Genomic DNA, 56614 nt, shown 5'->3' with positions numbered 1-56614 from the left:
TGTCAACGCAACGGTCGCGAGCACTTGCCCGGGCAAGTCCATACCGCGCGCTTCCTGCTCTGGCTTTTTATCGGCGATCCACGCGTAGGTCGCCACGATGCCCGCCACGCATAACGGCACGTTGACCCAGAAAATACTGCGCCAGCCGAACGCGGCGATCAGCAAGCCGCCTACGATCGGCCCTGCCGCGATCGACACCGCGCCCGCCGCCGTCCACAAGCCCACGGCACGCGCCCGCAGCCCGTCGTTGTGACCGCAAGCCTGGTTGAGCAGCACCAGGGAGTTGGGCAGCATCGCGGCGGCGGCCATGCCCTGCAATGCGCGTGCAGCGACCAGTTGGGTCGCGTCCGTTGCGAAGCCGCAAGCGGCGGAAGCCACTCCGAACAACATCAGTCCCGCAGCGAACAAGCGCCGTGCGCCAAAACGGTCGCCGAGCACGCCTGCCGAGAGCATCAGCGCGGCGAAGGCGAGCGCGTAGGCGTCGACGGTCCACTGCAGGCCCGCCACGCTCGCATGCAAGTCGCGTCCAATGCTCGCGAGCGCCACATTGACGATGGTGACATCGAGTTGAGAGACCACGAAACCCATGCTGGCCGTGGTGACGATCAACGCCTGGCGTGTGCTCAGCCCGGCGCGTGGGGAGATAAGGTTCGAGTTCATGGAGACCAGCTTATCGACCCGGAGCGTCCGACGTTTCCGTGGTTCGTGAAATATGCATGCACGACTTTTCGAGAGCCGTGCGCGCCGTTTTGTGCCCGCTTGAAACACGTAGCACAGCGTCCGTGCCACACCTATTCGCAAGGTTTCGAGGCCGTCACGTGTCGGCACAAACAGTGACCTCGCGAGACATATTGAAAGCATTTGTGACGATCCGATCGTTCTATTTAAGAGTTTTCTGATGGATCAACCCTGTACCGCTCTGCAGAATTCGCGCGTCTGAAGTGGTCTCGTGGAGCGTCATGAGACCTTCTTTGGTGTCTTCAATAACGTCTTTTCAATACGTCCCGAAGTCACCGTTTACAGGTTACCGGTCCCGTTATCATGCGCATTGCAATTCTTCAATCCGATCCACAGCACCGCTTCGTCGTCGGCGCGATCATCGAGCGGCTCAACCATGTCTGCATTCCCTTCGGCGACGGTTTGTCGATGTCGAAATCGCTGTCCCGTTCCACGGTCGACATGCTGATCCTCGACTGGCATTCCACCGGCTTGTCCGGGCTCGACCTGCTGAAGTCGATGCGTTCGGGCATTGGCGAGCGCGTGCCCGTGATGTTCGCCTCGGCGGATGGCGGAGAGAGCAACGTGGTGCGTGCGCTGAGCGCGGGTGCGGACGACTTCGTCACTCATCCCGTGCGTTCCGCCGAGTTCGCGGCACGCGTACAAGCGCTGCTGCGGCGCGCCTATCCGGCGAATACTGCCGCTATCATGGAACTCGGCCCGTATCGTTTCGATTCGCGCCAGCAGAGCGTCACCGTACGCGGCCAACCCGTGCAACTGAGCGGTACGCAATTCCGGCTGGCGTTGCTGTTTTTCTCAAACATCGGGCGGGTGTTGTCGCGCGATCACATCTTCGCAATGGTCTGGGGGCGCGAGTTTCGCGAGTCCACGCGGACCATCGACAGCCACGTGTCGCGCTTGAGGCTTGCACTGACTATCGAGCCGATCAATCACTTTCGCTTGCAACCGGTGTACAAGAGCGGCTATCGGCTGTTGCATCTTTATGGGGACACTGTCGATGAAACGCGCATGCGTGAGGAAGCCACCGCTTGATACGTGCGTGGTGTCTGAAAATGAACAAGCCGTCGCGAGACGGCTTGTTTTTTGCGCACCCTACGCCGCTGTCCTTCAAATGGACCAGATAGTTAATTTGCCAATATCCACCGAGAACCGATGTGATGTGCCAGTCTTCAGGCGAGTGTCTTCGCTGGGGATATCGAATGTCACACCGCAGACTTTCAGCCGTGCGTAGCGATCTCCGCGCCGCAGTTCGATACCTTCGACCGTACCCTGGAACGCACCTTCATCGGACGGCATGATCGCAAGCCCAGGCAGCCGCCACATCACAGTTTGTCCCACCGGGATTGCAGTATTACCCGCAATGTCCAAGCGTAATTCGGCGCCCAGTTCAATCTTGTTTGCTTCAATCAAGCGGCCTTGCCCGACATTGTGAAGCCCGAGCAATTCCGCCACACGCATTGAAGCGGGGCGCTCGAACACATCGCTCACCGGTCCCGCCTGAAGCACCCGGCCATGCTCGATCAACAAGACTTCGTCGGCGAGCAGGGCGGCTTCATCTGGATCATGAGTGACGATCACCGTCACCGCCGATATCTCGCGCTGCAGTGCCCGCAACGATTGCTGCAGACGGCGGCGGCGCGGGGTGTCGAGTGCGGCGAAGGGTTCGTCGAAGAGCAGCAACTGGCTATGCTGCGTGAGCGCGCGAGCAAGCGCCACGCGCTGACGTTGCCCGAACGAGAGTTCACGCGGCAAGCGCTGAAGCAGCGTGGATATGCCCAGTTGTTCGACCCATTGCCGGGCGCTCGCCGCATCCGCGTTTAGCGGAAACGCCAACTGTTGTGCGACCGTCATATGCGGAAAAAGACCGTAGTCTTGCGGCATATAACCGATCCTGCGCTCTTCGGGCGGCAGGGCTCCGAGCGGGCTTCCACCCAGCATCACGCTAGCCGTCTGCCCGGCCTCAAGCCCCGCGATCAGGCGCAACGTCAGCGACTTGCCCGACCCCGACGTGCCGATGATCGCAAGGCGCCGCGTGCTCGGCGCCCATTCGATGTCGAGATCGAAGCTGCCAAGATGCTTTTTCAACACGATGCTCAGGCGGCGATCATCCTCGTCCATCAACGGACGTGCCAGCGTGGGGGTGTCGGCGTCATCGCCGTTGACGAGTTCCGAGTTCAACGAAGGACGGCCTCGGCGGCTGTAGATGGACAACGCCGCACACGCAATGGCAATGGCGAGCGTAGGCAACAACAAGGGCATCATGGCCGGCAAGCCCTGGCCGCCGAACACGACATAGGTATAAACCGGCAGCGAGTACGGGTGATACGCGACCATGACGGTCGCGCCGAATTCGCCGAATGCGCGCAGCCACGCCAGCGCCAGTCCGGCGCTGATCGCAGGCCATGCGACCGGCAGCGTGACGCGAAAGAAGCGGCTGCCGGCACGATGTCCCAACGTGGCGGCCACGTCCTCGAACATGGGGTCGACGGCCGAGAATGCGGAGCGGGCGGCAATGATCAGGAACGGAGCCGCGACAAACGTTTCAGCCAGCACGATGCCGGTGAACGAGTCGGTCAACGCGCCGCCCGTCAGTTGTCCGACCCAGCTATAGGGGCCAAGGAGGAACAGCAGCAAGACGCCGCTGGTGAGCGGCGGCAAGGCGAGCGGCAATTGCACGATAAAACCTAGCAACGCCGCCTTGCGCGAATTTGACCGGGCGAGCAGGTACCCCAGCGGCACGCCGCCCAACAAGATGACGAGCGACGCCACGCTCGCGCTGCCCGCCGATACGGCCGCCGCCGACAGCGTGCTCTTCCAGTCGACCCCGTGCCAGTCCGCCGCGCCGACCTGCGGGATGCTCGCGACGAACGGGGCGCACAAATAGACTGCGAGCAGCGCTCCAAGCCACGGCAGCGGTCGCGCAGCGGTGCGTTTCATCGAGTAGCGTCGATCACAGCCTGAAGGGATGGCGGCATGGCCTGGGCGTTACCGGTGATCGCGGGTTTGATTACGTCGACACCGTGTTCCTTGAGCAACTCGCGCCCCTTCGCGCTGAGCAGGAAGTCGACAAAGCGCGTGGCGCTCGCCGAGTTCGGTGCGTCGCCAAGAATGGTCAGCGTATAGCTCGCCTTGGCTTGCAATTCGGGCGCGGGACGGATGGACGGAATCTTCAGGTCGGAGGTTTCGGTCGAATAGAAGAAGCCGGCGTCGAGCTGCCCGGATTGCAAACGTCCGACCAGGGTTTCTTCAGGCAAGACCTGATCGGGATTCTCGGCTGCGCCCAGCGTCTTCTCGACCAGATCCGGCTGGTGATAAAGATCGGCGGCCTTGGTCACCATCTCGACGGTGAATGCACCCTTCGGGTCCAGTTTCGGATCGGTCCGGCCAATGCGAATACCCGGCTCCTGCAAGACCTTGTCCCAGCGTTTTGTCTTGAAGTCGCCGGCAAATTTGCTGCGCGGGTTATAGCCGATCATCAACGGCGATTCGGCGAACGTGACATACCACGTCACGTGGTCGCCGTTGTCCGCACCCATCAAGCCCGTGTTGACCTTCGGGCTCGCGCTGATGAACACGTCGCCGCGACGCAGCTTGCCCTTGATCTCGTTGGCGATCTTGTTTGAACCTGCCGCGTAGCCCTGGAAGTGCAGGCCGGTTTCCTTTTCAAAAGCGGGACCGACACTGCGCTCCATCAAATTGACAAGCGACCCGGCATACAACACGTTTACGGCGTTTTCGTCCGCCACAGCGGCATGGCTCAAGAGCGCGCTAGCCATGACCGCAACCGACACCATCACCTTCCGGATCATCTGATTCTCCACGTTGATAAAAGGCGTAATAAAGGGCGCTATATTACGCCGAGACCTGACTTGTTCGCTAACGCCATCGACATGTTTTGCGCGGCTTTTCATTTCAAGCGGGGGGCGCGGTGCGGATACACTTGTGGCCTGCCTGCAATGCAGGTGACCCAAGCCAACGTGCGTCCTGAGATCCGGGTGATTTAAGCCTTTCAAGGACGCCGCAACCGGAGATGAATATGCGAACAAGCGCCCGAAATCAATTTGTCGGTGAAGTGGTGGACGTCAAGCATGGTGCAGTCAATGATGAGATCTTGCTGCGCGCCAATGACGGCCTGGAGATTGTCGCCGTGATCACGCATGGCAGCGCTGCATCGCTCGGACTGGCCGCCGGCAAGGCTGCGTTCGCGCTGGTCAAGGCATCGTCGGTCATCGTGATGGTTGATGTGGCGGATAGCCAGGTATCGGCGAGGAACTGCTTTGCCGGGACGGTGTTGGCTGTGACCACAGGTGCTGTCAACAGCGAAGTCATTATTACCGTGGCAGGCGGCGCGCAGATTGCCGCTATTGTCACAAACGAAAGCGCGCAACGGTTGGTTCTCGCCAGCGGGAAAACGGCCACGGCGATTTTCAAGGCGTCGAGCGTGATTATCGGCGTGGACGACTAGCCTTCTCATCAACGTGCGTGGCGTCAATTCCCCAGTTCGTCAGTTCAGTGGAATGATTCGCAGGATACTGGCGCTGTCAGCGGATTTCGGCCGGTCTATGACGTACAACAGGTGATGCGCCGGATCGATAGCGACACCGCGGGCATCCTCGAAATCGTTGGCGATGACGACAACCGATTCATCGGGGCTTATTCGGCAGACCGCCGTCACGTTGCATTTTGTATAGAGCGTGCCGTTTGAATCGATGGTCAACAGGTCGGGTCCGTTGATCTTGATCACCGTTGTGCTCAGGCCGTTGGCCTGGGCGCGGTTGATCAGTCCGGACAGGCTGGTCTTCAGGATCATGTTGTCAGCCTGATCCGATATAAAAACGACGTCGCCTTGTACGGCTATGCCGACGGGTTTCGCCAATCCGGTCAACAGGTTGCGTTCGGACGCGGCGTGGGTTGAAACATCGTAGGTGATCAGGCTGAGGCCGCCCGTTGCCGGGCTATTGCCGTTCTTGACGAACCAGGTCGAGAGTATTTTTCCCGTTCCAATGGCAGCAAGTCCCAGCCTTCGCCGTATTGGATCGGTACCTGACAGCGGGGAGATGGACCCATTTGCGACAATGTCGAACACGGCGCCCGCGGTGCCGAATCCGAATCGTCCGACCAGTAGCGAACCGGTATCCGCGGCGCTCACTTGGCTTAGTGCATTGCCTTGTCCGGTGACCACGGGAATGGCGGCAAACGGTGTGAATGTCTTGCCGTCAGGCGATGAAAGCACGCTGTTGGTTTTGTCGTCGGTGATGAAGATCGTGCCGTCAGCCGGACGGATCGCGATGCCATTTGCCCGTGCATCCAGGGTGACGCGCTGCGGCGCGCTTACGATCTGCGCTGAACTGCAACCGGATAGCGCGATGACCGCAGCGGCGCTCAAGGTGCTTGCAAGCGTTAGCGCGTAGCGGGTGAGACGCTGGGGCATCGTATTTTCCTTGTCAGTGCATGGGTCCAAGGCCACCAATATATCGCTTAGTGCCATCCCGGCGGCCACATGCGCGAATTGGTATGTTGCCTATTGTTCGCGCACTGACTTGCCGGCTGTGACAGCAGCGTAATATTCGCGTGGATATAATGCCGGACAAGCCGCCTGAAACCGGCCCCTGGAGGATGAGAAATGAGTGATGCGAGTGATGCCGATTCCCACGCAGTCGCGCTCGAAACCCCTGCGAAAGCCGTCATATCGCTTGAAGGGGATTTCCAGCGACCGTTGACCGTTGATCTTGCGGAATTCAGGGAGCAACCCAACGTAGTCGCCGATCCTTTCGATCTGCGGTGCTACACGACGAACCGGTTTATCCGCAGCGTCGACACCTATCGCGGAGTGTTGCTGAAAGACCTGATCATGAAAGCCGGACTGCGCCCCGAGCCTAAGGGCGAGTTCAAGCGCACAGTGTTCATTGCGGTCGCGCACGATGGCTACGCGGTCACCTTTTCATGGCACGAATTATTCAATACGCCCGTGGGTGAGCGTGTCATTGTTGCCCATGAATGCGGAGGCCGCTCGCTTAGCACCGAGGATGGCGTCCCCATTCTGTTTTCAGGCGCGGATATTCTCCCTGCCCCCCGTCATGTGAAGCGGCTTGTGCGGATCGTAGCGCGGGTCTTGACGGCCTGATTTGACGTTTTAATACCGGGTAAACCTCCGAAGCCCGTTGCGGCAAGCGCTTCCTGGCGCGAGACACGGGCTTGACTCCGAACTGCGCGTGGCATACTGGTTTTGAGTCGATCCTTCCCGTGACATCCCGCGATCGGCTATACCGTCGAGCCATTCCTCGAGCCATTTCCCCGGTACCCGGCAATGACACATTTGCTCGTGACACGTGCCCAGTTGCTGGCTGCATCGTCTGCCCCTGATACCCCCGGCACCGCGTTGTTCGCCACCTTGCTTGCTGCGCACAGCGACCCTTCTCTGCTTGGGTTATCGCTGGAACAATTTGCCTCGCTGTATGGCCGGCACTTTGGCGCAATGCAACCGCCAAGGGCGGATTTGGCTATCCATTCGGAAGAGCAGGTCGGATTCATCGGCGAGCTTGTGGTCTTCCTGCAGGGTCATGTCCGGGCGAGCAGCGCCGCCGATATGGCCGACGCGGACTGCCTCGCGTCGATCATCGCCCATGCGTGCTTGCGGCCCGACCATCTGTGGCGCGATCTCGGACTAAGCGGGCGTGACGAAGTCACTGACATGCTCAGCCGGTATTTCCCGGCGCTGGTGGCACGCAATATCGATGGAATGCGCTGGAAAAAATTTCTCGCGCGAGAACTTGCGCTGTCGCTCGGACGGACGCCGCAGCCGGCGCCAGGGTGTCCGGGCTGCGAAGATTTCGGGTTTTGTTTCGGCGATGAATCTTAAGCACTGCGCTCGTGCACTGCGCCTGAGCACCGCGGCTTGCTCATGCACCGGTAATGTCGTGGATGCATGGGCCTGTCGGCCTCGTGTATGCTTTCGCGCATGGCTAAATCCGTGAAAGATCCAGCGACTCCGTCCTTATCCCGTCAGCCTGAGGTGCGCTTTCGCATGCGCATTCGCCAGGCGGATGCCGTGGCAATCGGCCCGGGGAAAATAGATTTGCTCGAGGCCGTGCATGAGCACGGTTCGATCTCGGCTGCCGCGCGCAGCCTGGGCATGTCGTATCGGCGTGCGTGGTTGCTTATCGACGAACTGAACCGCACGCTCAAGGAGCCTGCAACGTCTTCGGAAACGGGTGGTTCAGCGGGAGGTGGTTGCGTGCTGACGCCGGTTGGTGAAAAGATCGTGCGGCTTTATCGTGAGATTGAAGCAGAAGCGGCCAAGACCTGCGCGCCGCAGATTTCCGCGCTGACCAGGCTGATCAAGCGCTGATCATCGTGCTTGCCGCAGCAAGCGTGAGGCGCAAGGGCTTAGCCGTGCCGCAGGCAAAACCGGGACGCTGGTGGCGTATTACCGGGTTGCGGCGACGCCCGGCCGAGCCGTGTCATCAATTCCACGAAGCTTGCGACGCTCGCGGTTCTTAACGGGTGATAGTCGACCTGATGACGATCGCACACGCGCTTGAGCAGATGCATGGAGTCGTGGTCTATACAGTCGACCGGAAACACGACAATGTCCGCTCGCGGGAGCGCAGCGGCGAACATGCCCTTGCGGTCTTCTATGCCGCCATCGTGGACGACAAAATCGCCTCCCGCCGACTCAACGAGTTGCCTTAACGCGGCGTTCGAACCGGGTCGGCCGCCCACATAAACCACGCGCTTGCCGCTCAGGTTAGTGAGATCGTCGGTCTTCGAGCCGGTTTCGCTGCCCTGAGCCACCAGCGCCTGCTCCAGCGCGTTGCATTCGGCCTGGACTACGTTGAGCATCGCAATGGTATCGTCCAGCCGCTGGCTCAAGGTCTGCGCATGGCGCTGCTCATCGAGCGCGCGTTGCTCGGCGGTTTCCCGGCGGCTGGTGTGAATCGCAAGACGTTCGTCGCGCGCAGCCAGTGCCTCGCGCAACGCCTGGACTTCAGCCTCCAGACCTGCTTCAGACGTATCCGGTGTGCGGTCTGCCTTCGCCGACAACTCGGCCACGTGCGCGCTCAATTGGCTTAGTGACGCGTCGCGCTCAGTAGTCAATTCGAGCAGCTTGTTTTGCTGCCGCTCCATCTTGTCCTTGAGCGCCGCATTTTCTTCTTCGAGTGCAACTAGGCGCCGGATGTCGGCGCGGTTGGCCGCGCCCACCAGATGGGACAACATGTGCAGGTCGCCGAACGCAGTCTGGCGCACGCTCATGACGGCTTCCGGATGCGTCATCAATGCCCAGTATGCCGGCGGAATATCGCCGCTCTTGAGCGCGTCTTTCCAGAGCGCCAGCAGGGCTTCAGGATTTTTTGCCGCTTCGAAGCGGCGCACGGCGCCCGAGTAACGGGCATCGAGCGCCTTCTGCAGAGCCTTGGCGCCCGTGCCACCTTCTATGGCGAGTTCCACTGCGGCGTGATGAATTTCCAGATCCGTCGCGTGCTGCCGATCGAGATCCGTAAACTTCGGCACGAGTTTTCTAAGCTCGTTCGTGCTCAGGCATGTGCCGATGACCGAGCAATGCAAATGCGAATCCAGATCTGACAGACGCGCCCGGCGGCGCGGACTGCGAAGCTCTGCGTCGGTAGGCGCGCAGCAAGCATCCGCCGCGCCGGCGTGAGCGCCGGTATAAGCACCCGCAGCGCTGGTCGATTCAGTGGACGGCGTGCGGGCAAGGCGGAAGGGGGGCACGGATTGCACATTCACCTCGAATCGATCTGGATGTCAAACGGCTGAACAGACAACGGCCTTTAGCCTGCTCGATGAACGGATATCGAAATATATCATTGAATATAACGGTCCAAATCTGGACGGTTGCTTTGACGAAATCAATGCCCGGTGGTCCTGGTAGTTCTGGCTTATGGAGCGCCGACGTTCACGCAGACACGTCGCTGCTCGCACGGTCGCGATAGTGCCGCTCCAGCACGTGCTCGACGCATAAGCCAACGAAGGTGGCGTCCAGGCGTTCGAGACTTCGCGCAACCTGCTGAAGACTGGCCGTGCCGCTGCCGGGCGCGGCCAGAAATACCTGATCGCGCTGCTGCTCAGCCGTTCTGGCGGTTTCGATGGCAAACGTCAGGTCGTCGAGGCGGCCGAAATCGAGCGCGCGAGCGTGAACTTCAAGGGAAGACAAAAGCTCGCCGAGCGGCTGGCCGGTCGTGGATTCGAGGGAGCGGGCATTACCGCGCATGTCCTCGAGCATGAGGACAAAACGGGCGACGCTTGCGCGCAGGTTCCGGAATGCATCGACCACTTCCCTGATTGCTTCTGTGCGCTCAGGATTGCGCGCCGAGTTGAGCGGCGTGATGGCGACCGACAGGTCGTGACTCAGCGGGACGCAAGCGGGAGGGTGGGGTGTCGATGCCTGTTGCCCGGACATGGGTAAATCCTCGAGATGCATGATTGGATCGGTTTCTTTGCTCAGGCAAGATGAATAATCGGGGGTAAAAGAATAGTACCGTGATATTTCATAGAATATAATGAATGCCTGTTTTTTGTCTTGGAGGTTCGACGGTACTTGGCTGATTTTGAGGCTTGGGAGCGTTCGCGGACAGGCTGCTTGTATGTCCAGGCAGCAACGCGTTGGGCGAGGGGAGCCAGGACAGGGGAGCCAGGACAGGCTCGTATTTTCCGGCTGGCGGATCAAGAGGGGCGCTATCGGTCAGTATCGGTCAGCAGTAAAACATCGGCGACTACCGTCTTGTTTGAATGGGAACAAGCCAGAGCCGCCGCGGTAAAACTCGATTTAGAACGTCGGCAATACCGGCCGGGTTTCAATCGAACGCTTGATCAACGCTTCCACCGCGAGACGTTCGTCGCCGGCCAGCGGCAAGCGCGGCGGCCGGACCGGTTCGGTGCCCAGACCTACCATGGCTTCGGCGAGCTTGATGTTCTGCACCAGCTTGGCCGAGACGTCGAGCGCGAGCAGCGGCGCAAACCAGCGATAGATCGTGCGGGCTTCTTCCAGGCGCCCGGCTTTGAGCAACTTGAAGATTGCCACGGTCTCTGCAGGAAACGCGCAAACCAGCCCCGCCACCCAGCCATGCGCGCCCATCAGGCAGGCTTCCATCGCGAGGTTATCGACACCGCAAAAGAGTGCGTAGCGATCGCCGACCGCATTGATGAGGTCGGTGAAGCGGCGTACGTCGCCGGCCGATTCCTTGATCGCGACGAGCTTCTTTTCATCGGCGAGTTCGGCGAACATGTCCGGTGTCACATCAACGCCGTACGCGAGCGGGTTGTTGTAGACCATGATCGGCAAGGGACTCGCACTGGCGACCACGCGGAAGTGGTTCAGCGTTTCGCGCCGGTCCGACAAATAACGCAAACCCGGCAGCACCATGTAACCGGCAGCGCCGTGCTTGACGCCGAGTTCGGCCTGGCGGCAACCGTCGAGCGTGCTGTTTTCCGCAATCGTCAGCAACACGGGCACGCGTCCCTGGGCTGCATCGACGCCGATGTCCAGCACATCCAGCTTCTCGTCGAGCGAAAGCGTCGACGCTTCACCAAGCGATCCGCAGACAATAATGCCGTCCACCCCGGCCGCGATTTGCGCTTCGATATTCTTCTTCGTCCAAGCGCGATCTATGCTGAAATCTGCATTGAACTTGGTCGTGACGGCGGGCATTACGCCTTCCCAGATATGCGCCATGGCGGCTCTCCTAAAAGTAATTGATTGAGTGCAGTCTAAGCATTGCAGAATGGGCTGTCTTGCATGTTGGGCGCAATTGCGATGCCGATTTCGGCACAACCGCGATTGTCTGTCCTTTGGACCGGGCGGTCTTGTCTGTAGCGGAATCAGGCCGAGAGCGCACGATAATCAAGTGCTCCCAAGTTCACCAAGAGAACGTCATCTATGCCGAAATCGGCATCAAATTCGCTGAGCGTCGCCAAGACGGCTCACGTCCAAATTTCTACGATATCAGCATGAAAATCCTACACTTCATCGATTCCCATACGGGCGGCGAACCCACTCGCCTTGTTACGTCGGGTGGACCGGATCTGGGTGGGGGCACCCTGGCCGAGCGCCTGGAAAATCTCCGCACTGAACACGACGACTGGCGTGCGGGCGTGGTCACCGAACCACGCGGCTCGGACGTGATCGTGGGGGCATTGTTGTGCGAGCCGGATGACCCCGCGTGTGCGGCGGCGGTCATCTTCTTCAATAACGTTGGGTATCTCGGCATGTGCGGCCACGGCACGATCGGCCTGATCGTGTCTCTTGCTTACCTGGGGAAGATCCAGCCGGGTTCACACCGGATCCAGACGCCTGCGGGTTTTGTCGAGGCCACGCTGCATCAGGATGGACGGGTGAGCGTGCGCAACGTTCCCTCGTACCGATACCGGCAAGCGGTCCGCGTGGATGTGGACGGCTACGGGCCACTGACAGGCGATATCGCCTGGGGCGGCAACTGGTTTTTTCTCGTAGCCGATCACGGCCAGGATCTCGCTGCAACGAACCTGACCCGACTGACGGCGGTAACAGATGCCATTCGTGAGGCATTGCAGGCGCAAGGCATCACCGGTGAGAGCGCCGCGATGATCGACCACATTGAGTTGTTCGCGGACTCACCGCGTGCAGGTATCGATAGCCGCAATTTCGTACTGTGTCCTGGCAGCGCCTACGACCGTTCGCCGTGTGGCACAGGCACAAGCGCGAAGGTCGCCTGTCTGGCCGCCGACAATAAATTGGCCGAGGGCGAGGTATGGCGGCAGGAAAGCATCATTGGCAGCGTGTTCGAGGCAAGCTACAGGCGCTCGGGCGAACTTGCGAGTCAGGTGGTAATCCCGACCATTACCGGACACGCGCACATCATGGCGCAAGGCCGACTCTGCTTCGACAGCACCGACCCGTTCGCCTGGGGTATCCCGGCGGCCTGAGCGCCGGACCGGGATGTCGTCAGTCTCGTCAGTGCAACATGCGCGCTGCGTGTACCTCCTCCGTCGTTCTCTGATTGCCTCAAGCCTTCCTGTCGTCATTCCCAATTTTGACAGACGCTTCTCGCCTTTATAATCGGGCGCAGCGCGGTGCGCGCCCATCCACGCGGCATACGTGGCATGGTCGGCACTTGCGGACTCCGACGACGCCAGCGAGACGCGAATGACCATTACGACGGACCGTCCGGCGCATGCTGAGCGCGAACACGGCGCCGCTCCACCCGCCTTGCACGTCACGCTGCAGGCGCCCGCAGGTGCCGCGACGCTCGAGGCCATGCTGCAGCATTTCAGGCTGCTGGAGCCGGTCTTCGACGCGATGCCTGATATCGTTTTTTTCGTGAAGGACGCGCAAGCGCGTTATGCCCTGGTGAACCGGGCGCTGGCTTCGCGCTGCGGCCTGAAGGACAAGCTGGGGCTGCTCGGCAAGACTGCGGAAGAAGTCTTCCCGCAACGCTTTGGCCGCATTTACACGGCGCAGGACCAGTCGATCATCGCGCAGGGCAATCCGATGATCGACCAGCTCGAATTGCATCTCTACCCCGCGCGCCAACCGGGCTGGTGCATGACGTCGAAGCAGCCGCTCCACGACGCGCACGGCACGGTCGTTGGCCTGGCCGGCATCTCGCGCGACCTGCAGGCGGACGAAGGGACGCATCCGGCTTACAGTCGGCTCGCGGCCGTCGTCCAGCATATCCAGAGCAACTTTGTGCAGCCGCTGAACATGCCGCATCTGGCGGCGATGGCGAACATGTCGATCGCCCAGCTAGAGCGTTATTTCCACAAGGTTTTTCATCTGACACCGCGTCAGGTGTTGCTCAAGACGCGGCTCGATGCGGCCACGGCGCTGCTTTTCACGCACGACAAGGTAACCGACGTAGCGGCGTTATGCGGCTACACCGACCACAGTGCTTTCACGCGACAGTTCAAGGCGACCGTGGGCCTGACGCCGACCGAATATCGCGCGCTGTTGCGCTCGCATCAGGTGGTACCGCATTCGACACACACTGCAGCCAAGCTTTCACTTTGATATAGGTGTCGATACGTCTGAACTTTCAAAACGGCGCGCCGGGTAAAAAATTACACGCGCGGCGCCAAATGCGGACCGGCGCGCGACTTCGCGCAGACCTGTCACGAGCCCACTAGGGTTTGCGCAAGGCCTCGCGCAGAGGGGCTTTCGCCGTGGTTTCTCATGCAGTTTCTGCGCTCGGTCTGTTTATTGCTGCAAGTTTGTTCGACCGCGCAATGAGGCATACTGCGCCCGTCGAATATTTAACCCGCGCGACGTTCGACACCGGCGCGCGCGGCAGATCACACGGTGCCGCATGGATCTCATGCCGTCGTGCCGCAAGCTGCGCAGTGAGTGAGACGCGAGAACCGCGACATCGGCACCGGAATCCTGTTTGGGCTGTTAGAAAAGATAATGATGAATGAAGTAGCGAGACTGGGACATACCAGGATTGTGCTGATCGAAGATGACCTGGAGAGCCGAGAGTCACTGCGAATGCTGCTGGAGGAGGAAGGCGCGGAAGTCGTCGCCGTGGCGGACGCTGAAGAGGGCGCCGAGACAGTCATCCGGGAGTTGCCCGACGCTGTTATCTGCGACATCGACTTGCCGATGATGGATGGTTTTTACCTGATCCAGCGCCTGCGTGACCATGAGATTCGAGGCAACCTGACGCCATCGATAGCGATAGCCCTGACAGGGCACGACGGAGACGAATACCGGCTGCGAAGCATCGGCGAAGGGTTCCAGCACTTCATGACAAAACCCGCGCATCCCGATGAACTCGTGAGGCTGATTCAACAGTCGCTTAGCGCGCGCGTGCTGTCCTAGTTAGCGTTATATGCGCAGCTCGCCGCCGGTACACGCAGGACGAGTACGTCCCGCGCGCCCGTGACACTTGATTGCGGTCTTATGACCGGTCGCGGTTGCGCGCGCGGGTGGCGCCGGTGATGACTGCAATGCCCAGCAAGATCACGTCGACAATCATGATGGTGTGTTGCGCCACATGCATGGCGACCAGCGCCCATGACACGCCGCCAATCAGTATCAGCCAGCCCAACAGATAAATAACCAGGGTCATTGAATTGTCCTTTTGCGTTGTTTTGATCTGGAAACGAGAAAAAGCAAAGAACGGCAAATCGCGTTCGTTCATGCGTGTTGCACAAAGCGGGCCTTACCCCACGAATTCGACACTAAACTGAGGATTGCCTCGGTGTGAATACGAACGCCCATACGCAGCCATGTTGTATTCTTGGCGCGTTTGTGACTGGACTTCAACCCCGGATTTAAACCCCTACGGCAATCTTCCATGCTCATTGTTCACCACCTCAACAATTCCCGTTCGCAACGCGTGCTCTGGATGCTGGAAGAATTGGGCGTCGACTACGAAATCAAGCGTTATCAGCGCGATCCCAACACCATGCTCGCGCCGCCCGAGTTGCGCGCTGTGCATCCGCTGGGGAAGTCTCCGGTCATCACGGACGACGGCCAGACGATCGCCGAGTCTGGCGCGATCATGGAGTACCTGAACGAACGTTACGGACAAGGGCGTTTCTCGCCCCCGCATGGGGCCACGCCTGAACGCATCCGCTACAACTATTGGATGCACTACGCCGAAGGCTCCGCCATGCCGCCGCTGTTGCTCAAGCTGGTGGCGTTGCGCATCGCCAGCGCGCCCATGCCGTTTTTCGTCAAGCCTATCGCGCGCCGCATCGCGCGGACCATGCAGGACAGTTTCATCGACCCGCAATTGAAACTGCACTTCGGCTTCATAGAGAGCGAGCTGTCGAAGTCCGAATGGTTCGCCGGCGATTCCTTTAGCGCTGCCGATGTGCAGATGAGCTTCCCGCTCGAAGCCGGAACTCAGCGTGCGGGCGCGAAGACGCTTCCCCATGTAGCGGCGTTCGTAAAGCGCATTCACGAGCGTCCGGCCTATCAGCGAGCGTTGCAGCGTGGCGGAAAATACGATTTTGCGGACTGACCCGGGACGCGACCGGAGACAGCCCTGCGGCTTGCGTACAATGGCCGCTGGTTACCGGGCTCCTGCTTGAATCAGGGTTTTTCCGGTTCTTACACGCACTCACACGCATTGATACGCACTTAGGCGCGAAGGCGAAGCATGGCTCGAATCGTCCCCGACGACTGGAAGAATATGGAAGCGACCGGCGCTGCCGTGCGTGAACTCGACACGCTGGCGCTGCTCGCAAAACTCCCCGACGACTACACCGTGTACCACGGCGTTCACTGGACCCGGATCAACGAAGGTTTTTCGGTGTTCGGGGAAGCGGACTTCGTCGTGGTCGCGCCGTCGGGCCGGGTGCTGGTCATCGAACAGAAGGCGGGATTCCTGCGTGAGACGCCCGCGGGCCTGATGAAGGTCTACATGCAGAAAGAGCGCAACGTCGCGATCCAGCTTGCACGGACGCTCGAGAACTTGCACCGGCGCTTCACGGCCGCATTCGGCGCGGGCACCTACCGGATAGAGGAGCTGCTGTATTGCCCTGACTACACGGTGAAGGACGCGTCCATTGCAGGCGTGCCCGAAGCGCGCATTGTCGACGCCAGCCGCCGAGCGAAGCTGCCGTCTGTCGTGCTGGATATCCTGCCGCCTGACGAGGCGCGCTTCGAAGCGTCTGCGCGGATCCATCACTTTCTCTCCGATGAACTCGCCCTCACACCCGATACCAACGCGCTGGTCGGTCAGGCCGACATGCTCGTCACCCGGCTCTCGGGGGGGCTCGCCACGTGGGCGCGCCGGCTCGAATTCCAGCCGTTCAGGCTGCGCGTGATCGGTACGGCCGGCTCGGGCAAGACACAACTGGCGGTGCAGGTCATGCGCGACACGGTGGCGTTGGGACGCAGCGTGCTGTACGTGTGTTTCAACCGGCCGCTCGCCGATCACATCCGCCTGGTCGCGCCGCCCGAAGCGCGCATTGCCAACTATCACCAGCTGAGCGCAAGCGTGACGCGCGATGCCGGCATCCCGCCGGATTTCAGCCAGCCGAACGTATTCGCCACGCTGGAGGAGCGTTTCGCCAACGTCGAGATTGCGGAGCACTGGAAGTTCGACGTATTGATTGTCGACGAAGGCCAGGATTTCCAGGCGGCCTGGGTGGACGCGCTGGCCCGGTTGCTCAAGCCGGGCGGCGCGTGGTGGTGGCTCGAAGATCCGATGCAGAACCTGTATTTCCGCGACCCCGTGCCGCTGCCCGGCTGGACCACGTTGCGCGAGACCACGAACTATCGCAGTCCCCGCGACTTGCTGGCGTACATCCGGCGGATCGTGGGACGCGACGTGCGTCTCGATGCGGGCAGTCCCTTCGACGGTTCCGAAGTCAGTCTCTCCACCTACGAAAACGACCACCCCGACGAAGTGATCGAGGCGACCAAGCGAGCGATCACTCAGGCGCTGGCGCTCGGTTACCGGAAGCAGGACATTGCGGTGTTGTCCTTTCGCGGACGCGAAGGCTCGGTGCTGACTTCGGTCGACCAGCTCGGGCCGCATCGCTTGCGCAGTTTCACGGGCACTTACGATTTGTTCGGGAATCCGGAATACAGGGAAGGTGATGTGTTGCTTGAATCGATCTATCGGTTCAAGGGGCAGTCGGCACCTTGCGTGATCCTGACCGAAGTCGATTTCGACAGCTTCGACGAACAGGTCGCGCGCAAGTTCTTTGTCGGCGCGACGCGCGCCACCATGAAGTTGATCGTGGTGGCGTCCGAGCGTGCGGCACATGCCTTTGACGAACAGCATTGACCGCCGCCATGACACAGCAGCGGATCCTGAGAGCGCTCGCGGCTTCGCTGCTTGCTTTGTTGTCGCCGGCCGCCAGCGCGGCTCCGTTGGCGCTGGACGTGCAGGGAATGATCGGGCGCACCAACGACCCGGACCATAGCGTCTATCACATCAGCGAAGCCGAGCTGCTGAAGCTGCCGGTCCATACGATCACAACCTCGACCACCTGGACGCCGAAGTCCACCTTCTCCGGGCCGCTGCTGGGTGACGTGCTGAAGCTCGTGGACGCACGCGCCGACAGCATCGAACTGCGCACGATCGACGATTATTCATACACGGTGAGCGCCAGGGAAGCTGAGCGCTATGGCGCAATTCTGGCTTACAGCAGGAATGGCGTGCGCCTGACCGTCAGCAACTTTGGTCCGTTGTTCCTGATCTATCCGCGCGACGCGTATCCGTCCGAGTTGAGTGGATCGGCCGCAGAGGCGAAGTTCGTGTGGCAGATAAAAGCGATGGTCGTGAAATGATGCGTGGGCCGCTTCGCCGTTTCAAGGTTGCGATGCTGGTTGCGGCAGCCATTGCGCCGCCGCTGGGCGGCGTGGGCTACGTGTTGTATTCCGTCCTGCTGGCCAACCAGACCACGCAGCAACTCACCTTGCCGTACGACGGTTTCTACTGGGACGGTGCGCAATTCCAGATTGCGTACGGCCGCTTTGCGAACCAGATTCTGTTGTATCGCAGCGGGATCGATGCCGATACCGACGAGATCCAGCTCCGGTTCGAGGTGCTTGAATCGAAGCTCGCCATTGTCACCGCTTCTACCGCGATGCTCTCCGATGGCGGCACCCTGCGAAGCCGTCAACAGGAGATCCTTCGGCAACTGGACGCGGCGCTCGAGTCTATCGACCCGGATATCGATTTGTTGAGCAGGGACCCCGGGCGCACGCTGAAGATCATTGGCGTATTGCGGCAGAACCAGGATGCAGTCAACGAACTGGCGAACGGACGCCGCGTGGTCGACGTGGCGGAGCGTGATTACATTGCGCGTGATTTCGTTTCGAAGCGGCGTTATTTGTTTGCCGCGGGCATGCTGCTCGCGATGCTTTCCATGGTGGCCACCGCCATGCTGCTGCTCAACGGCTATCGGCGCTCGCGGCTGATTCACCAGCAACGCGCGGCGCTCGAAGCGCAACATCAGGCAACTCGCGCGGCGCGCGAGGCATCGCAGGCGAAGGACGCTTTCCTTGGCATGATCAGCCACGAGCTGCGCACGCCTTTGCATGCCATCGTGTCATCGGTGGAACTGCTGGAACTAAACCTGCATAGCGAAAGCGATCGCAAGATCATCCAGCGGCTCGAGACCGGCGCACGCCATCTTGAGGCACAGATGCGCGACCTGACAGATTTCGCGAGGCTCGGCGCCGGCAAGCTTGAATTGCGGCTGACTGTATTCGATCCCATGGAACTGCTCGACTCCATCGTGGACGCCAATACCCCGGCGGCCGTGGCGAAGGGCCTGGCGTTGCGCGGGCAGTTCGCGGGCGAGGCGGGTCTGGTGGAATCGGACCAGCACCGGCTGCGTCAGATCGTGACCAACCTGGTGACGAACGCTATCAAGTACACCGACTCCGGTTCTATCGATGTGCGTTTCGAACGCTCGCTCGAAAGGCTTGATATTTCTGTCATTGATACCGGTCCCGGGATTGCGCGCGAACAGTTGCCGCTGATCTTCAAGGAATTCACGCAACTCGATTCATCGAGCACGCGGCGCTTCGATGGCGCCGGCATGGGCCTCGCCGTCGTGCGCGGACTGGTCGAATTGCTGGGGGGCGTGGTCAACGTCTCGAGTGACGTCGGTCAGGGCGCGGCGTTTCGCGTGAGTTTGCCCGCCGCACCGGTGGCGCGAATGCCCGAGCGCGAGCGAGCGCCGGCGGACTTGCCGCCATTGAAGAAAGCACGCGTGCTGGTGATTGACGACCACGATTCGATCCGCGAGTCGCTGACTGAAATGCTGACGCACCTGGGTTATTCGAGCGTGGCAATGCCCGATGTGGACAGTGCGCTCGCGTGGCTCGAGAACAATCAGGCCGATGTGATCCTCGCCGACCTGCATATGCCGGGCAAAGACGGGTACTCGTTCGTGAATGAATACCGGGCAAGGCGGGCAGCGGGCGCGAGCTTGCCTGTGATCGCGGTGAGTGCCTACGCACCGGATCTGGTCGACCCTAGCGCCGCCATCCTGTTCTTCGATTACCTGCTCAAACCCGTGCGCTATGAAGTGCTGAAAAGCGCCTTGGCGCGGGCGTTATCGGCGACGCGGCGAATACATTGAGCGGTGCGCGGTGTCGAGGATCAGGCCCGCTGCAAGCGCTTCGACAGGTCGGCCACCAGGATTGCCATGCGCGCCGGTTTCTCGAAGCATGTGACGTTGTAGCGCTGGATGATGTCGCTGATTTCCGACTCGCTTGCCTTACCGGTCGTCAGTTCGCCCGTCAATACGAAGATGGGCGCATCGGGGTTGTCGGAGTTGCGCACGGCACGGATCGCGTCGGCCGACGTATGCGCCCCGAACAGCCAGTCGATCACGACCGCGTCGAACACTTGTGTCTGCAGCGCTTGCGAGAACCCTTCCAGACCATACAGCGCGACCGCCGTGAAACCGCTGCGTTCGAGATAGTCGTGCAGGTTGTCGGCTGAGGTCTGATCGTCGTCCACGACCGCGATCAGCGGTTTGTCCATGTCCGTGCGGCGCGGCTGGATCTCGATCTTGTGGACATCGTGCGCGGCGTGCAGCAGCACGCCTTCGTGCGTCGTCACGAGCCAGCGGCCGTTCATGTTTTGTGCAATGAAATCCGGACGGCTGCCCGGCTCCAGCGCTTCGCCAATCCACGCAACACAGGGAATCTGGATAGCGCCAAGCATCAGGACGGCATCCTGGGCGGTGCCTTCGGTGTCGTCTACGTCGGCGTTCTTCGCGTCGAAGAGTTGCAGGGCAGGCTCGCTGAACGCGTCGGCCACGCGGCGGATCTGCGCAAGCGTCCATGGGCTGTTGCCACGTAGCTTGCGATGTCCCTGCGAGAAACTGAGGTCGAGGATGCGGCAAAGCTCGGCTGTCTGCTGCCGCTTGCCAATGCCGTGGCGATTCATCAGGTCGCGTACGCGCTGGGCGACTGCGAGGGAATCGGAGGATGAGGTTTCAGTGACCATGCTGCCTGTGGACCAGTAAAAGCGCGTGGTGGGTTGAGGGCGGTATCGCGAATTCGGGATGGATCGGGGGGTATTGTAGGCGTAAGAGAGGGCTGGTTCGAAAAACTCTTGCGAAGATAAGCGCCTGTCTCGCAGAGGGCCGGAGGTTGTTACCGGTTGTGAACACACGAGCCCATTCGAGCCGGTAATCGGTTCGCGCCTGGCAAACGTTCTCGTGTATCAGATAACGGCATGAAGCCGCCCGAAGCAATCTAAAACGGTAGACCGGCTACTTGGGTCATTTGACCGCCTGCGTAAAACATCATGCGATGAGATGCGTTCTCTGGACTAAAACCGTCTCTCGGTGTTCATACCTCGTCCGCTGTGCGATGCCAGAAGGGCAGCAAATCGGGTTTCGGATTCTTACCAGATTCCAGAAGTATTGCTCAAGCGTAGAGGGGGTTATTCGTACGATCGTTCGCATAGAATCTTCTCCAGATCCACTGACAGGATCGGATAAAACGGAGGAGACGTGAGCATGCAGAAACGAGCATTGGGCGTGATGAGCGTGATGGCCACGTTGTGGATCAGTATGGCGGCTCACGCACAGAGCGCGGGCGACATCGTGGCGAACCTCGGCTGGTTTCATCTGGCGCCACAGGATTCGAGCAAGCCGCTGACGGTCAGTGCCCTTGGCACGAGCACGACCGAAACCGGTACGGGGGCATCGGTCGACAACGCGGACACGTTCGGCCTGACAGCGACGTATTTCATTACCGATCACATCGCCGCCACGGCCGTGCTTGGCGTGCCGCCCAAGTTCACGCTGTCCGGCAGCGGATCGCTCTCGTCACTCGGGCAGATCGGGACCGCTTACGAATGGAGCCCGACCCTGCTGCTGAAGTATTACTTCAACGACGCGCAGAGCCGCCTGCGGCCTTATCTCGGCGCCGGTGGATCGTATGTCTGGTACAGCGGTGTGAAGTTGAGTTCGGCGATGTCCAGCGGCAGTTTCCTGTATTCCCCAAGCTATGGGACCGCCCTTGAGGGACCGACGAAAGCCAAGTTGAGCAGTTCGTTTGCGCCGGTCATCAACGCCGGGCTTTCCTATAATATCAACAAGCATTGGTCGGTCGATGCCTCGCTCTCTTATATGTGGTGCGTATTCCACGCAAAGAGAACAGCCATTCCAGAGCAAAGTGAATCGTAATTCCACGGCAAAGCGAACAAGGATTCCACGCCATCGCGAACAAACGGAGCGCAGCGACGCGGGACCTTTACCTTTTTACTCGGACTGCGGCTTCGCGGTCAATCGGCTGCGCGTCTTGCGCAGCGATTCGCCCTCGAGCGTGATGCGATGAGCGTTGTGCACCAGCCGGTCAAGGATCGCGTCGGCGACGGTGGGTTCGCCGATCGCCTCATGCCAATGGTCCACCGGAATCTGGGAGGTAGCGAGCGTGGAACGGTGCCCGTGACGGTCGTCAAGAACCTCAAGCAGATCGCGCCGCGCGGAATCGGTCAGCGGCGCCATTGCCAGATCGTCGAGAATCACGAGATCAGTCTTGGCCAGTTGTGCAAGCCACCGCGCGTAGCGCCCGCTGCCGTGTGCGATCGCTAGTTCCTCGTTCAGTTTCGGCACGCGCAGATAGCAGGCGGAGAACCCCTGACGGCACGCCTGGATAGCGAAGGCGCAAGCCAACCAACTCTTGCCGAGCCCGGTCGGGGCAACCAGAATCAGATTCTGACTCTCCCGAAGCCACTCACCGGTCAGCAGTCGGGCGGTAAGCGCGCGATCCAGTCCGCGGGCTGTGCGATAGTCGATGTCCTCAGGCGATGCGTCGGGGACCTTCAGTCTGGCCCGGCGCAGCCGGGCCGCCGTTTGTCGCGAGTCGCGCTCACTGGATTCACGCTCGACCAGCAGCCCCAGACGTTCTTCAAAGCCCAGCCGGTCAATGCCGTCCTGGGACTGTTGTTCGGCAAGCGCCGCCGCCATGCCGGACAGGTGCAGCGCGTGCAGTTTGTCGACAGTGGGATGATGCAGCATATAGACTCCCTTTCAGTTTCAGTGGTAGTACGAAGGCCCGCGCACATTGGCATGCACAAGCGGTAGGTCGGCCTGCCTGGTAGTGGGTTCGGGCTCTCGGTCCAGGCCGTTCTTCAGCGTCGAGTCAATGAACTTGTAGTTCGGCGCTTTCAGATCGATAGCGCGGCGGCAGGCAGCTTCGAGCCGATCGCGCCCGTAGTCCTTGCCCATACGCAGCACACCGAGGCAGGTGCGATACGACTGCTGGGGGTGCTTGCGGGCACCCAGCAGGTGCTGGATGACGGCCGCCGTATGCGGACCGATGTCGGCGGCCCAGTTGCGCAGCCGCTCCGGATCCCAGCCCTTGGCGACCGCCAGGTGTTCCGGCGGCATGTGCGTGTCGATCGTGGTGTGGTAGCGACGGCGAGCGCTTTTGCCGTGAGCGGCAATACGTTGCCCGCGATGGAAGATCTCGACGGTGTTGGTCGTGTGGCGCACGTCGACCTGCTCGCGCGCGTAGCGATACGGCACCGAGTAATAGTGCTGATCAAGCTCGACGTGATAGTCCGGCCCGATACGCGCGACCTTCCACTCCGCGTACTGATAGGGCTGCTCGGGCAACGGCCTGAGTGCCGGACGATCGATTTCGTCGAAGACACTACGGCGGGAGCCGGGCAATTTCTTGAAGGACCGGTTGTTCAGATCGCTCAGCAACGCGGCAACCGCCCGGTTGGCCTCGCCCAAGCTGAAGAAACGCTGGTTGCGCAGGCGGGCGAGGACCCATCTCTGCACCAGGAGGACCGACAGCTCTGCTTTCGGCTTGTCCCTCGGTTTTTTACTGCGAGCCGGGATCACCGCCACGGAGTAATACCTGGCCATTTCCTGATAGGTTGGATTGATGTCCGGATCGTAAAACCCCGGCTTGTGGACGCCCGATTTCAAATTGTCGGGCACCAGAATCTCGACCAGGCCGTCATAGAACGCGAAGGCGCGCACGTGCGAGCCGATCCAGTCTGGAAGCTGCTGAGTCCAGGTGAGCTCCGCAAACGTAAGCCCGGACACGCCGAGCGCAGCGACGAACAGCTCGGCCTCGCGGATTTCTCCGGTGTCCGGGTTGATGATGCCGAGCTTCTTGCCGCTATAGTCGACGAACAGCTTCTGGCCCGGCACGTGCGTTTGCCGCATCGTGACCGGAAGCCGCTGCGCCCATTCCTGGTAAGCCTTGCAGAACCAACTGTAGCCGCAGCCGTCCGGATGCTGCGCCTTGTATTCCTGCCACAGCAGATCGAGCGTGACGCCTTTCCTGCCGATCTCGCGATGCACAGTCGGCCAGTCCGGCATGCCTCGCGTTGGCTCGCGCCGCGCCGGCGGCGGATACAGCCTCGCCTCGAGCGCCGCGTCATCCGTTAGCAGTTCCGCTGGCAGCGGCCAGCTCAGCCCTGCCAGGCGCGTGCGGCGCAGGTAATGCCACACCGTTGTTGTCGAGGCGCCGACCGCGTCGGCGATCTCCCTCTGGTTGCGGTCGCACTCGAAATGCAGCCGCAACACTTCCCTGATTTTGCGCATGGTCAACCTGACATTTGCCATTCGGCACTCCCGACAAAACCGTCGATCGTGCCACCGTTGACCCGCATCGCCGCCACCCGGAAATCCTGTTCACGATGGCGTGGAAACCCTGTTCTTTTTGCCGTGGAATCGGCATTAACTTTGCCGTGGAATTCGTGTTCTTTTTGCCGTGGAATCCCTGTTCACTTTGGCGTGGAATATTCATATGTGGCTTTCAACGCGCGCCACGTTGACCACCCAGTCGAAACTGGGCACCGTGACCAGCAGCACCAAGATCAAACTCAATCCGATCATTTCATTTGTTTCAGTAGGGTATCGGTTCTGACCGGGGTTTACGCCGGATTTCCCGGCTTTGCTTTCCAGCTTCGCCTTACAACTTTGCCTCACACCTTCTTCGCCTCAACCGGGGTTGCTGGCCGTGACCGGATCGAGCCAGAGTTCCTTGCGCTCGACCGGCACCCACGAGGGAAGAAACGGATTGCTCAACTCGATCACGACACGCCTTTCCAGATGCAGGTCGGCAACGGCCGGCCCAAAATTCTTCTGGAATAGCGCGTCGAAACTTCCGTCCTTTCGCATTGCCTCGAGGCCGTCCTTGATTCGCTGGGCGATCAGCGGGTAAGCCTTGCTGACGTAAAAGAATTGCGCATAGGAATAGCGGATCAGCAGATGAGTATCTATCGCCATCTCGGGGTACTGGGTGCGAAATGAAATGAGCTCGGGCGTGATCTCAAGCGCACCGCGCGGGAACAGGTCGAAACGGCGGTGAACCAGCATCGGGAACAGGAGATCGTACTGGCTTGTCGTGACGAGGGGGATGCGGTTGAGCCGGTACACGGGCACGTCGCCCCAGTCCTGCCCTTGCCCGACGTTCAGCAGACGAAGGCCCTGGATGTCATTGACTTCATTGATGCGAGCTTGGTTGTCGCGCCGGATCAGCGCGACCCGATAACCGAGAAGGCCTTTGTCGATAGGTATGGCAATCGGAATGGTCTTCGCGTTGAGGTCGGGGTGACCCGGATCGCTCGCAATCACATTGATCAGGCGACCGGATATGACCTCCTCGATCTCTCGCTGTGTTGACATCGGCTCGGAGTAGGCGTCGATAACGTAGGGTCCGTACGTGGGTATCGTATGGTTCAGCGCCGCAATCAGAAAATCCCAGCGCCTTTCCCGAACGACTTCCTCTCGTACGCGAAGGATGCGGATATGCATGGGCGCGGCCAGCGCCGGACTGCTGGCTTGGGCGCGGGCAATGCCGGTCATGAATAGGCTAGCCACGAGGCTAGTTACGAGGCTGGCCGCGCCCGTCATCAAGACGGCGCAGGCCAGCGCACGAACGCCGGCTGTCCAATCGCTTCGCATGTGCCTTCTCCTGAGGAGCCTCCAATCGGGTTGAAGCGCTGCGCGTACCTGTGTTACGGGAATGCGATCGATACAGCGTGTGTGAGAGGGCGTCGCGGGGGACGGGATCATGGGCGTGCTCATAAAACAGACGGCGCGCCCTGACAGACATTTTGCGCCCGCCGATAAACCAAGAGACGCCTGTAGGCGCCGCCGGGTAATGCCCAATTGCGCGCAGCGTTGACATGGAATTCGACACGAGGACAGGTACGAGGAAATAGACGCGGGCGTATGTGCAAGGCCCCCTGACAGACGTTCATACGTCATTTCGCGCACACAATTCTTCCGACTCCAGCGCATGCTGCGCCTGACCCGGTCAATTCTGCCATCAGCCGGCGCGCGGCATCTCAGCGTTAACTGGAGTTCCACGGGCACATACTACTTCCCGCTTTGTCTCAGGAGCACTATGCTTTCTACGGCAAAGAGATATGAACATTGCGCACAAGATGACGATGGACGTTTAAAACTCTGACTTGGGGGAAGGCAAGTGGAACTCGAAACCCGCACTTTGGGACGCGTGACGAAGAGACTCGTCCCGTTCCTGATCCTCTGTTATTTCATAGCGTACCTGGACCGCGTCAACGTCGGTTTCGCCGCGTTGCAAATGAATAAAGACCTCGGGTTGTCCTCCAGCGCCTTCGGCTTCGGCGCGGGGATTTTCTTCATCGCTTATTTCTTTTTCGAGGTTCCGTCCAACCTGCTGCTGGAGAAGTTCGGTGCGCGCCGATGGATCGCCCGGATCATGTTCACCTGGGGCATCCTTGCCGGCGCCATGGCATTCATCCCCGGGATCTCCCGATTGACAGGACTCTCGCCCGCACACGTGTTCTACACCTTGCGGGTATTGCTCGGGATTGCGGAAGCGGGATTCTTCCCGGGCATCATCTTCCTGCTGACGCTGTGGTTTCCGGCGGCGTACCGGGCGCGCGTGGTGGGCTACTTCATGGTGGCCATCCCGCTGTCCACGGTGATAGGCGCCCCTATCTCCGGTGCGCTGCTCAACCTCGATAAACTCGCAAACCTCGCGGGCTGGCAGTGGGTTTATCTGATTGAAGCGTTGCCGGCCCTGTTCTTGTCGTTCGTGGTCCTGTTTTATCTCACCGACAAACCGGCGGACGCAACCTGGCTTGCGCCCGAGGAGCGTGACTGGCTCGTGGCCCGGCAAGCACAGGAACGCGCGCAGCGCGAGGCCGTGCGTTCCTTCAGTGTGCGCGAAGCCTTGTTCAACCCGCGGGTTCTCGCGGTCGCGCTTATCTACTTCGGCGCCAACGCGACCAACTACGGCCTGAGTTTCTTCCTGCCGCAAATCGTCAAAGGATTTGGCCTCGGCAATGTCCAGACGGGCCTGGTGACGTCGCTGCCTTACATTGTCGGCGTCTTCAGCATGATCTTGTGGGGACGCCGCTCCGACCGCAAGCTCGAGCGCAAGTGGCATGTAGCCATTCCGCTGCTGGTGGCTGCCGGTGGAATTGCGGCTTCAACGGTACTGGATGATCCTGTGCTGAAAATGATCGCGCTGTCCATTGCCGGCTTCGGCATATTCGGTTGCCTGCCGGTGATCTGGACGTTGCCCGCCGCTTTCCTTTCGGGGGCGGCCGCAGCGGGCGGCATTGCAGCGGTGAATTCGCTCGGCAATCTGGCCGGATTCTTCGGACCCTACGCGATGGGATGGATCAAGGACAGCACCGGCAGTTTTGCCGCTGGCTTGCTCTGTCTGTCCGGGGCCGGTCTGGTCGGCGTGGCAGCGGTCCTCCTGCTTCGTCACGATAGCGCTTTGGAGAACGCGCCCGGGTCTCTTGTTGAAGAAAGCTCGGGGCACGCCAAGGGCACATCCTAGCGGTCTTGAGTGCTCGAAGCGAGCGTAGCTTGCGCCGCGAAAGGGGCCCGCGATGGTTGGCTCCTTTCGCTTCCACTCGGGGCGCTGCCTTCTCAGCAGTCGTCCTGATCATTCCCTGTCCCCGCATCGAATTCTTGTCTGCGTAAGGATTTCCTGACGAGGAAATCAGCATACGTCCCGGCCCATTTTCCGCGTTTCCTGACTGTGTAATTCCCTTCAGCCGCCTAGACTCTGAAGCATCAAAATGGGTCTTCCGGTAATCCGCCATGATTCCGTATCTGTCCGAGCGCGAAAATGCGGTGGAGCATATCCACACTATCTGCCTGCGCTTGTTCGATTCATGGTGCGAGAACAGGAACGTGATTCCGCTCGCGTATTTGATGCATTGCTGGCCTCTGATCAACAGCGGTCCCATATCGATCAGGCGCCTTGCGGACACCATGTGGGAGCTACGCAAATTCCACGCGGAAACGCTCGATGTAGACGAGTCTGGCGTGCTGTGCGACCTGGCCGATTGTATTGACGAGATTCTGGGGAACTCGTTTGGCCCGTTCAGTATCGCGGCCAACGGCTAGGATTGCATCAGCCTTTCTTGCCTGGGCGAACTTGAATGAACTTGAAAGCTGGAGGGCATCGGTTTGTTCCGTTCGAGATAGGCCAGGCGTCTGCTGGAACGCCTAAAGGTAAAGCGCAAGGGACCTGCCGTCTTCAGCGAGTGGGTTCCAGAGCGCAGCTGGCGCGTGCGACGAGGCGCTGCGCCGGTCTGCTCACCCTAAACCATTTCAGTACCGACGGTCGGCCGCCAAGTCTGCCGTCCGCCCGATGAACTCACGATAACCGTCATTCGGCAACGAGTGCAGATTAACGAAAACGAGGTTCCGGGCACTCGCGGGGGGATATGGTTCTCAACACGTTCAGCGCACTGTGGAGTTCGCTGAGCCGCTTTCGCCACAGCGTGGTCCTGCGGCTTCTCGCGACTGTCCTCCTGTTCAGCTGCGTGGTTACGCTGCTGCTGACTGCGCTTCAACTCTACGGCGACTATGAGCGCGGGATTTCGCTCATCGAAAACCGGCTGTCGGATATCGACCGGAGTTATCGCGACAGCCTCAGCGAGGGTCTATGGCGGCTCGACCGGCAGCAGCTTCAACTCGAACTCGACGGCATGCTTCGTCTTGCTGATATTCGTGCCGCCGAGGTCCGTGAGACTGGCTCGGTCGCCTCGCCCCTGGTGGTGCGAGCTGGCCAGCGCATGAACGATGCGGTCATATCGCGCGAATTTCCCATCTCGTACCGGGTCCACGGCACGCAACGCGTGCTCGGCACCTTGTATGTCGAGGCGACGCTCTCCGGTCTCTATAGTGAGCTGGCGCAGACCGCGCTCCTGATCCTGGTGAGCCAGGCGGCCAACACCTTTCTCGTTGCGCTTTTCATCATCTACATCTTTTGGCGGCTCGTTACGCGACACCTCGCGACAATCGCGCGGCTTGTCGGCCGCTACGACTTTCGCGAGTCGCCGCAACCGTTCAGCCTTCAGCGCCGCCAGCCACGCCGACCCGACGAACTCGATCGCGTGGTTGCCGCATTTCATGCGATGGGTGTACGCCTGCACGTCGCCTACCTTGACGAACGTAACGCCGCCAAGCAACGCGAGGCGCTGCGTTCGGCTGAAGCGGCGAACCGCGCCAAGGGCGAATTCCTGGCCAACATGAGCCATGAACTACGCACGCCGCTGAACGGCATCCTGGGTTACGCGCAGATCCTCCACCGCGACAGCGGGCTGAACGAACGGCAACATGCCGGCGTGGCCGTCATCCAGCGCAGCGGCGAACACCTGCTGACGCTGATCGACGACACGCTCGACTTCGCGAGAATAGAGGCGGGCAAGCTGAGGCTTGAGATTGTCGACGTACCGTTGCCCGGTCTCATGGATGTGATTCGCGAAATCATCGGCGTAAAGGCGGAAGAGAAACAGCTCGAATGTGTCTGCGTGATTGCGCCCGACGTACCGGGTGGCGTGCGCGCCGACGCGCGGCGCTTGCGGCAGGTGCTGCTCAACCTCCTCGCGAACGCCGTCAAATTCACGGATCGGGGCAGGGTGAGTCTGCTTGTCACGCAGACCGCTTACCAGGCGGTACGGTTCGAGGTACGCGACACCGGGATCGGCATTGCGCCGGATCAGTTGAGAACAGTCTTCGAACCGTTCGAACAGGTCGGCAATCCCGAGCGTCGTTCTGAGGGCACCGGGCTCGGGCTCGCCATCAGCCGGGAGTTCGTGCTGGCGATGGGCAGCGAGATCCACGTCGAGAGCGGCCTCGGGCAAGGCAGTACCTTCTGGTTTGAACTGCCCCCCGCCACGACGGTTCGCTCAGGCACGTCGCGCGAACCGGATGCACGCGTCGCGACCGGCTACGAGGGGCCGCGCAGGAAAGTGCTGATCATCGATGACGTGACGGTCAATCGCACCGTCATTACGGAATTGCTGAGCCGGCTCGGTTTCGACATCATCGAAGCGACGAGCGGCAGCGAGGGATTGGCCAAGGCACAAAGCGAGCGGCCGGCACTGATTGTCACGGACATCGTGATGCCCGGCATGGACGGCCTCGAGGCCACGCGCCGATTACGGCGAACACCGGGACTGACTGACGTGCCGATCATTGCGGTGACCGCCAGCCCATCCTGTAGCGACGAGATAAAAAGCCTTGCGGCGGGCGTGAATGCATTCCTCCCCAAGCCGGTCGACTTCGGCCTGCTGCTGGCCCAGATAAGCGCGTTGCTAAACCTTGAGTGGACCTACGCCGCGAAGGCGCATGCCCCGCAGTCGTCCTCATTGCCGGCAGTGCCAACCGCCGTGCCGGCGCCGCAAATGGATGAACTGTATCGTCTTGCGCGGGTTGGCAATATGCGGGACATCATTGCGTGGGCGGACCGGATTTCATTAATCGATCCGCAGTACGAACCTTTTACAGCGCACCTGCGTGGGCTGGCGAAAGGCTATCAGTCGAAGGCAATCCTCCTGCTCGTAGAACGCTATATTGAAGCGAGGCCGGCGCCATGAGCGAGATAAGCGCCAACCTGCGCGACAGCGTCAACGAGCCGCCGGCAATCCTCATTGTCGATGACATGCCGGCCAATCTCAGCCTCGTGGTCGACAGCCTCGCCGACCAGGGCTTTCGCGTGCTGGTGGCGCTCGATGGCGAGGAGGCGCTCGAACGCGCGCAGTTTTCGCAGCCGGATCTGATCCTGCTCGACGTGAAGATGCCAGGCATCGACGGCTTTGAAACTTGCCGCCGGCTCAAGATGAACGAGCGCACGCGAGATATCTCGGTGATCTTCATGACGTCGCTGACTGGAATCGAGGACTTGGTCGAAGGTTTCGCTGCCGGTGGCTCGGACTACGTGACGAAGCCTGTTCGGATCGACGAAATGATGGCGCGGATCAGTACGCATCTGGCGCTACGCGCAATGCACAAGCAGCTTGTCGCACAGAACCGGCAATTGTCGAGCGAAGTGAACGTGCGCCAGCAAGCGGAAGCGGCGCTGGCGCGTGCGCGCGACGAGCTCGAGGTGCGGGTCGCGCAACGCACTGCAGAACTCGCGCAGGCGAATGCCAGCCTGCGGCTGGAGATAGAGGAGCGCAGGCGGGCCGAAACAAAGTTGCTGTCGAGCGAGGCGCGGTTCCGCAATATCGTGGAGACCAGTCCGCTGCCGTTTTGCATCACGTCGATGCCGCACGGGTCGCTGCTCTACATGAACGAGCCGTTTCGGAAGTTGTTCGGCCTCGCCGCCCAGACCGACACGGTCATTCGTATTGCCGATTTCTATGTGGACCCCGCGACGCGCGACAGGCTGGTGCGCCAGCTTCGCATGCTCGGCGGCTTTCGCAACACGGAAGTCAATTTCAGGCGGCCGGACGGCAGCACGTTCTGGGCAATGCTGACCGCCCGGGTAGCGAGCTTCGACGACGCGCCGGCCATCTACGTCGGCCTCAATGACGTGACCGCGCGCAAGCTGGCCGAGGGAAAATTGCGGGCGAGCGAAGCGAGTCTCGCGAACGCGCAACGACTTGCGCGGCTGGGTGACTGGGAGTGGGACGCAACCGCTGGCGTGATCCATTGGTCCGACGAGATGTACCGGATTCTCGGGTTGGCGCCCCATCTTTCGCGGCCGGGCTACCGCACTTTTCTGGCGGCAGTGCATCGCGAGGACCGGGCGCTGGTGCGCCTGGCTGTACGGGCGTTGCTGGATGAGCGGCGCCCATACGGCCTCGATTGCCGCGTAAGGGGAGCCGACGGTGTGGTGCGTATCGTCCAGTTCCAGGCCGAGGCGATGCCCGGCGGCGCGATGCAGCCGTTAAAGCTGGTCGGCACGATCCAGGACATTACCGAGCGCAAGAGCATCGAGCACGAACTCCTGGAATCGCGCGAGCAACTGCGGGAGTTGTCCGCCTACATGGAAGCGATTCGCGAAGAAGAAAGAAAACGCATCGCGATGGAAATTCATGACGAACTCGGGCAGTTATTGACCGCGTTGAAGATGGACGTTTCATTGCTCAAGATGCGTCTTGCCAATGACTCGGATGCGGCAAAGAAAGTTGACGACATGCGCGAGCTGGTTGAAAAGACGATCTGGATGGTGCGCAACGTCGCGAGTCATCTGAGACCCGCAGCGCTCAACTTCGGCATTGTGTCGGCGCTGGAGTGGCTGGTGGAGGACTTCGGCCGCCGCAAAGGCCTTTCCTGCCAGCTCTGGATCAACGGCCGCGAGCCGGTTCTTGATGATGCCCATGCCACTGCGGTTTTTCGTATTGTGCAGGCCTCGCTGACCAACGTTGCGCGCCATGCGGGGGCCTCGCGCGTGGACGTCACCTTGACCAACACCGAGACCACGCTCGATCTCTACGTCAGCGACGACGGTTGCGGGTTCGATCCGGCAGCCGCCCGCAAGGGATATTCATACGGACTGCTCGGCATGAGCGAGCGCGCCCGGCTGATCGGGGGATCGCTTCGAATCGACAGCTCGCCCGAAACGGGCACCGTGGTGTCGATTCACGTCCCGTTGGGCGAAGGCGAACGCCCATGATCCGGATCCTCATAGCCGACGATCACGCCATCGTGCGTGGCGGATTGAAGCAGATCATCGCGACGACCGCGGACATTGGTGTGGCGGGCGAAGCGGCGCAGGGCGCAGAGGTGATGGAGAAACTGCGTACTTGCCGCGTCGACCTCTTGCTCCTGGACATGACGATGCCGGGAATCAGCGGCGTTGACCTGATCCGGCGTGTGCGCACCGAACACCCGGCGCTGCCGGTCCTGGTGCTCAGCATCCACAATGAAGCGCAGGTCGTCGCGCGTGCGGTGCGGGCCGGTGCGACCGGCTATGTCACGAAGGACAGCGATCCTGACATCCTGCTTTGCGCCATTCGCAAGCTTGCCGGCGGGGGGCGGTTCATTGATCCGAAGCTGGTCGATGTCATGGTCTTCGACACCCATTCGAGCGACGCCGCGCCGCACGAGATCCTGTCGGATCGTGAGTTCCAGGTGCTGCATCTCCTGGCGGCGGGCAAGAGCATCAATGCGATAGCCGAGGTGCTTGTGCTGAGTGCCAAGACCATCAGCACGCACAAGATGCGCCTCATGCAAAAGCTTGGCATTGAAAACAACGCCGAACTGATCCGCTATGCAATCAAACATGGTTTGACTTCCGAGCGCGATCGCTCGTAAGGATATTCCGACAGGAAAACCAGCCACGCCTGAAGCCATAATCGACCTCTCCCGAGGGACAAGGACTTATGGCGCTCCTAGCATGGTCTCATGGGGCAAAAAGCAAACTACGGAGAATCTTATGGTTGCGTCGGAGCAGACTTTGCGCGTACTGGTTGAAAAATGGCTGGGCGCGGTGAGCGCCGGGCATCTGCACGTGTGCTCCATACATCGTATCCGTGCAGGGCGCCGCCGGTGCGTTTGCATTGAAGTGGAACGCGCATCCTCTTCACTCAGCTGCGCATTCAGTTCTTTCACGCTCTTCTTTTTCCGCCACGACGATGGCGCCTGGCATATCTATCCGCCAGAGGCGGTACGCCCTGCCATGAATCTCGGCCGGCTGGCCGCTTGAGCGCAGACCGATAGTCCATCCCCGCCAAAATCTAGCATTGCCGCTCGGCCCTTACAGTGACTCGGCGCGTACGTACTTCAATGCGCCGCGCCGATGAACAACGCAAGCGGGCTGCATCAACCTCCGGCAGGTCTTGATCTCTCAACCGTTTCACCGGTCCAAGGTCCCGGGCCGCGACATTGTTGCGTGTCGAGCGAGGGGCGTCGTCGGGATGCTGTCTGAAGAATGGATTTGATTAAATGTTCCGCGAAATGTGCGCATCTGCATATAGGAAATGCTTTTGCTCCCCGAAGCTTGGCGGGCATCACGATGGCGAGTTGAGAACCGGCTTGCCCGCATAGGATGCCGCGGCCCAACACCTGAAACCCATTCCTGTGAGAGATCATCCGATGAAAACAGACTTCACCCGTACCGGCGAACTCAAGAACGTTGCAAGCTATCCGCAGTGGCTGCAAGACGTAGTCAAGGATTGCGAGGAAGCGAAGCGAAAGGTTGTCTATCACCCGTTGTGCAAGGCCATGAAGGACGCGACGCTCGACATGGAAAGTACGCATCGTTTTCTGATTGGCTTTTTCCCCGTCATCGAACAGTTTCCGCAATTCATGGCGTCGAACCTGATGAAAGCACGGTTCGGCCATTCGCATGGAGAAGGGATGGCACGGTCCTACCTCATCCAGAATATCCGGGTCGAGAACATGCACGCCAAGCATTGGCTGCAATGGGCAGGGGCGAGTGGCCTCGGGCTCGATGACCTGCTGTCGCAAGAGGTGCCCAGTGAGATGCATGCGCTCGCGCACTGGTGCGGGCATGTCAGCCTCACCGACGACCTGGCGGTAGCGGTGGCGGCAACGAACTACGCGGTGGAAGGTGCCACGGGTGACTTCTCGTGCTTTGTCTGCTCTGAAGAAACGTATGCGCTGACCTTTCCGGAACCGATTCGCAAGTCGGCAATGCGTTGGCTCAAGGTACACGCCCATTACGATGACGAGCACCCGTGGATGGCGTTGGATATCGTGGCCACGCTGCTGGGTACCAATCCGCCGGTGGAGTCGATCAACAAGGTCCGCGCTGCCATTCGCAAGAGCTACGACTATATGCGCATGACGCTCGATTACGCATACGGGACGCCGTCCGAACCGTTGACGGCACGTGCAGTGGAGGAAGAGCCGGTAGCGGCCTGAGCGAGCCCGGTTTGGAATGTTAAATGGCGGTGCCTGCTATCGGATAACAGGCGCCGCTATTTTTTTGAATTGGGCTGAAATTCGTTGCGACTTATGTGCGAGTAACCGGCATGTCGCCGGTGTCTGGATGTGCATTGTTTTGAAGGCGAGTACCTGCAGTGCTCAAGCGCCTTTCTGCTCGCGTGACTCGGTGCCTGATGTCAGCGTCGTCGGTGCCTTGCTGAACAGCGCTACCAGCAGCCCGGCCAGCGGCACGCAAAAAACAAGTGCTGTTGTCATCAGGCTGTTTGCCGAGCCCTGCGTGAAGAGCGGCAGGACGATCGCGACCGCCGGCCCCAAGGGCAGCATGACAAGGAGGTACGCACTCCAGCTCAGACCCCTCTTGCCTGCAATCGCAGCGACTATTGCTGCGCAGACGCCGTACAGCACGAAGCCCGTCATCGGTTGCATCGTCTTCCCCGGTTTTACGATTTAGCCAAAGTGTATCGGCGCCGAATTCGGGGACCAACGAGAAAACCTCCAGATGTGTGCGCTACATCACAACCATAAGCAGGCTGCTGAAACGGGGTGCGTCAGCGCACATAAAACGGCACCGTAACGGGGCTTGAAAGGCCGTTATGGTCATGTTTCTTTAACGGAATGCTGTTGGGTTCTTACTTGCCCTCACGGCTGCTTACGCGCTTTCTTGCCGATTACGCTTTCTTGCCGATTACGCGTTCGTGTCGAATTGGGTTCGTCTCATCGCGTTGCATCGGTCAAGGGACAGCAGAACCATGGTTGCGCTCAGGAACAGGTCCGGGCGCCGTTAGCAACCAGTTGCCACATGACTAGCGTGTCGGGCCCCGCATGCGCATCTGCCGTGCGTTGCGCGACCCGCAAGCCGATGCCTTGGGCGAAGCGTGTCAGCAAGAATGCGCTCGCGTGCGTCGTCAATCCCGCTATTGTGTTTCCAGGTGAACTGGCCAGAGGTATCAGGCGTTCAAACCACAGCACGCCAAGATCGCTTCCTAGCGGCACGACGCGTGCGCCCATCGCGCGCGATCTGACAGCAAAGGCGCGGCTGTCCGCCACGTGTTCGTCGAAGACGATGGTGAGCGCGTGGCCAAGCGCTACTTGGTCGCTTGATAGCGTCGGCGACCACAGCATCGTCTGCGCGGGCCATGACGTGCGCATGCATGTGACCGCCAGCGAAGCGGTCGCAAGGAACTCACGCCGCCCGGTTTTCATCAGTCACGCTCCTTGGTCTTCTTGGGCCAGATACCTTGTTTTCCCGGCGACAGGATGCCGTTCGGATCAAGCGCTTCCTTGATGCTCTCGCTCATGCGCATTAACGCATGAGCGTTGAAATCATATTGGGATGCGGCGAGATCCATGAAGGCGAGGTGAGTTCTGTATTGACCATAACCCGCCGCGCCGAAGTCGTTGATCAACGTCTTGAGCAGCTCACTTGCGTCGCGCGCTTGCGCCGGATCGTCACGATTAAAGATTGCCGCAAAGATGTGATGCATGCTGCGCGGACCGGCTGTGAAACCGCCGTAGTAGTCGAAGCCATAATGCGCGGCCTGTTCCCTGATCATTCTATATTGCCGGACCGCGTCGCGTCCAAGCGGCGCACAGACGGGCGAAAAATCGATGTGCGCGCCGGAGCCGCCGCGCCAGTTCAGCAAGTTGAATGCGTCGAGATTGGGAATGCCGACCTGGCTGCGATCGCCGCCGCCTTTGGGTTCAACGTTGGCATGGGTATAGGGTGATTCCGTCAACTCGGCGTCGGCGATGGATGAGAAGCGCTGATGTATCACATCTCGGCGCGCATTCACCAGCGCTTGCGGGCCATACAGGCAGAAGCGAAGATTCCAGCGGCCTATGCCGAGCTTGCGTGTCATGGTCTCCATGGCCGGCTCAGGTATTGCACCCGGGCCGTCGTGCCATTGCTTGCGTGTCGACACGCCGGCGGCCCAACGGACCGCACTTTCGATGACCGCGTTGCTTTGTATCGTGTCATCGAATTTCAGGGGACGCAGCGTCTCGACAATGCTCTCAAGATCGGCGTCGTGCCGGAACTTATAGTTGCACAGCATGTAGCCTTCGGGCTTCGGCATCAACCAGATGCCGAGCTTGGTGACAATGCCAAAATTCGACTGCATGAACATGGCGTCATAGGAAGGACCAAAACCTGCCTTGAACCCCTGCCAGTCCTGATTGCCGTTCATTGCGCCCATGCCGGTACGTACGATCTCGCCGTTCGCGAGCATCACTTCCATCCCGCATTGCATGGCCGCGTGATCCCCGTATGGGGTCGTGCCGAAGCCGCGCTCCAGTGTATTGCCGACCACGCTACCCCAGCCGGCAGCCGGCGGATCAAGCCACAACCCGATGCTTCGCGCTTGAAGTGCCTGATAAAGGTCGTAGTAGCTGACACCCGGTTCGACGAGCGCATAACCGAGCGTCTCATTGATCTCAATGATGCGGTTCATGCGCTGCAAGTCCAGCACGACAGATCCTTTAAGCCGGGGCGCCGCGCCGCCGTAAGCAAAGTTGCGTCCGGTCGATACACTCCACAAAGGGACGCCGAAGCGGTTCGCCACGCCGAGCACGGCGCGAAGCTGCTCGACATTCGACACCATCACAATGGCCGACGCTTCATAAGTGTGTGCGTCGCCGGGCGCGAACGGATCAAGATACGGCTCTGCCGCACCGTCTCCAACGAGTACGGCGTTTTGGCCCACGATCGTCCGGAATGCCGCGAGCGCCTGCTGGAACTCAGGCTCCGGCATTCCGGGGGGACGCGGTGGATCACTCATATTCCGGGCATCCGGAACACGTTGATCGACGCGATGCTTTCAATCGCCTTCAACCCCGTTAACTCGTCAATACCCTGTCAATATCCGCCGCTACTGGAGCTCCCGCTCGATCCTGAGGCTGCGCCTGAACCGTCGGTTTGGCATCCGGCAAGCGAGACAGCGAGCGACACGGTCAGGATAGCCAGCAACGTCGATGCAATGCGTTTGAAGTTCATTTGGTTTCCCCATTAATTGTGGACAAGCGCGCACTCACCGCCAGCGCGATGTGTGGCACCCATGAACTAAACGAACCGAAGCGGCAAATTATTCCCTGACTTTTTGACATCGTGAGTTCGTAGCGCTGATGCACGCATGAAGTTCGCTTTAATGACCAGGCCCGTCAGGACGGATTCATCGGGAGATCGAGCGAGCGCTTGCCGCCGGGATCGTTAGGCGCGAAGGCTGGCGTGCCACGCCTTTGCCCCGCTAACAAGCTGCTCAATCGAGCCACCTGTCGAGCAACTGTCCGCACGGTTTTTTTACTGCGAAATGCGAGTACGCCCCAGCGCGAACTGGCAATCTGCGCGCTCCACGCCCCAGTAATGTTATTGCGGCTCCAATAAGCCTTGAAGCGTTCTGCACCCACGCCGAAATCTACATTCAGATGTCGATCGAAGGCCCATTTGATGACGTGTTCGACGACGATTGAACCGGGACCGAACCTGGCAAACCGGGCGTCGAAACTGGCGATCAGGCCGTCGACGCAGGTTGTGCCCACACCCACCACCGTGGCCGCGACCGGCTCGCCATCAAGGGTGACCACGAACAGACGGCCCATGGCGCGTCCATTCGCCGGGCAGAGGAGGTTGACGAGAAAGTCGCGGTAGTGCGACGAGCTAAGCCACTCGCCTCTCTTTCCGACCCGATCACCCCAAGCGCGTTTGCGCGCCAGGATCCAGTCGACGAGCGCCGCGTTCTCGCTGGCGTTGCCGGGCTCCGTCAGGCGCACTGCAAGCTCACCTTCCTTCGACAAGCGGCGTTCGAGTGCACCGGGCTTTTTTCCGCTCATCGTGCCCAGCGTCTTGCAGAACGTGTCCCATTCGGTTTCCTCGCGGAGCTTCGCAAACGCGGCGACGGTGCGCGCAGCGATCATCACGTGGCGTTCGCGCGAGGCGACCGCGTGCAGTTCGGAGCCTTCATCCACGTACTGCAGCTTGATGAAATCGGCACCGCAACGCTTCAGCGCCGTCTGCCACGCGCCCGCAATCAGAGCCGGGGTGGCGGGGCTATTGGTGACGAGCACTCTGGTGTAATCGCCGGCTTCGGGGCTCAGGGGGCAGAGATAAGTCCACAGGAGCCGCCGGTACGTCACAAGCGGCCAGACCATGACAAGTTGCCCTTTCTCGCGATGCACGATGCAGCAAAGGTGTCTGCCACGCGGCTTGGCGACATGTTGCCAGGCCAGCCAGCATACGCTGAACGACTGGCCATATTGACCGTGCGCGCTCGACCAGAGATCGTCCCATTCGTGCTGTAAAGCCCGAAAACCATCCTCGTCGCTCACGATCTCAAACTGACAATCTGCCTGGTTCATAGTGTCTCGGGTAATAAACGCTGCTGTCCGGCGTCGCCCTGCGGGCTCGCGCGGTCGGTCTGGCGAGTAACAAGTGGTTGGAAGTCGAGCGGAGGGCAGAGCACCCATTGATAAGGTCTATGGTGCCGGTTGCGGGAATGACGCGATGTTCGGCAGCACACAATCATATGAGGAAATAACTTGGTGGCGTGGGGTTGGGACCAAGGCAGCAAGCGCGCTTGGAAGTTCATGGGCGAAATAGGTAGGTGATAGGTCGGCATTTTTTGAACGCCACTTGACGGCAAAACTTAGTTTAGAAATTTCAAAACTAATTGTTTTGTTTTCAGGATTTTTTACCGCCTACGCTGTATGCGACATTGCTTTCACAAGAACGGCGCGGTGCCGATCCCACCATCAAGACTCTGCCAATGCAACTGGACATCTTTCGCTCCCTCTGGGGCCATCGCGGCGACCGGCGCAGTATTTTCAGCGACGTTCGCGAGGCGGGCCTGGCCGGTATAGAAGCCCGCCTGCCGCTGACGGCGGACGAACGCACTGCGCTGCTGCGGGACCTGAAGGAACATGAGCTTGACTACATCGCGATTGTCTTCACCGACAACGCGGTGTTGCCCGACCAGCGCGCCACGCCCGCGCAACATCTGGAAGACCTGGATCGCAAGCTTGGATCGGCCGCGGACTTGTCGCCGCGCTTTATCAACGTGCTGGCCGGCAATGACCGTTGGCCGCTTGCGCAGCAGGTCGAGTTCTTCGGCAATGCGCTTGAGCTCGCACGGAAACACCAGCAGTTTTGCAGTTTCGAAACGCATAGAGCGCGATCCCTGTATAGCCCGTGGGTGACGCTGGATGTGATCCGGCAGGTGCCCGACTTGCGGTTCACCAGCGACATCAGTCATTGGGTCGTCGTATGCGAGCGCCTGCTCGATGACACCGAGGACGACCTCACGCCGTTCATTGAACGTGTGCATCACATCCAGGCGCGCGTGGGTTATGACCAGGGTCCGCAAGTGCCGCATCCCGCCGCCGCCGAATATTCATTGCCGCTCGCTTTTCATCAGGACCACTGGGCTGCCATCTGGCGCTCGCAAGCGGCGCGCGGCTACCAGAGCACGACCCTCACACCCGAGTTCGGACGGGACGGCTACCTGCACCATCTGCCGTTCACCGATGTTCCGGTCGCCGATCTGTCCCAGCTCAACGAGTGGATGGTGCACGCGGAGCGCCAGCATTTCAGCCAGATCAATTTCAGCGAGATCAATTTCAGCCAGATCACGGACCCGCACTGATCCAGAGGAGCAATACGCGATGCAAGCGAACCACGCCGACGAAGCTGCGCCGGAAAAAAATTTCACATCGATTCCGGTGATCGACATCTCCGGCTTGTTCAGCGACAAGCTGGCCGATCGCCAGTCGGTCGCCACCGAACTTGGGCGAGCCGCCCGCAACGTCGGGTTCCTTTATATCTCCGGTCACGGCATAGATTCCGCGGTCATCAACGGTCTGAGACAGGCGGCCAAGGACTATTTCGCGCAGCCGATCGAAAAAAAGATGGAGCACTACATAGGCACGTCCGATACCCACAAGGGATTCGTGCCCGAGGGTGAAGAGGTCTACGCAAAGGGTAAGCCCGACCATAAGGAGGCGTTCGACGTCGGCTTCGAAGTTCCCGCCGACGACCCCCTGGTGCTCGCCGGCACTCCGTTGCTTGGACCGAACCACTGGCCTGCGCTCGACGGTTTCAAGCCCGCGGTGCAACGCTACTACCAGCAGGTGTTCGCGCTTGGGCGTGTGCTGTTCCATGGCTTCGCGCTGGCCTTGGGGCTGCCTGAGGACCACTTCGATGAGCTGGTCACACGACCGCCCTCGAAGCTGCGCCTGATTCATTATCCGTTCGACGGTGCCGCGCAAGATGCACCCGGCATCGGCGCGCATACCGACTATGAGTGCTTCACGATCCTGCAAGCCGACGCACCCGGTCTCGAGGTGATGAACGGCCTTGGCGAATGGATCGATACACCGCCGCTGCCGGGGACGTTCGTCGTGAACATTGGCGACATGCTGGAAGTGATGACCTCCGGCGCATTTGTTGCAACGGCTCACCGCGTACGCACCGTGCGCGAGGAGCGCTACTCGTTCCCGCTGTTCTACGCATGCGATTACCACACGCTCATCAAACCGCTGCCGGCCTTTGCGAAGGCGGGCGACGAGTACGAGGAGATCGCGATTGGCGAACACATGTATGGGCAGGCGCTGCAAACCTATACCTACCTGCGCCAGCGCGTGGCGCAAGGACGCGCGACGCTGCCCTCGCGTGCTCGCAAACCGTCCAGTTTCGGGCACCTGAAAAAGGCCGGACAGCCGGGCTGATCTCCGGCTGGGCGACTGAGCAAGTTCATCAACACATCAACCCTTCTTCGAGCGGAGTCACACGATGATTTTCAAGCCGGACACCAAGCGCTTCCTGATCGCAGCCGCGACTGCCGCCTTCGCCGGCGCATATGCCATGACCGGTGCGTTTGCACAGACGCCGGCTAATGCCGTTACGCTTGCTCCCGGCCAGTTCAAGGTCGGCATGGAAATCACCTACCCGCCGTTCGAGTCCTACGATGGCGACAAGGTGGTCGGCTCCGATCCCGATTTTTCACGGGCGCTCGCCAAGCAATTCGGCGCTAACGCGAGCTTCGTCGACACGCGTTTCTCCGGTCTTATCCTCGGCTTGAACGCACGTCATTACGACGCGGTCATCTCCGGCATGTATGTCACGCCCGAGCGCGTCGCGCAGGCCCAGGCGATTCCTTACGCGCAGACCTCGGCGGCGATCATGGTGGCCGCCAACAGCACGATCAAACCCAAGACACCCGAAGAACTGTGCGGACTGCATGTGGGCCTCGAACAGGGGACGACGTGGGTAGCGAAGTTGCAGGCGTTGTCGAAGGATTACTGCAAGGCGAACGGCAAGGGCGAGATCACGGTCAGCGAGTATCCGTCGGCGCCGGAAGTGTTGCAGGCGCTGCTTTCGAATAACGTGCAGGCACAAATGGAGATTGCCGGGGCGGCTCATGCGCTCGCCGCCAAATCGTCGGGCCGGGTAGTGGTGGTGCAATCGCCGGAACTGATCTATCCGCAGACGCTGGGTATCTATGTGAGAAAGGATGACACGGCGCTCTACGACACCCTCACCAAGGCATTCGACGCGTTGAAGAAAAACGGCGAGTACGAGGCCATGCTCAAGAAATACAACCTGTCCTTGCCGCCCGCCAAATCGTCCTGATCCTTGGGTGATACCTGATCCGAGCACCGCGCACCGCGTCTAGCGAGAGGCACTCATGCACTACGATTTCCCCTACCTGCTGTCGCTATTCGCGTTGCCGGCCTTCTGGCAGGCCTGCGTGACCGTCGTGGAACTCAGCGCGCTTTCGTGGCTGACAGGCCTGGTGCTGGGCTTTCTGCTTGCGTCGGCGAAGCTGTCCCGTGCGCGCTGGCTTTCAATGCCCGCCGCTGTATACATCTGGTTTTTTCGAAGCGTTCCGCTGCTGGTCCTGGTGGTGTTCGTCTACAACTTGCCGCAGCTTTTTCCCGCTAGCGGCGTGGCGTTATCGCATCCGTTCTTCTCCGGTTTCGTTGCTTTGGCGCTCACGGAAACCGCTTATATGGCCGAGATTCACCGCGGTGGATTGTTATCCGTGGCTAGAGGACAGCATGAGGCGGGCGCGGCGCTAGGCATCCGTCCGATCGGCCTGCAGCGGTTGATCGTCATTCCGCAGGCGCTTCGCATTGCGTTGCCGACGCTGATCAACGAGTTCATCACCTGCGTGAAACTGACGTCGCTGATTTCGGTGATATCGCTGAGCGAGTTGCTGTTGGTCGGGCAGAGGCTGTATTCGCAGAACTTCCTGGTGATGGAAACCTTGTCGGCTATCGCCATCTATTACGTGCTGATAGTCACCGTCTTTGGCTGGTTGCTGCAGTATGTCGAGCGTCGGCTTGATCTTTCGAAGCGCAAGCCGGAGACGCTTGCGGCCGAGCAAATAGCAGCGCTGCGCACGCGGCTTGTACCTGTTGCGCCGGTTGCGTTGGCTAATGCCCAGCCGGACGGCAAGGGTGCGCCGCATGCGTTGGTGCTGAAGAACCTGCATAAGCGTTACGGTGAACATGAGGTGCTCAAGGGCATTGATCTGGAGGTCAAGGCAGGGGAAGTGATCGCGGTGATCGGACCGTCAGGTTCGGGGAAGACTTCATTGATTCGCACGATCAACGCGCTTGAGCCTATTGATCAGGGCGAGATCATCCTGTTCGGCAAGGCTTTCATTTCCGCCGCCGACAAAGCGAATATCCGGCGTGTACGCGATGGCGTGCGGCAGATTGGCATGGTGTTCCAGAGCTTCAATCTATTTCCGCACCGGACCATCCTGGAGAATGTAACGCTCGCGCCGCATTATCACGGGTGTGGCAGGCGGGCGGATGTGACTGCGCGGTCGCTGGCGTTGCTCGACAAGGTGGGTCTGCTTGCGCACGCGTACAAGTATCCGCATCAGCTTTCGGGAGGGCAGCAGCAGCGCGTGGCGATCGCGCGGGCGCTTGCGATGGACCCCGCCATCATGCTGTTTGACGAGCCAACGTCGGCGCTGGATCCGGAGCTGGTCGGCGATGTGCTCAACGTGATTGGCGAGCTTGCCAAGGAAGGGATGACGATGATTATCGTTACTCATGAGATGGACTTTGCGATGTCGATTTCCGAGCGCATCGTGTTCATGGAGAATGGTGTAATCGAGCTCGATGCGGCACCCGATGCGATAAGGCATCAGGATGGCGCTGAACGGGTGCGGCGGTTTATTGGCGTGGCAAGAGAAGGGACGCAAGTGGAGCGGGGCGTTTCGGTCGCACTGGGTTCTTAAGCGAACGCGAACCGCTAGCGCCCAAGATGCCCCTTCAGCGTATCGCGGAATTTCTGGATCAACGGTTCCTTCGAACGCCCACGCCTGACGATCAACGCAAACGGCGCCTGATAGCCGAACCCTGCCGGTGCGAGAGCGCGCAATCGGCCCTTGTCGACCCAGGCTTGCGCGTAATGCTCGGGCAGGAAGCCGATAAACGCGCCGGACAAGATGAGGATCAGTTGCCCTTCCATGCTGTCCACCGTCGCTTCGCTGCGCTTGAACCCATGTCGCGCCAGCTCTGTCTGACTCCAGTACGCGCGTCCGACCATTCGCTGCTGGCTGATCGTTTCCTGCGGGATGTGATGCTCATTGAAAAGTGGATGGCTGTCGCTGCAATACAGCCAATGCTGCTCGCGATAAAGCGAATGGTAGATCAGCCCGTTCATGCGCAACTGAAACGCGCCGATCGCCAGGTCAAGGCGGTTTCCCAGCACACTAAGCTGCAATTCATAAGGGCTTTGCACATGCAAATGCAAATGCAGCGCGGGATGCTCGCGCGTAAATGCACCAATGATGTCGGAGAGCGGCAACGCTTTATCGCTGACCGTGGAATCCAGTACCCCAAGCTTGATACTGCCGCGCAATTCTCCGCGCAGTCCGGCGGCGTAACGCTCGAAACCGTCAACCTCACCAAGCAGCCGCAACGCTTCCTGATGAAACTCCTCGCCCTTGGGCGTCAGACTAAAACCGCCGCGACCGCGATGACACAGCACCACGCCCACCAGCGATTCCAACTGACTCATGTAGGTGCTGATAGCCGACGTGGAAAGATTCAGTTCCTGCTGCGCCGCGGCAAAACCCTGGTGTCGGATCACGCAGGTAAAAATGCGCAGCAGTCGAGCGTCAGGCAAGACAGTGGCCACATCGGACTCCATCGAATACGGTAAATGCCGGCAAGCGAACTGCCCGATGCAAGGGCGACGAAGCACTACCCCCGGCCCGGACGTGCCGATACTTTAGAAATAACTGAACTAAATATTTCGCACCAGCACTTTGTCGGTGCACCGATGAGCGCCAGAATTCAATACAGACAGTTCGACGAATGAATGTGAGGACGAGCCATGGAAAAAATCTTTCACCAGCCACTCGGCGGAAATGAAATGCCGCGCTTTGGCGGCATTGCCACCATGATGCGCTTGCCGCATCTCACTTCGGCTGCTGGCCTGGACGCTGCGTTTATCGGCGTCCCGCTGGACATTGGCGCGTCCTTGCGTGCCGGTACCCGATTCGGCCCGCGGGGGATTCGCGCCGAGTCCGTCATGATCCGGCCTTACAACATGGCGACCGGCGCCGCTCCGTTCGACTCGCTTTCGGTAGCCGATATTGGCGACGTGGCCATCAACACCTTCAATCTGCTGGACGCGGTGCGGATCATTGAAGAGTCGTATGACCGCATCGTCGAGCAAGATGTGGTGCCGCTGACCCTCGGCGGCGATCACACCATTACACTGCCGATCCTGCGTGCGTTGCATCGCAAGCACGGCAAGATCGGCCTCGTCCATGTCGATGCTCACGCCGATGTCAACGACCACATGTTCGGCGAGAAGATCGCCCACGGCACGACCTTCCGGCGGGCGGTGGAGGAGGGCTTGCTCGATTGCGAGCGTGTGGTACAAATTGGATTGCGTGCCCAGGGTTATACCGCCGACGACTTCAACTGGAGCCGCCGGCAAGGCTTTCGCGTGGTGCAGGCGGAAGAGTGCTGGCACAAGTCGCTTGATCCGCTGATGGCCGAAGTCCGGGCCAAGGTGGCGGGCGGTCCGGTGTACCTGAGCTTTGACATCGACGGTATCGATCCAGCGTGGGCGCCCGGTACGGGCACGCCCGAGATTGGCGGGCTGACGACGATTCAAGGCATCGAGATCATCCGTGGTTGTCATGGGCTGGATCTGATCGGATGCGATCTGGTCGAAGTGTCGCCACCCTACGATACGAGCGGGAACACGTCGCTGCTGGGAGCGAACCTGCTTTATGAAATGCTGTGCGTGCTACCGGGCGTGAAACGTCGCTAAGCTTCGTATTCAGGCTTCGTTGTCACGCCTCAAGCCGCATCATCAGGAGGAGGGAGCAGATCATGGAAACGACTACTACGCCCATCGTGGCGGCCGAACAAAAGGTGCGCGAGGATCTGGCGGCGTTGTATCGGCTGATGGCGCATTTCCGCATGACGGACATGATCGACACGCACATTACCGCGCGTTTGCCGGGTCCGAAACCCGCGTTCCTGATCAACCGATACGGCGTGTTGTTTCACGAGATGCGCGCCTCGGACCTTGTAAAGATCGACTACGAGGGCAAGGTGATCGACGAGCGTGCACGCGATACGCCCGAGCTCTTTATCGTCAACGAGGCCGGTTTTACGATCCACTCGGCGGTTCATATGGCGCGCGAGGACAATGCTTTCGTCGTGCATACGCATACGGCGGCGGGAACCGCCGTGTCGGCGCAAGAGCAAGGGCTTTTGCCTATCAGCCAGCATGCGCTGAAGTTCTACGGCAAGCTGGGTTACCACGACTATGAAGGCATTGCGCTTGACCTGGGCGAGCGTGAGCGCCTGGTCGCCGATCTCGGTCCGCACAAGGCGATGATCCTGCGCAACCACGGCCTGCTCGCTGGCGGCGCGAGCGCTGCGCACGCGTTTCACGAGATCTACTTTCTCGAGCGCGCTTGCCAGGCGCAGGTGCAGGCGCTGGCCGCAGGCGTGCCATTGCGGATACCGCCAGAGCATGTTCGCGAACTCACCGCGCGGCAGTTCGACTCGGAAGGTGCGGACGCCATCATCGCACTGGCATGGCAAGCGGCGCTGCGCCTGATAGCCGACAACCTTCCCGACTATCGGTCTTGACCCGTGACCCGGCTGCATGATTCTCACGTCGTGCACCGGGCGATCGATTGTCAAGCCACTCCCCAAGCCACTCCCCACGCCACTCATGACCAAGCTCGTACTCATTAGCCGAGACTACGACATGTCGGCGCTTGCGCCCGTGATCGTCGCAGCGGCCCCCGAACTGCAGGTCCATTCGTTCGGCGCGCCCAACACCGGCGATGCGCAAGTCGCCGTGTGCTGGAATCCACCGGCGGGCGCGTTGCGCTCGCTGCCTGAGCTCCGGCTGGTGCACGCCATTGCTGCTGGCGTTGACAACATCTTGTGCGATCCCCAACTGCCCGCCGTGCCAATATGCCGCGTGGTCGATCCGTATCAGGCGCGCGCCATGAGCGAATTTGTCATGTGGGGTGCGCTGCATTTTCATCGACAGTTCGATCAGGTGCTTGCCAACCAGCGAGCCGGACTATGGCAGGTGCCGGCGCAAAAACTCGCAAGCGATTGCACCATCGGCGTGATGGGGCTCGGCGAAATCGGCGCGCGGGTTGCCGCCGACCTGCTGCATGCAGGTTTCACGGTAAAGGGCTGGGCGCGTAGTGACAGGACGCTGCCGGGTATCCAGTCATTCAGCAGCCGGGACGCGTTGCCGGCATTCCTGTCGGGTGTCGATATCCTCGTGTGCCTGCTGCCGCTGACCAGCGAGACACGCGGTTTGTTGAACGCCGATCTGCTGAGGCAATTGAACCCGGGCGCGAAACTGATTCATGTCGGCCGGGGTGAACATCTGGTGATGGACGCATTGCTTGCGGCATTGTCCAACGGCCACATGGACGGCGCGATCGTCGATGTTTTTCCCAACGAGCCTTTGTCGCCCGATGATCCGCTCTGGCGCCATCCCAAGCTCATCGTTACGCCGCATATGGCGGCAATCGCAAGCCTCGAAACCATTGGCTCCCAGATCGCTGAGAACGTGCGGCGCCTGATGCGTGGCGAGCCGCTTAACAACCAGGTGGACGTCGGTCAGCGGCAGTGAAAGTCAACTAAGACGTTTCCAGCTGCGAACGCCACCACGTCCGGCGTGGTCGCTCACTTCCACAACGCGCAACGCGATATGGCTTTGGACCCGAACGCCTGCTCGCCGGGTATGGTCGCGGTGATCGTGTAGAAATCCCATGGCTCCTTGGACTCCGAGGGTTTCTTTACCTGCATCAGGTACATGTCGTGAATCATGGTGCCGTCGGGCCGGATATAACCCTTGGCGTACATGTCGTCGATCTTCATCTTGTGCAGTTGCTCCATCACTTTCGTGCTGTCGGTCGAACCCGCCGCCTGCACCGCCTTCAGGTAGGTCGTCGCGGCCGAATAGTCCGCAGCCTGCAAGCTGGTCGGCATCTTCTTCATCTTGGCGAAGTAGCGCTGCGCCCATTTGCGCGTCTCGGCATCCTTGTTCCAGTACCAGCTATCGGTCGCGAGAAGACCCTGGGCGGTCTCGAGTCCGATGCTGTGGATGTCGGTGAGAAAGATCAGCAGAGCGGCGATCTTCATTGACTTGGTCAGGCCGAATTCCTTCGCGGCCTTGATCGAGTTGATCGCGTCGCCGCCCGCGTTTGCAAGGCCCAGGACCTGTGCCTTCGACGCTTGCGCCTGCAACAGGAACGACGAGAAATCCGATGCCGATAACGGATGCCGCACCGCGCCGAGCACCTGCCCGCCATTCGCCTTCACGACATCCGACGTGTTCTTTTCCAGTGCCTTTCCAAAGGCATAGTCGGCGGTGAGGAAGTACCAGGTCTTGCCGCCTTGCTTCGTCACGGCCAGGCCGGTGCCGTTCGCGAGCGCGACGGTGTCATAGGCGTAGTGGACCGTGTAAGGCGTGCATTGCTCGTTGGTCAGCGCATCTGCACCGGCGCCCACGTTGATGTACGGAATCTTCTTTTCAGCGGCAATCTGGTTCGTCGCGAGCGCGGTGGCCGAATTCGTGCCGCCGATGATCCCGTTGACGCCGTCGCGGTCGATCCACTCGCGCGCTTTCGATGCCGCAATGTCCGCCTTGTTCTGGTGATCGCCATACAGCAGTTCGATGGGCTTGCCGTTCACCTTGCCACCGAAGTCGTCGATCGCCATGCGGATGGCTTCGAGACCTCCCTGGCCATCGGAGTCGGAGTAGAGCCCTGAAAGGTCTGTAATGAAGCCGAGCTTGACTGAGTCGGTTGCGGCGTGCGCCGCGCTCGCGGTGAAGCTCAGGATGGCTGCCGAGACGAGGCCGCACGCAGAGCGTCGGGCGAGTATGTTGTTCATTGCCGTCTCCATCGGTTTTTATGGGCGGCGCGAAGGCCACCGTGTATCGCTGTGTATCGCTTTGAATTCTCGATATGCTCGAAGAGCAGCTCGTGCGAGCAATCCGTCAGGATCGAAAATATCCGCTTGGCACGAATGAAGTCAAGGCTTACAGCACTGAGGTCGCGGCGCTACTCGACGTCTTCATCATCCGGGGTGGCCGTTTCATGAGCCATCGCGGTGTTTGCGAGCATCGTTGCCTCCACCGGTGACGCTTGCCTGCGCTCGCTATAGCGATCAGTCAGATAAGACGAACGATCGCGCACAAGCAAGGTGAACTTGACCAACTCCTCCATGACATCCACTACGCGGTCGTAATACGCCGAGGGTTTCATGCGGCCGCTGCCATCGAACTCCTTGAATGCCATGGCGACCGATGACTGGTTCGGAACCGTTACCATCCGCATCCATCGGCCGAGGACGCGCAACGCGTTCACGGTATTGAAAGACTGGGATCCGCCGCTTACCTGCATGACCGCGAGCGTGCGGCCTTGCGTCGGCCGCACTGCGCCGATTTCCAGCGGAATCCAGTCGATCTGGTTCTTGAATACCGAGGTCAGCGTTCCATGCCGTTCAGGGCTGCACCAGACTTGTCCTTCCGACCACGTGGACAAAGCGCGAAGCTCTGCTACTTTAGGATGATCCGGGGGGACGCTATCGGTAATCGGCAGGCCGTGAGGATCGAAGACTTTTGTCTCGGCACCAAGATGGTTGAGGATGCGTTCGGCCTCGAGGGTCAGGAGGCGGCTGTATGACGAGGGGCGCAGCGAACCATACAGCAGCAGAATCCGCGGCGCATGGGTTGCAACCGACTGGGGCGCCAGCTTTTCGACGCTCGGAATGTCGATGTGGCCCTGGCTGATATTAGGCATTCCTGATGACATTAGCGAACCCGGTTGCCTTTTCCATCTATGACAATCTCACCGTCTTCCTTGCTGAACGGTCCTTTCTGCGCTTCCGGCAGGATCTCCAGAAGCAGTTCGGATGGCCTGCATAAACGCGTGCCTGCGGGCGTCACCACGAACGGACGATTGATGAGGACAGGGTGCGCGAGCATGGCGTCCAGCAACTGTTCGTCCGTTAGCGTCGCATCGGCAAGACCGAGTTCCGCGAACAGCTTCTCTTTCTCCCTGATCGCTTGCCGGACGCTCAGCCCCGCATCCTCGATCATTTTAGAAAGCGTGTCGCGGCTGGGCGGCGTCTTCAGGTACTCGATCACTTCCGGTTCAACGCCCGCATTGCGGATCAGCGCCAGGGTATTGCGCGACGTGCCGCAAGCGGGGTTATGGTAAATCGTGATGGCCATGTCATGAGTCTCCATGAATCGTTAAAAAGGGGCGTGCGCGTTTATCAACGCCGTTCAGCGGGAGCGTTTCGATACCGTGCTCGCCGAACACGTGCCGCCTTCGCAACAGTTTTCGGTAAGGAAGCCAATGAGCCCGCTCATGGCGCCGAAGTTCGCCGAGTAGAAAATGAAGCGCCCATCCTGGCGCGCATCGACCAGCCCGGCGTGTGAAAGGTCTTTCAGATGAAACGAAAGACTCGATGGCGATACGCCGAGTTGCTGAGCAATGTCACCGGCCGCCAGACCCTCGGGTCCCGCTACGACCAGCGCCCGAAAGATTGCCAGCCGCGACTCGTGCGCGAGCGCGCCCAACGCGCGGACAACAGTGTTTGAGTTCATTCGGTAAAGCGTACAACAAACGCTTTTACATTTCAATAAATATTGAAATGTAAGCTGGTGCAGTTCAAGCATTCGCTCAAGTGACGCCGGAGTTTGCCGTTAAAGGGTATGGGCCGAATGACGCAGTCGGCCTCGGTTGCGTTCGCAGTCATCGACGCGCGCTGCCGCTTGGATATCGATGTGAGATTTGAAAAGTGAGACGACATGTTTTCGACGATTAAAGGCCGCCTAGGCATTGCCATGGCGCTTCTGGGTCTGTTGCTGATCGTGATCGGCGGGCTGGGGCTGTGGGGAATGAGCCGCGGTAACGACACGACTCGCGGCCTCTTCATGAACCAGATGCCTAGCGCCGTCGCGGCCGGCAACGCGGAAATGTTCACTGCCCGTGAGCGGCTCAGCTTCGATCGTGCGGCCTTGCTGGTTGGCAAGCCCAGCGCGGAAACAGCCATTGGGCGCGGGGCATTGATGCGCACGCGTGCCGACAAGGAGTGGGCGACCTACGCCGCGCTGCCCCAGGGTCCGGGTGAACACAAACTGGCCGAGGACTTCGAAGCCAAGCGCCTTGCACTCCAGAAGCTGATGGACGACGGTTACGCCAATATCAGGGCGAACGACGCCGACAAGATCGTCGCTTCCGCGGAAGCCATGCAGGTTGCGTTCAACGAGTTGGCCACGTTCGGCGAAGCGCTTCGCAAGTATCAATTCGACTCTGCCAAGAGCGACTACGACAACTCGCAGGAATCATTCGGCGACTTCCGTCTTGTCAGCATTGCTGCCATTCTGATCGGTCTCGCCGCGGCCATGTTCTCGTGGCTGTCGCTGCGTCGTTCGATCGGGCGTCCGCTCGAACAAGCGCTGGCGCAATTCGATGCAATCGCCGCCGGGGATCTGCGCCGCGAGCTGATCGTCACCTCGCGCGACGAGATGGGCCAACTGCTGTCGGGTCTCGCGAAGATGCAGGCGAGCCTCGTCAGCACGGTACGCACGGTGCGCTCGGGCAGTGAATCGATTGCGTCGGCGACCAAGCAGATTGCGGCGGGCAATATCGATTTGTCGTCGCGTACTGAAGAGCAGGCTTCGGCGTTGCAGCAAACGGCATCGAGCATGGACGAGTTGACCGGCACCGTGAAGCAGAACGCGGAAAACGCGCGTCAGGCGAGCTCGTTGGCCGCTAACGCGTCGGACATTGCGAACAAGGGCAGCACGGTTGTTTCGCAGGTTGTCACCACCATGGGCGACATCAACCACAGTTCGACGAAGATTGCGGACATCATCACGATCATCGAAGGCATCGCGTTCCAGACCAACATCCTCGCGCTGAACGCAGCGGTGGAAGCAGCGCGCGCCGGTGAACAAGGACGGGGTTTCGCGGTCGTGGCGGCAGAAGTTCGCAGCCTCGCACAACGCTCGTCGGCGGCCGCGAAGGAGATCAAGGAACTGATCAACACGTCGGTCTCGCGCGTCCAGACGGGCACGACGCTGGTGGGCGATGCAGGCCGCACCATGTCGGAGATCATCGGCGCGGTGCAGCGTGTGACGGACATCATGGGCGAGATCGCGGCAGCGTCCGAAGAGCAGAGCAGCGGCATTGATCAAGTGGCGCGCGCGGTCACGCAAATGGATGAAGTGACTCAGCAAAATGCGGCGCTGGTGGAAGAAGCCGCGGCCGCGGCGCAATCGCTGGAGGATCAGGCGGGCGCGTTGAAGGCGGCAGTCGCGGTGTTCCAGCTGGACGACCGAGGTCTGGAAGTCAGCAAGTCGGCGCTCAGTGTGAAACCGGCGCGTGCTGCGGCGCATCGTGCGTTGGCGGTGCCGAGCAAACGTGCGATCGCTGTGAGTTCGAGTTCGAAGCTGAGCCCGGTTGCAGTGGCCGCACGGCTCAAGACACCGGCGCTGATCAAAGAGAAGTCGAAGCCCGTAGCATTGGCCGGTGCTGCCGATTGGGAGGCGTTTTAACCAGTGGTTTGATCTAGCCGGCGGTCCAAGGGAGGCGATGGATCTTCGCGTCTCCCGGCCGCGACAGGTTCGCGATTCTATCCACCACGAACGCAGATGCAAGGGGACGGGCCGAGCTTTTTGCCGCCGCTTTGCAACCACCATGGCACGCTCACTTCGCGGGAAATGCTGACGGATCCATTCGTTTCATGCGCCGTCTCTCGAGGAAGGTCCATAGCGTCAACCCGCCATACGTCGCGTGTCGAAGAATAGTAGAAACGCCGGCGATCCATGCTGCATTTGCCCACTCGATATTAAGAAACAACCGCACGGCATTCTCGGCCGTCAGACCCAGTCCCCACACAAGTGTCATCTTTCGAATGACCGCTACGAGGTCAGGATTGTCGCGCCACCATTGCTCGAACTGAGTTGTTCCTCCGTCTTGCTCGCGGGCTACGGTCGAGCGCCCGAGATAAAACACGAGCGGCCGCGGAAAAGCGAGTGAAATCAAAAACGCGATGCCGATCAAACCGGAGATGACGGGCTCTTCAAAAAGGCGCGTACGCGGATTGTCGATATACGATGAAACCGCCAGTGAGAATAACGTGCCGACCAGTACGATCGCACTCAGCGCATCAAAGTGGCGCAAGCGTAAAAGGTCCCAGGTCATCCAGGCTATCAGCGGCAGCGTGGAGGCGGCTAATGCTCCGAGGTGGCCCCACTGCGGATACGCAAGGTGATAGGCGAGCCACGGAAAGAGCACGTTGACGCAGATCGCGGATAAATATCGAGCCCGGTTGTTCATACGAATCGCTTGATCGCCGAAGTTCAGCACTGCCGGATTGCCGGCGCGGGACGAGCAAAAATACCACGGCGCGTTTGACGTGTCTCAAGTGTCTCAAGTGTCTCAAGTGCCTCAAGTGCCTCAGGCGTTTCATGCGTCTGATCGTCCGCGCTGCAAACACGGTGGCCGTCAACGAAACGATAGGAACGCCCGAAAACTTCGGCGCACCCCTATCGAGGTTGAAACAACGCGTGCTCCCGAGTTCCTAGCGCTGCTTGAGCGTTGCAGCATCAAAGCATCGAAACGCAAGGCTGATGCGCGCTCCGTCAACACCGCTCATCTTCGGTATGCCGTGATTGTGCGTAAATTGCGATGCGTAACTCATCACGATCACACTGCCCGCATGCAGGTCCACGTTGAGCGTGCGGCCCTTGCCCGACTTCGCGCGAATGGTCATGCGACGGGTCGCGCCCAGTGAAAGGATTGCGATTGGCGCTTTCTGCACCAACCCCTGCGTCTTGTCGTTATGGGGCGCAACGCTGTCGTTGCCATCGCGATACAGATTCAAGCCGACGCTGTTGAACTGCGCGCCGGCAATCGCGCCCACTTGTACCGCTGCCTCCATCAGAGGCTCCGGCAAGTCTGGCGCGTCCAGCGAAAAGTGCGCCATCAGCCGGGGCACATCGACCTCGCGTTCGTACATCAGGCGGCGCTGATTGCCCCACGTCACTTGGCCAAGCGCCAGCGCAAACCACGCGTGCGCAGTGGCTTGCGGGACCACGTCGGGCAGGTAACGAATCCCGCTTTCGGCGTCTTGCACAAGGTCGAGCGGCACCGCATCGAACAGATCGCTTTGAAACACGACGATTCCTTTCCTGGCTTTTCCTGGCTTTTGCCAGCTAATCCGCCGCGAACGGCAATTCACCCTGAACCGATTGCGGCTCGGCGACTTCCGATCCCGCCGGCAGCAACGCCGTCACGCGTACACCGAGCAAACGCAGTCGCCGCTCGAGCGGCACGCGCTTCAGGCACTCAGTCGCGGCGCGCCGGATCTCCGTTGCATCGGCCGTTGGAAACGGGACCGTCAGGTCACGCGTGACTGTGCTGAAGTCGTTGTAGCGCAGCTTGATGCCGACCGTGCGGCCCTCGTACCCCTTGCGCCGGAGGTCGTCTGCCACGCGGGTACACAGGTCGGTAAATGTCGCCGAAAGTTCTGCGCGATCGTGGCGTGCATGCAGGTCTCGCTCGAAGGTGGTTTCGCGGCTCATCGACTTCGGCTCGGAGCTGACCACAACGGGCCGTTCGTCGAATCCCTGCGCCACTTCGAGGAGCCATGCCGAGTAGGTCCGGCCAAAGCGGGCCTGCAGTATCTCGGGGTCCGCGCGCGCCAGGTCACCGACGGTCTCAATGCCGATAGCCGCCAGTTTTTCATTCGCCTTCGGCCCGATGCCGTTCACCTTGCGTACGGGCAGCGGCCAGATTCGCAAGGGTACGTCGGCAGGGGTGAGGATGGTCAGGCCGTCGGGCTTATCCAGTTCCGAGCCGATCTTCGCCAGCAGCTTGTTCGGTGCGACGCTGATCGAACACGACAGGGCGGTCGCGTCGCGCACGGCCTGCTTGATGCGTGCAGCGGTCTCGGCGGGGTCTCCCGGCAGGTCGGTCAGGTCGATGTAGATTTCATCGATACCGCGGTTCTCAATCTGCGTGGTGAACGTGGCCACTGCCTCCTTGAAGAGGCGTGAGTAATGCCGGTACGAATCGAAGTCAGTGGGCAGCAGGATGGCGTCGGGCGCGAGCTGTGCGGCTTTCATCATGCCCATGGCGGAAAACACACCGAGCGCGCGTGCTTCGTAGGTCGAGGTGGTGACAACGCCGCGGCCCGCGTATTCGCGTAGGCGCTTGAAGCGCCGGGTGCCGTCCGCCAGTGGTTCGGGCGTGGCGTTCCTGCCGCCGCCGATCACGACCGGCTGGCCGCGCAATTCGGGGTAGCGCAGCAGTTCAACGGACGCATAAAAGGCGTCCATGTCCAGATGCGCAATGTGCCGCGTGGCCGTCACCGCTGCGCTCCGGCACGTAAGCGGCTCAACGCGATTGCTGGGTAAGAACCGAATGTGCCGGCATTTCCGCTGGAATCGGACATGACCTGAATAGCTGTATGGATGTACAGTATTTTACATCAAAAGTGCGGGGAGCAATACGGCGGGGAGAGCAATGAGTTGGACGGGGGGCACTGAAAATCAAGTACTTGCCAATAAATTCGGTCACGCGCCAGATCACGCGGGACGGAATAAGTTGGACTTGTCGGAGTGTGAGAGCAGCCCGTGTTGCGTCGGTTGCGAAAGGCTGCATGCGGCCAGGTCCGATCAGTCAACCGGCGAAGGAGTCGGACATTCGAAGGTCCGCTGCACGCAGCTAAGCGCGTTCAGTCCATGATTTTGTTCGTCAGGTCAATTGCCGCTATTGATGCCTTGGCGCTCGCCTGGCGGACGACAGTTGCTAGTCGCGCGAGGACGTAGGGTTGACCGTATCAAGGTGACCAATGAGGGCATCAACAAAAGCGCGGACCTTTCCCGACATGCTGCGGCGTATCGGATACAGCGCGTGAAGCTCCGGCGCGTGTCAAACGCTTTGAGACAATATTTTTGATTAGTTTAGTGTGCAATTCTGTGTTTTCTTGTCATCTCCTTTTGCCGGTTTCGGCATGTTGATACCGGCCTCTGTCGGCAGTGCTGGCGGATGAGGTTGGCAATGTTTGAAGCGGTTGGGATGCTGCAAAAATGCGGTTTTCAGGACAAGGGCGCGTTGCTCATAGATGGCCGTCGCTGCGCCAGAATGCATGGCGGCAGGTGTCATATAGCCGATGCCGGAATGACGGTGATCATCGTTGTACCAGGCGAAAAATGTCTGGCAGAACGAACGTGCATCTGCAAGCGAATTGAACCGTTCCGGAAAATTTGGCCGGTACTTCATGGTCCGAAATT

At 60.3% G+C, this 56614-nt stretch carries 53 protein-coding genes and 1 pseudogene (1 of these 54 cut by a window edge); 28 read left to right on the top strand and 26 right to left on the bottom strand.

Annotation, left to right across the window (positions count from 1 at the left end; translation table 11 throughout):
- On the bottom strand, window positions 1–660 hold the start of the coding sequence (locus BSU04_RS31165) for an MFS transporter (protein ID WP_089164131.1). The gene continues 801 nt to the left of window position 1, outside the view; the window shows 660 of its 1461 coding nt (coding positions 1–660); it begins with the start codon at window positions 658–660; the stop codon falls past the left edge of the window.
- 381 nt (window positions 661–1041) lie between these two features.
- On the opposite strand from BSU04_RS31165, the gene BSU04_RS31160 reads away from it, so the two are divergent.
- Window positions 1042–1770: a response regulator transcription factor gene (locus tag BSU04_RS31160; RefSeq protein WP_089164130.1), complete on the top strand. Its 729-nt coding sequence runs from the start codon at window positions 1042–1044 to the stop codon at window positions 1768–1770.
- A 75-nt stretch (window positions 1771–1845) separates the two neighbouring features.
- Here BSU04_RS31160 and BSU04_RS31155 read toward each other — a convergent pair whose 3' ends face one another.
- Window positions 1846–3675: an ABC transporter ATP-binding protein/permease gene (locus BSU04_RS31155; protein ID WP_089164129.1), complete on the bottom strand. Its 1830-nt coding sequence runs from the start codon at window positions 3673–3675 to the stop codon at window positions 1846–1848.
- Window positions 3672–4547, bottom strand: coding sequence for an extracellular solute-binding protein (locus tag BSU04_RS31150; protein ID WP_089164128.1), 876 nt, complete (start codon window positions 4545–4547; stop codon window positions 3672–3674). The genes BSU04_RS31155 and BSU04_RS31150 overlap by 4 nt, the downstream gene beginning before the upstream one ends.
- Window positions 4548–4774: 227 nt before the next feature.
- On the opposite strand from BSU04_RS31150, the gene BSU04_RS31145 reads away from it, so the two are divergent.
- Entirely contained in the window at window positions 4775–5203 is a 429-nt protein-coding gene (locus BSU04_RS31145; protein ID WP_089164127.1) for a TOBE domain-containing protein, read from the top strand.
- A gap of 39 nt (window positions 5204–5242) precedes the next feature.
- Here the strand turns inward: BSU04_RS31145 and BSU04_RS31140 are convergent, their stop codons facing one another.
- Window positions 5243–6169, bottom strand: a complete 927-nt coding sequence (locus tag BSU04_RS31140; protein WP_089164126.1) for a hypothetical protein — start codon at window positions 6167–6169, stop codon at window positions 5243–5245.
- Between the two features lie 192 nt (window positions 6170–6361).
- Between BSU04_RS31140 and BSU04_RS31135 the strand changes: the two genes are divergently transcribed.
- The 3 genes from BSU04_RS31135 to BSU04_RS31125 all read left to right on the top strand — a co-directional run bounded on the left by BSU04_RS31135 (window position 6362) and on the right by BSU04_RS31125 (window position 8086).
- Complete coding sequence (locus tag BSU04_RS31135; protein ID WP_089164125.1) at window positions 6362–6862, top strand: molybdopterin-dependent oxidoreductase; 501 nt, start codon at window positions 6362–6364, stop codon at window positions 6860–6862.
- Window positions 6863–7045: 183 nt separating this feature from the next.
- A complete protein-coding gene (locus tag BSU04_RS31130; protein ID WP_089164124.1) occupies window positions 7046–7597 on the top strand; it encodes a nitrogen fixation protein NifQ in 552 nt (183 codons plus the stop codon).
- 165 nt (window positions 7598–7762) lie between these two features.
- Window positions 7763–8086 (top strand): winged helix-turn-helix domain-containing protein, encoded by a 324-nt coding sequence (locus BSU04_RS31125; protein ID WP_306427242.1) that lies wholly within the window; start codon window positions 7763–7765, stop codon window positions 8084–8086.
- Between the two features lie 38 nt (window positions 8087–8124).
- Here the strand turns inward: BSU04_RS31125 and BSU04_RS31120 are convergent, their stop codons facing one another.
- From BSU04_RS31120 to BSU04_RS31110, 3 genes are all read right to left on the bottom strand, one after another.
- Window positions 8125–9468, bottom strand: a complete 1344-nt coding sequence (locus BSU04_RS31120; RefSeq protein ID WP_089164154.1) for a DUF2325 domain-containing protein — start codon at window positions 9466–9468, stop codon at window positions 8125–8127.
- A 184-nt stretch (window positions 9469–9652) separates the two neighbouring features.
- Window positions 9653–10177, bottom strand: a complete 525-nt coding sequence (locus BSU04_RS31115) for a hypothetical protein (RefSeq protein ID WP_144021409.1) — start codon at window positions 10175–10177, stop codon at window positions 9653–9655.
- A 345-nt stretch (window positions 10178–10522) separates the two neighbouring features.
- Window positions 10523–11428 carry a dihydrodipicolinate synthase family protein gene (locus BSU04_RS31110; RefSeq protein ID WP_089164122.1) on the bottom strand — a complete coding sequence of 302 codons (906 nt, stop codon included), beginning with the start codon at window positions 11426–11428 and terminating at the stop codon, window positions 10523–10525.
- Window positions 11429–11703: 275 nt separating this feature from the next.
- Here BSU04_RS31110 and BSU04_RS31105 point away from each other — a divergent pair, with 275 nt between their 5' ends.
- The 3 genes from BSU04_RS31105 to BSU04_RS31095 all read left to right on the top strand — a co-directional run bounded on the left by BSU04_RS31105 (window position 11704) and on the right by BSU04_RS31095 (window position 14548).
- Window positions 11704–12657 carry a 4-hydroxyproline epimerase gene (locus BSU04_RS31105; RefSeq protein ID WP_089164153.1) on the top strand — a complete coding sequence of 318 codons (954 nt, stop codon included), beginning with the start codon at window positions 11704–11706 and terminating at the stop codon, window positions 12655–12657.
- A 331-nt stretch (window positions 12658–12988) separates the two neighbouring features.
- Window positions 12989–13741, top strand: coding sequence for an AraC family transcriptional regulator (locus BSU04_RS31100; RefSeq protein ID WP_256983501.1), 753 nt, complete (start codon window positions 12989–12991; stop codon window positions 13739–13741).
- Between the two features lie 393 nt (window positions 13742–14134).
- Window positions 14135–14548 (top strand): response regulator, encoded by a 414-nt coding sequence (locus BSU04_RS31095; RefSeq protein WP_089164151.1) that lies wholly within the window; start codon window positions 14135–14137, stop codon window positions 14546–14548.
- Between the two features lie 79 nt (window positions 14549–14627).
- On the opposite strand, the gene BSU04_RS46745 is transcribed toward BSU04_RS31095, so the two are convergent.
- Complete coding sequence (locus tag BSU04_RS46745) at window positions 14628–14798, bottom strand: hypothetical protein (RefSeq protein ID WP_179258496.1); 171 nt, start codon at window positions 14796–14798, stop codon at window positions 14628–14630.
- A 228-nt stretch (window positions 14799–15026) separates the two neighbouring features.
- On the opposite strand from BSU04_RS46745, the gene BSU04_RS31085 reads away from it, so the two are divergent.
- The 4 genes from BSU04_RS31085 (at window position 15027) to BSU04_RS31070 (ending at window position 19785) form a co-directional block, all read left to right on the top strand.
- Window positions 15027–15698 carry a glutathione S-transferase family protein gene (locus tag BSU04_RS31085; protein WP_089164120.1) on the top strand — a complete coding sequence of 224 codons (672 nt, stop codon included), beginning with the start codon at window positions 15027–15029 and terminating at the stop codon, window positions 15696–15698.
- A 138-nt stretch (window positions 15699–15836) separates the two neighbouring features.
- Window positions 15837–17474, top strand: coding sequence for an ATP-binding domain-containing protein (locus BSU04_RS31080; protein ID WP_089164119.1), 1638 nt, complete (start codon window positions 15837–15839; stop codon window positions 17472–17474).
- An 8-nt stretch (window positions 17475–17482) separates the two neighbouring features.
- A complete protein-coding gene (locus BSU04_RS31075) occupies window positions 17483–17980 on the top strand; it encodes an oxidoreductase (RefSeq protein WP_089164118.1) in 498 nt (165 codons plus the stop codon).
- On the top strand, window positions 17950–19785 hold the full coding sequence (locus BSU04_RS31070) for an ATP-binding response regulator (RefSeq protein WP_306427241.1): 1836 nt from the start codon (window positions 17950–17952) through the stop codon (window positions 19783–19785). The genes BSU04_RS31075 and BSU04_RS31070 overlap by 31 nt, the downstream gene beginning before the upstream one ends.
- A gap of 20 nt (window positions 19786–19805) precedes the next feature.
- On the opposite strand, the gene BSU04_RS31065 is transcribed toward BSU04_RS31070, so the two are convergent.
- Window positions 19806–20660, bottom strand: a complete 855-nt coding sequence (locus tag BSU04_RS31065) for a helix-turn-helix domain-containing protein (protein ID WP_089164116.1) — start codon at window positions 20658–20660, stop codon at window positions 19806–19808.
- A 517-nt stretch (window positions 20661–21177) separates the two neighbouring features.
- On the opposite strand from BSU04_RS31065, the gene BSU04_RS31060 reads away from it, so the two are divergent.
- Window positions 21178–21849 (top strand): OmpW/AlkL family protein, encoded by a 672-nt coding sequence (locus BSU04_RS31060; RefSeq protein WP_179258495.1) that lies wholly within the window; start codon window positions 21178–21180, stop codon window positions 21847–21849.
- 75 nt (window positions 21850–21924) lie between these two features.
- On the opposite strand, the gene istB is transcribed toward BSU04_RS31060, so the two are convergent.
- Together istB and istA are read right to left on the bottom strand one after the other, a co-directional pair.
- The gene (istB, locus tag BSU04_RS31055) at window positions 21925–22683 is read right to left on the bottom strand and encodes an IS21-like element helper ATPase IstB (protein WP_089164115.1); all 759 of its coding nucleotides are present in this window, start codon (window positions 22681–22683) and stop codon (window positions 21925–21927) included.
- A gap of 18 nt (window positions 22684–22701) precedes the next feature.
- Window positions 22702–24249: an IS21 family transposase gene (gene istA / locus BSU04_RS31050; RefSeq protein WP_089164114.1), complete on the bottom strand. Its 1548-nt coding sequence runs from the start codon at window positions 24247–24249 to the stop codon at window positions 22702–22704.
- A gap of 181 nt (window positions 24250–24430) precedes the next feature.
- On the opposite strand from istA, the pseudogene BSU04_RS49195 reads away from it, so the two are divergent.
- Window positions 24431–24553 (top strand): annotated as a pseudogene (locus BSU04_RS49195) (OmpW/AlkL family protein); the annotation flags it as partial.
- 74 nt (window positions 24554–24627) lie between these two features.
- On the opposite strand, the gene BSU04_RS31045 reads toward BSU04_RS49195, so the two are convergent.
- Complete coding sequence (locus BSU04_RS31045; protein ID WP_089164113.1) at window positions 24628–25593, bottom strand: hypothetical protein; 966 nt, start codon at window positions 25591–25593, stop codon at window positions 24628–24630.
- A gap of 526 nt (window positions 25594–26119) precedes the next feature.
- Between BSU04_RS31045 and BSU04_RS31040 the strand changes: the two genes are divergently transcribed.
- From BSU04_RS31040 to BSU04_RS31010, 6 genes are all read left to right on the top strand, one after another.
- Window positions 26120–27469, top strand: coding sequence for an MFS transporter (locus BSU04_RS31040; RefSeq protein ID WP_089164112.1), 1350 nt, complete (start codon window positions 26120–26122; stop codon window positions 27467–27469).
- Window positions 27470–27735: 266 nt separating this feature from the next.
- A complete protein-coding gene (locus tag BSU04_RS31035; RefSeq protein ID WP_089164111.1) occupies window positions 27736–28044 on the top strand; it encodes a hypothetical protein in 309 nt (102 codons plus the stop codon).
- A gap of 323 nt (window positions 28045–28367) precedes the next feature.
- Window positions 28368–30524 (top strand): ATP-binding protein, encoded by a 2157-nt coding sequence (locus tag BSU04_RS31030; RefSeq protein WP_089164110.1) that lies wholly within the window; start codon window positions 28368–28370, stop codon window positions 30522–30524.
- Window positions 30521–32548, top strand: a complete 2028-nt coding sequence (locus tag BSU04_RS31025; RefSeq protein WP_089164109.1) for a hybrid sensor histidine kinase/response regulator — start codon at window positions 30521–30523, stop codon at window positions 32546–32548. The genes BSU04_RS31030 and BSU04_RS31025 overlap by 4 nt, the downstream gene beginning before the upstream one ends.
- On the top strand, window positions 32545–33189 hold the full coding sequence (locus BSU04_RS31020; protein ID WP_089164108.1) for a response regulator: 645 nt from the start codon (window positions 32545–32547) through the stop codon (window positions 33187–33189). The genes BSU04_RS31025 and BSU04_RS31020 overlap by 4 nt, the downstream gene beginning before the upstream one ends.
- Window positions 33190–33969: 780 nt before the next feature.
- Window positions 33970–34761, top strand: a complete 792-nt coding sequence (locus BSU04_RS31010) for a TenA family transcriptional regulator (RefSeq protein ID WP_089164106.1) — start codon at window positions 33970–33972, stop codon at window positions 34759–34761.
- A 162-nt stretch (window positions 34762–34923) separates the two neighbouring features.
- Here BSU04_RS31010 and BSU04_RS31005 read toward each other — a convergent pair whose 3' ends face one another.
- The 5 genes from BSU04_RS31005 to BSU04_RS30990 form a co-directional block, all read right to left on the bottom strand.
- On the bottom strand, window positions 34924–35211 hold the full coding sequence (locus BSU04_RS31005; protein ID WP_144021408.1) for a hypothetical protein: 288 nt from the start codon (window positions 35209–35211) through the stop codon (window positions 34924–34926).
- 333 nt (window positions 35212–35544) lie between these two features.
- Window positions 35545–35988 carry a hypothetical protein gene (locus BSU04_RS31000; protein WP_089164104.1) on the bottom strand — a complete coding sequence of 148 codons (444 nt, stop codon included), beginning with the start codon at window positions 35986–35988 and terminating at the stop codon, window positions 35545–35547.
- Window positions 35988–37562 carry an FAD-binding oxidoreductase gene (locus tag BSU04_RS30995; protein WP_256983493.1) on the bottom strand — a complete coding sequence of 525 codons (1575 nt, stop codon included), beginning with the start codon at window positions 37560–37562 and terminating at the stop codon, window positions 35988–35990. Before BSU04_RS30995 ends, BSU04_RS31000 begins: the two co-directional genes overlap by 1 nt.
- A 77-nt stretch (window positions 37563–37639) precedes the next feature.
- Entirely contained in the window at window positions 37640–37777 is a 138-nt protein-coding gene (locus BSU04_RS46740; protein ID WP_179258494.1) for a hypothetical protein, read from the bottom strand.
- A 164-nt stretch (window positions 37778–37941) separates the two neighbouring features.
- Complete coding sequence (locus BSU04_RS30990; RefSeq protein WP_089164102.1) at window positions 37942–39135, bottom strand: GNAT family N-acetyltransferase; 1194 nt, start codon at window positions 39133–39135, stop codon at window positions 37942–37944.
- 407 nt (window positions 39136–39542) lie between these two features.
- Between BSU04_RS30990 and BSU04_RS30985 the strand changes: the two genes are divergently transcribed.
- From BSU04_RS30985 to BSU04_RS30970, 4 genes are all read left to right on the top strand, one after another.
- The gene (locus BSU04_RS30985; RefSeq protein ID WP_089164101.1) at window positions 39543–40418 is read left to right on the top strand and encodes a sugar phosphate isomerase/epimerase family protein; all 876 of its coding nucleotides are present in this window, start codon (window positions 39543–39545) and stop codon (window positions 40416–40418) included.
- 19 nt (window positions 40419–40437) lie between these two features.
- The gene (locus BSU04_RS30980; protein ID WP_089164100.1) at window positions 40438–41499 is read left to right on the top strand and encodes an isopenicillin N synthase family dioxygenase; all 1062 of its coding nucleotides are present in this window, start codon (window positions 40438–40440) and stop codon (window positions 41497–41499) included.
- A gap of 64 nt (window positions 41500–41563) precedes the next feature.
- Window positions 41564–42403 (top strand): ABC transporter substrate-binding protein, encoded by an 840-nt coding sequence (locus BSU04_RS30975; protein ID WP_256983491.1) that lies wholly within the window; start codon window positions 41564–41566, stop codon window positions 42401–42403.
- A 55-nt stretch (window positions 42404–42458) separates the two neighbouring features.
- The gene (locus tag BSU04_RS30970) at window positions 42459–44027 is read left to right on the top strand and encodes an amino acid ABC transporter permease/ATP-binding protein (protein WP_089164099.1); all 1569 of its coding nucleotides are present in this window, start codon (window positions 42459–42461) and stop codon (window positions 44025–44027) included.
- Between the two features lie 14 nt (window positions 44028–44041).
- Here the strand turns inward: BSU04_RS30970 and BSU04_RS30965 are convergent, their stop codons facing one another.
- Window positions 44042–44932: a LysR family transcriptional regulator gene (locus BSU04_RS30965; RefSeq protein WP_089164098.1), complete on the bottom strand. Its 891-nt coding sequence runs from the start codon at window positions 44930–44932 to the stop codon at window positions 44042–44044.
- 198 nt (window positions 44933–45130) lie between these two features.
- On the opposite strand from BSU04_RS30965, the gene speB reads away from it, so the two are divergent.
- The 3 genes from speB to BSU04_RS30950 all read left to right on the top strand — a co-directional run bounded on the left by speB (window position 45131) and on the right by BSU04_RS30950 (window position 47926).
- A complete protein-coding gene (gene speB / locus BSU04_RS30960; RefSeq protein WP_089164097.1) occupies window positions 45131–46081 on the top strand; it encodes an agmatinase in 951 nt (316 codons plus the stop codon).
- 62 nt (window positions 46082–46143) lie between these two features.
- Window positions 46144–46914, top strand: coding sequence for a class II aldolase/adducin family protein (locus BSU04_RS30955; protein WP_089164096.1), 771 nt, complete (start codon window positions 46144–46146; stop codon window positions 46912–46914).
- Between the two features lie 85 nt (window positions 46915–46999).
- A complete protein-coding gene (locus tag BSU04_RS30950; RefSeq protein WP_089164095.1) occupies window positions 47000–47926 on the top strand; it encodes a 2-hydroxyacid dehydrogenase in 927 nt (308 codons plus the stop codon).
- Between the two features lie 53 nt (window positions 47927–47979).
- On the opposite strand, the gene BSU04_RS30945 is transcribed toward BSU04_RS30950, so the two are convergent.
- The 4 genes from BSU04_RS30945 to BSU04_RS30930 all read right to left on the bottom strand — a co-directional run bounded on the left by BSU04_RS30945 (window position 47980) and on the right by BSU04_RS30930 (window position 50914).
- Window positions 47980–49191, bottom strand: coding sequence for an ABC transporter substrate-binding protein (locus BSU04_RS30945; RefSeq protein WP_089164094.1), 1212 nt, complete (start codon window positions 49189–49191; stop codon window positions 47980–47982).
- Between the two features lie 170 nt (window positions 49192–49361).
- Window positions 49362–50114, bottom strand: coding sequence for an arsenical resistance protein ArsH (arsH, locus tag BSU04_RS30940; protein ID WP_089164093.1), 753 nt, complete (start codon window positions 50112–50114; stop codon window positions 49362–49364).
- Entirely contained in the window at window positions 50114–50536 is a 423-nt protein-coding gene (gene arsC, locus BSU04_RS30935; protein ID WP_089164092.1) for an arsenate reductase (glutaredoxin), read from the bottom strand. Before arsC ends, arsH begins: the two co-directional genes overlap by 1 nt.
- Window positions 50537–50590: 54 nt before the next feature.
- Window positions 50591–50914, bottom strand: a complete 324-nt coding sequence (locus tag BSU04_RS30930; RefSeq protein ID WP_089164091.1) for an ArsR/SmtB family transcription factor — start codon at window positions 50912–50914, stop codon at window positions 50591–50593.
- Between the two features lie 204 nt (window positions 50915–51118).
- Here BSU04_RS30930 and BSU04_RS30925 point away from each other — a divergent pair, with 204 nt between their 5' ends.
- On the top strand, window positions 51119–52870 hold the full coding sequence (locus BSU04_RS30925; RefSeq protein ID WP_089164090.1) for a methyl-accepting chemotaxis protein: 1752 nt from the start codon (window positions 51119–51121) through the stop codon (window positions 52868–52870).
- A 151-nt stretch (window positions 52871–53021) separates the two neighbouring features.
- Here BSU04_RS30925 and BSU04_RS30920 read toward each other — a convergent pair whose 3' ends face one another.
- From BSU04_RS30920 to BSU04_RS48960, 4 genes are all read right to left on the bottom strand, one after another.
- The gene (locus tag BSU04_RS30920) at window positions 53022–53654 is read right to left on the bottom strand and encodes a VC0807 family protein (RefSeq protein WP_089164148.1); all 633 of its coding nucleotides are present in this window, start codon (window positions 53652–53654) and stop codon (window positions 53022–53024) included.
- 244 nt (window positions 53655–53898) lie between these two features.
- Window positions 53899–54495, bottom strand: coding sequence for an alpha-ketoglutarate-dependent dioxygenase AlkB (locus BSU04_RS30915; RefSeq protein WP_256983486.1), 597 nt, complete (start codon window positions 54493–54495; stop codon window positions 53899–53901).
- Window positions 54496–54532: 37 nt separating this feature from the next.
- Entirely contained in the window at window positions 54533–55690 is a 1158-nt protein-coding gene (gene dinB, locus BSU04_RS30910; RefSeq protein WP_089164089.1) for a DNA polymerase IV, read from the bottom strand.
- Window positions 55691–56279: 589 nt separating this feature from the next.
- A partial coding sequence (locus BSU04_RS48960; RefSeq protein ID WP_144021407.1) for an integrase core domain-containing protein occupies window positions 56280–56614 on the bottom strand: 335 nt, incomplete at its 5' end.

The sequence above is a fragment of the Caballeronia sordidicola genome (genome assembly GCF_002220365.1).
Lineage (GTDB): Bacteria > Pseudomonadota > Gammaproteobacteria > Burkholderiales > Burkholderiaceae > Caballeronia > Caballeronia sordidicola_C.
Note: the sequence above shows the minus strand (reverse complement) of the source record. Positions and strands in the feature narration are given on the sequence as shown.

Coding starts and splice junctions, on each gene's coding strand:
- BSU04_RS31160 (WP_089164130.1), top strand. CDS start 1,042: ATGCGCATTGCAATTCTTCAATCCGATCCACAGCACCGCTTCGTCGTC.
- BSU04_RS31155 (WP_089164129.1), bottom strand. CDS start 3,675: ATGAAACGCACCGCTGCGCGACCGCTGCCGTGGCTTGGAGCGCTGCTC.
- BSU04_RS31150 (WP_089164128.1), bottom strand. CDS start 4,547: ATGATCCGGAAGGTGATGGTGTCGGTTGCGGTCATGGCTAGCGCGCTC.
- BSU04_RS31145 (WP_089164127.1), top strand. CDS start 4,775: ATGCGAACAAGCGCCCGAAATCAATTTGTCGGTGAAGTGGTGGACGTC.
- BSU04_RS31140 (WP_089164126.1), bottom strand. CDS start 6,169: ATGCCCCAGCGTCTCACCCGCTACGCGCTAACGCTTGCAAGCACCTTG.
- BSU04_RS31135 (WP_089164125.1), top strand. CDS start 6,362: ATGAGTGATGCGAGTGATGCCGATTCCCACGCAGTCGCGCTCGAAACC.
- BSU04_RS31130 (WP_089164124.1), top strand. CDS start 7,046: ATGACACATTTGCTCGTGACACGTGCCCAGTTGCTGGCTGCATCGTCT.
- BSU04_RS31125 (WP_306427242.1), top strand. CDS start 7,763: ATGCGCATTCGCCAGGCGGATGCCGTGGCAATCGGCCCGGGGAAAATA.
- BSU04_RS31115 (WP_144021409.1), bottom strand. CDS start 10,177: ATGCATCTCGAGGATTTACCCATGTCCGGGCAACAGGCATCGACACCC.
- BSU04_RS31110 (WP_089164122.1), bottom strand. CDS start 11,428: ATGGCGCATATCTGGGAAGGCGTAATGCCCGCCGTCACGACCAAGTTC.
- BSU04_RS31105 (WP_089164153.1), top strand. CDS start 11,704: ATGAAAATCCTACACTTCATCGATTCCCATACGGGCGGCGAACCCACT.
- BSU04_RS31100 (WP_256983501.1), top strand. CDS start 12,989: ATGCTGCAGCATTTCAGGCTGCTGGAGCCGGTCTTCGACGCGATGCCT.
- BSU04_RS31095 (WP_089164151.1), top strand. CDS start 14,135: ATGATGAATGAAGTAGCGAGACTGGGACATACCAGGATTGTGCTGATC.
- BSU04_RS46745 (WP_179258496.1), bottom strand. CDS start 14,798: ATGACCCTGGTTATTTATCTGTTGGGCTGGCTGATACTGATTGGCGGC.
- BSU04_RS31085 (WP_089164120.1), top strand. CDS start 15,027: ATGCTCATTGTTCACCACCTCAACAATTCCCGTTCGCAACGCGTGCTC.
- BSU04_RS31080 (WP_089164119.1), top strand. CDS start 15,837: ATGGCTCGAATCGTCCCCGACGACTGGAAGAATATGGAAGCGACCGGC.
- BSU04_RS31075 (WP_089164118.1), top strand. CDS start 17,483: ATGACACAGCAGCGGATCCTGAGAGCGCTCGCGGCTTCGCTGCTTGCT.
- BSU04_RS31065 (WP_089164116.1), bottom strand. CDS start 20,660: ATGGTCACTGAAACCTCATCCTCCGATTCCCTCGCAGTCGCCCAGCGC.
- BSU04_RS31060 (WP_179258495.1), top strand. CDS start 21,178: ATGCAGAAACGAGCATTGGGCGTGATGAGCGTGATGGCCACGTTGTGG.
- istB (WP_089164115.1), bottom strand. CDS start 22,683: ATGCTGCATCATCCCACTGTCGACAAACTGCACGCGCTGCACCTGTCC.
- istA (WP_089164114.1), bottom strand. CDS start 24,249: ATGGCAAATGTCAGGTTGACCATGCGCAAAATCAGGGAAGTGTTGCGG.
- BSU04_RS31045 (WP_089164113.1), bottom strand. CDS start 25,593: ATGCGAAGCGATTGGACAGCCGGCGTTCGTGCGCTGGCCTGCGCCGTC.
- BSU04_RS31035 (WP_089164111.1), top strand. CDS start 27,736: ATGATTCCGTATCTGTCCGAGCGCGAAAATGCGGTGGAGCATATCCAC.
- BSU04_RS31030 (WP_089164110.1), top strand. CDS start 28,368: ATGGTTCTCAACACGTTCAGCGCACTGTGGAGTTCGCTGAGCCGCTTT.
- BSU04_RS31025 (WP_089164109.1), top strand. CDS start 30,521: ATGAGCGAGATAAGCGCCAACCTGCGCGACAGCGTCAACGAGCCGCCG.
- BSU04_RS31020 (WP_089164108.1), top strand. CDS start 32,545: ATGATCCGGATCCTCATAGCCGACGATCACGCCATCGTGCGTGGCGGA.
- BSU04_RS31010 (WP_089164106.1), top strand. CDS start 33,970: ATGAAAACAGACTTCACCCGTACCGGCGAACTCAAGAACGTTGCAAGC.
- BSU04_RS31005 (WP_144021408.1), bottom strand. CDS start 35,211: ATGCAACCGATGACGGGCTTCGTGCTGTACGGCGTCTGCGCAGCAATA.
- BSU04_RS31000 (WP_089164104.1), bottom strand. CDS start 35,988: ATGAAAACCGGGCGGCGTGAGTTCCTTGCGACCGCTTCGCTGGCGGTC.
- BSU04_RS30995 (WP_256983493.1), bottom strand. CDS start 37,562: ATGAGTGATCCACCGCGTCCCCCCGGAATGCCGGAGCCTGAGTTCCAG.
- BSU04_RS46740 (WP_179258494.1), bottom strand. CDS start 37,777: ATGAACTTCAAACGCATTGCATCGACGTTGCTGGCTATCCTGACCGTG.
- BSU04_RS30990 (WP_089164102.1), bottom strand. CDS start 39,135: ATGAACCAGGCAGATTGTCAGTTTGAGATCGTGAGCGACGAGGATGGT.
- BSU04_RS30985 (WP_089164101.1), top strand. CDS start 39,543: ATGCAACTGGACATCTTTCGCTCCCTCTGGGGCCATCGCGGCGACCGG.
- BSU04_RS30980 (WP_089164100.1), top strand. CDS start 40,438: ATGCAAGCGAACCACGCCGACGAAGCTGCGCCGGAAAAAAATTTCACA.
- BSU04_RS30975 (WP_256983491.1), top strand. CDS start 41,564: ATGATTTTCAAGCCGGACACCAAGCGCTTCCTGATCGCAGCCGCGACT.
- BSU04_RS30970 (WP_089164099.1), top strand. CDS start 42,459: ATGCACTACGATTTCCCCTACCTGCTGTCGCTATTCGCGTTGCCGGCC.
- speB (WP_089164097.1), top strand. CDS start 45,131: ATGGAAAAAATCTTTCACCAGCCACTCGGCGGAAATGAAATGCCGCGC.
- BSU04_RS30955 (WP_089164096.1), top strand. CDS start 46,144: ATGGAAACGACTACTACGCCCATCGTGGCGGCCGAACAAAAGGTGCGC.
- BSU04_RS30950 (WP_089164095.1), top strand. CDS start 47,000: ATGACCAAGCTCGTACTCATTAGCCGAGACTACGACATGTCGGCGCTT.
- BSU04_RS30945 (WP_089164094.1), bottom strand. CDS start 49,191: ATGAACAACATACTCGCCCGACGCTCTGCGTGCGGCCTCGTCTCGGCA.
- arsH (WP_089164093.1), bottom strand. CDS start 50,114: ATGTCATCAGGAATGCCTAATATCAGCCAGGGCCACATCGACATTCCG.
- arsC (WP_089164092.1), bottom strand. CDS start 50,536: ATGGCCATCACGATTTACCATAACCCCGCTTGCGGCACGTCGCGCAAT.
- BSU04_RS30930 (WP_089164091.1), bottom strand. CDS start 50,914: ATGAACTCAAACACTGTTGTCCGCGCGTTGGGCGCGCTCGCGCACGAG.
- BSU04_RS30925 (WP_089164090.1), top strand. CDS start 51,119: ATGTTTTCGACGATTAAAGGCCGCCTAGGCATTGCCATGGCGCTTCTG.
- BSU04_RS30920 (WP_089164148.1), bottom strand. CDS start 53,654: ATGAACAACCGGGCTCGATATTTATCCGCGATCTGCGTCAACGTGCTC.